Here is a 55180-nt window from a genome sequence, read left to right as displayed (position 1 = left end):
TACCCGTGCAGACGAATGCGGCATGAGCCAACCCAGTCACCCCATCCAACCCATCACCACCCAGCCGCAGGCGCAGGCCCTGTCCCTGGGAAAGGCGCACGCGCGGCGGTTGCGCGAGATCTACCGTTCCGCAGGTTGGCCTTCGCAGGACCTCCTGGAAATCGAGCTGCTCGCGGCCGGCCTGCTGGACCGCATCCATGCGCCTTCGGGTCACGAATCGCTGCGGGTCACAGACGCAGGCCTGCGTTTGCTGGCGGCAACGCTGGTGAGCAACCGCGCTGCGTTCTCGGCCCACGAGGCGCTGGTCGCCCGGGTCGCACAGGAGATGACACGCAATGGTCGCATTGCGTGGCGGGGCCTCAGCCTGCGCGCGCAGGTGCCCCACGATGACCCGGCAAAGCCGCTGAAATGGTGCATCGCCAAACCCGATGTCTTTTCGATTCGCAACACCTCGGTTGCCAACTACGTCGAGCCCATCGTCCACGAGGTCAAGGTCCGGCGTGCGGACCTGCTTGGCGACCTGAAGCACGCTGCCAAGCGCGCGTCCTACCTGGACCTGGGCGAGTGCTGGTATGTGCTGGGCAACGATGCCAGGGGCCGGTGCATCGGCAAGCCCGAGGAGGTGCCGGCCGAATGCGGGGTGATGGTGGTCGAAGGCGATCGCCTGGTGGTGGCCAGAGCGGCGCAGCGGCGCACCCGCAGTGCCCTGCCGTTTGGCGTCTGGATGGCGCTGGCCAAGGCCACGCCGGTGTCCGGCGCGGATGGCGATGCGCAGGCCATGCTCGGCGATGCGCAGCCAGACCCGGGTCAACCGGCCGGGTGATCGCTCTTGCCGGGAGGCGGGTTCGGCACGCTTCCTTTTTCCGGGTCTTCCGGCTCCTGCCTGGGTTCGGGATCGACGGGCTTGGGTGGGTGAGGGGCAGGATGTGCAGGATGTGCAGGCGGTGCAGTCGGCGCAGCGGGCACCGGTGAGGCAGCGGGCGTGCTCACGAGCGGCTCCTCAAACAACCGGTGGCGTGGCGCCCGGGTCTTCTGGCTCCGCAGGCGGCAGCGCAATACCGAACTCGGGCTCCACCGGCAGCTGGGTCGGATTGGGTTGCTCGGGTTCAGCCCCGGGCTGCAGCGGCTCGGGTTCGACGGGATGTGTGGCCATGTTCAAAAGAGACTTTTGTTGCCCAGACCCTTGCCGTCCGGTGCCTGTTGCTCGGGGGTATCCGCATGTGCAGTGATGATTCTGGCATGCATCTGCTGCTCGCTGAGGTCCGGCGGCGAGTAGCCGTCATCCAGCCGCTGCGGATGCGGATGCTGCGCATGCAGGGTGGGATCAAGATCGTAGGGGATCACGATCACTCCTGGTCTGTCGTGATCCGGTCGGCATCGCGTCGCAGGACAACGCTGGGCTCGTGTGTAAACGCAAGCGCTGGCAGGCCGATCACGGTCTGCAGACGCGCATGCGCCCGGTCCATGTCTGCGCCAATCATTGCCAACGCCACCTCATGCGTGGGGTCCACACGCATCAGTTCAAGGTAGGCCGCACGCAGCCGCTGATAGTCCGCCTCGGCGCGTGAAACCTCCGGCTGCACAGCCTGGACCTTCGAGTGTTCGCTGGAGTTGTAGCGCATGGGTCACATGCTAGGAGCCCCATTCCAGGCGCTGCTGTAGGACAACCCAGACAGCACTCGAAAGCAAGCACCGTTGGGCCCGGAACACAGGGAAAATCTTGCTGGACATGGCATCTTCCCTACCCCCGACCGGCAACAGATTCGAAGCTCTTGATGGCTGGCGCGGCATCTGCGCATGCCTGGTCGTCCTGTTCCATTTTCATGGCTTCAGCCCGCTCTACACATCAGGGCTCATTCAGAACAGCTATCTCTTCGTCGACTTCTTCTTCGTGCTTTCAGGCTTCGTCATTGCCTGCAATTATTCGACCCGGCTGGGCACCTGGGACGAGCTCAAACGCTTTCTCGTGCTTCGTGTCGGACGCGTCTATCCGCTGCACCTGTTCATGCTGGCGCTGCTTGTCGCCTTCGAGGTGTTCCGGCTGTACCGGGGCGCTGCGGACGCGTCGGACGTCTCGGTGTTTGCGGGCGAGACACAACCGCTGGCCATACTCAGCAACCTGCTGCTGGTGCAGAGCCTGAACATTCATGACAGCCTCACCTGGAATGGTCCGGCCTGGTCGATCTCCACCGAGTTGTGGACCTACGTGATCTTTGCGATGGTCACGTTATCGCTGGGCATGCGCAACTGGATGCTGATGCTCACTGCACTGGCCGCCCCGGTGCTGTTGCTGCTGCTGTCGACGTCCGGCATGAACACCACGTACGACTGGGGCCTCATCCGCTGCGTGTTCGGCTTTGCCCTGGGCGTCGCCTGTTTTCGCCTGCACCGCGCGCTGCCGCAAGCACCCGCTGCCACCAGCTCGCTATTCATGAGCTTGCTCGAAGCGGTGGTGGTCACTGCAGTGATCGTTTTCGTATCCTGCGCCGACATGGGGGTGTGGTCATTCATGGCCCCGTTCGTCTTTGCAGCTGCGGTGCTGGTGTTTGCCGCCGAGGATGGCGTGGTGAGCAGGCTGCTTCGCACGCCCGTGCTTCGATGGCTGGGCATGGTGTCTTATTCGATCTACATGACGCACATCTTTTTCGTCATGATTTTTCCGCGTATCGCCAAGCGGCTGGCTGGACAGGATTTGTGGACAGCCATGCCCCTGGACAACGGGCAGTTCGTGCTGGCATTCGGGCGCAATGCCCTCGAGGGCACGCTGTTCTACGCTGCCGTGCTTGGATTGACCCTGGCTTTCAGCGCCATCACCTACCGGTGGATCGAAGTGCCGGGGCGCGAGTGGACCCGCCGCTGGATGCGGCCGTCCGCACCCCTGCCGGTCGCTTCACCGCAGCGCACCTGAACATTCGACCAAGTCCTACACATTGAGTTGCATCTGGTTCCTAGGATGAACGAGGTTCTGCAGTTGCCGTCCATCAGGACTGGTGCACCGATGCAGGCTTTTCAAATTCATTTCGAGGAGATCCCACATGCAAAGTCAGATGGTTGCGTTCGCGCTTTGCATCGTTGCCTCCACGGCAGGCGCCCACACCCTGCCGGTCACGCAAACAGCTCAGACCGACCCGCCGCATCGCGCTGCTGTCCAGGCAAGCCAGACCCGGGCCGCAGCTGCCGAAGGGCGCTCGCAGGTCGCACCAGCGCGTCCAGGCATCATCGCTGCAGCGGGCGCAGCAACCAGTGATATTGGCTTGCCGGTCCGCGAGGGCGCTTCGGTTGCGCGCGCAACCATCGCGGCACCGCTGGCGGGTGACCCCGCGCAGCAGGAGCATGGAAACAGCACATCCATGATGCTGGCAGCGCTGGCACTGATGGTTGGCATCGCCGTGCGACGGCTCCTCACCTCCGACCGATGACCTCTGGCTCTCTGGCGGCGCTTGCGCAGCGCGCGCTCAAGTGGAGTGCGGTCACGACCGTGGCTCGCTTCGTGCTGCAGCTTGGCTCGCAGATCGCACTGGCACGCATGTTGGGCCCCGAGAATTTCGGGGTCTATGGCATCGCCCTCACGGTCCTGACGTTCGCTTCGTTTCTCTCGGGCACGAGCTTCAGCTGGAACCTGATGCTGCTGCCACGGGTGACCGATGAGGACGTGCGGTTTTCTTTCACCTGGCAGCTCATTGCGGGGCTGCTGACCGCCTGCGCGATGTTCGCGGCCGCGCCTGCGATTGCGGTGTTCTTCGACGAACCTCGCGTGCGCGCCATGGTGCAGCTGATGTCGCTGGCATGCCTGCTGGGAGCAGCCAGCGCACCGGCGACCTGCCTGCTGCAGCGTGACCTGAATTTCCGCACGCTCGGCCTGATCCAGCTGGCCAGCTATGCCATCGGCTACCTGGGCGTCGGCGTTGCAATGGCGCTGGCCGGGTATGGCGCATGGTCGCTGGGCGTCGCATGTGTGGTGCAGGCGGCCGTCGTCCTGGTCGCCGCTTACATCGCCCGGCCCCACCCGGTCAAGCCGCTGCTGCGGCACGAGGGCGGGGCCCAGGCGCTCCAGACGGGTCGTACCGTGTTCTTCACCAACATCGTGAACTGGCTTCTTTCGAATCTCGACCGCGTGGTGATAGGGCGCGCGCTGAGCGCGCAATTCGTCGGGCTGTATTCGATGGCCTACAACCTCGCTTCGATCCCCAACCAGCTCCTGCTGGGCGCCTTGCAACCCGCCTTCCTGGCCACCGGGGCCAGGCTGCAGGACGACCCGCGTCGCCTGGGCGAGGGTTGGCTGCTCGGCCTGGCCTGCATCCTGGTGCTGGCGACGCCAGTGGCATTCGTTGCCGCGCTGCTTTCTGCCGACCTGGTCGCACTGCTGTACGGCCCCGCATGGGCCGACTCGGCGTGGGTGCTGAGCGTGCTCTTTCTTTGCCTGCCCGCATGGGCGTGCTGGGGCCTGTCAACGCCCGTCCTGTGGAACACGGGCCGCCGTCACCAGGAATACCTTCTGCAACTGCCCCTGCTGGCGATTGCCGCGCCTGCCTGGTGGTACCTGGCCCCCGCAGGCATACAGGGCGTTGCGGTCATCTCCGCGCTGGTGATCTACGCCCGGGCGATGGTCATCATCGGCGCTGCGCTTGCGGCACTGCAACTGCGCTGGACCCAGGTCATGCCGTTCGTGGCGCGTGGAGCCGTGCTGGCAGCCGCCTGCTCGCTGGCCGTGATCGCCGGCCAGCTCGCGGTGTCCTCGGTCACGGTTCCCGGCGTGGGTCTGGTGGTGGGCGCAACTTGCGCGGTCCTCACCATGCTGATGGTGCTGCTGGTGCGCCCTGCGCTTCTGGGCGACCAGGCGCTGATCGCCATCAGCCGCGTATCGCCGCGTCTTGTGTCCCGGCTGTCCGCGGGCATGCCCGTCACGGCGCAGGGGATCGATCCATGATCCGGCGCAGTCCGGCGGGGTACCTGCACTGGATCATTGCGGCCATGATCGCGCTGGGCGCGATTGATGTCCTGCTGTCAGGGCGAGATCTGTCGACGCTGTTTCTCGACCTCGCCAGTGGCGCAGGATCGGGCAGCCGGCATGCCATCACCCCCTGGCTCCAGCGCCTGGTGTCGGTGCTGCTGATGATCGCCGTGGCGGAACGCATCGCCAATCACATCATGCTGCACCGTCGCATGCCCTCTGCGCTGCTCACCGCAGCCTATGTGACGTACTGGCTGTGCACCGTCGCCGCCACGGCCCTGCTCAGCGCCCACCCGCAGGTGTCGCACGAGTATCTCTACACCATCGCGATAGGAGGCGCAGTCCTGCTGGCCACGGCTGCCGAGCGCGACCGCATCCTGGACACCGCGCGCGATGCGCTGGTGATCCTGCTGGCCGCAGGTGCGCTGCTGATTCCGGTCAATCCCTCGCTCGTCATGGACGCGTCTTATACGCAAGGCCTCATACCGGGCCTGCCGCGCCACGGCGGTCTCGCGCCTCACCCGGTTGCGTTGGGAATGTTCGCGCAGATCTGTTTGCTGCTGCTGCAAAACCGTCCCTACAGGAATCGCTGGCTCACCGCCGGCGCCTGGATCCTGGGGCTGGGGGTTCTGTTCATGGCCCAGTCCAAGACCGCATGGATCGCATTTTTCCTGTGCAGTGCCTGCGTTCTCATCGTGCGCAATGGCGCCGGTTTCTGGCGACGCATGGGCGATCCTCGCGAAGGGGCCTTCGCAGTGGCCGTGTGCCTGGGGATCATCGTGGTCGTCACCCTGGTCGGCGCACTGCTGATTTCCGGCGAGGCGGGTTCGCTGGCCGACGGATTCCTGAGCACGGACCAGGGCGCGCAACTCATGTCAATGACCGGTCGGGACCGCATCTGGGAAGTGGCCATGGAGGAATGGCGTGCAAGCCCGGTCTTCGGCTACGGACCACTGCTGTGGGACGACGCCTTCCGCGCCAGCATCGGCATGCCCAACGCCACCAATGCGCATAACCAGTTCATGGACACGCTGGCCCGCTCGGGCACCGTGGGTGCCTTCGGCCTGGTGTTCTACGCCGCCGTACTGCTGGTCCTGTCGATCCGGTATGCGCCCGATACGGGCGGCCTGAGCCTGGCACTGTTCATTGCGCTGGCGCTGCGTTCAATGACCGAAGTGCCCCTGCTGTTGCTCGGCTACGGCTACGAGCTGTTTTCACACCTGCTGCTGCTGGTATCCATTGCCGCTGCGGCGGGCCTGCGTAAGCCGCAGATCGCAACCCGGCATTCCCACCTCTACCAGGGCGCCCTATGAAGTTTTCGGTCGTCATTCCCCTGTACAACAAGGCGCGCTTCGTCGAAGGCGCGGTGCGTTCCGCGCTGGCCCAGACGATGCCGGTTCACGAGATCATCGTGGTGGACGACGGCTCGTCAGACAACGGTCCCGACATCGTGCGCGCCATCGGCGACAAGCGCGTCAGGCTCGTCACGCAGAAAAACGCCGGCGTCTCCGCCGCGCGCAATCAGGGCATCGCGCTTGCGCAGGGCGACTGGGTCGCCTTTCTCGATGCCGACGACTGGCACCATCCTCAATTGCTGGCTTTCCTGGCCCAGGCCCACGCAGCGCACCCGCAGGCCCAGGTGCTGGCGGCGGGGTTTCGCTGCATGGACGAGCCCGATGGCGCCCGAATCCAGGCATGGGAAGTGCCCGCCGCAGCCCCTGACGCAGAACTGGTCACCGACCTGCGAACACGCTGGATGAAGAGCCCGCCTTTTTTTACCGGCACCGTGGCGGCCCGCACCGAGCTGCTGCAACGGATGCAGCCGTGCTTTGCGCCAGGCGAGTCCTACGGCGAGGACCTCGACCTGTGGTTCAGGCTTTCTGACCAGTCGCCGATCGCCTTGCTGCCTGTGGCGCTCGGTGCCTATCGAGTCGCTGTCGCGGGGGGCCTGGCCGGCGCGCACGCCGGAACGCTTGCGCCTTATCTGCAGCGCATGCGGCGCGCGGCACTACAGGGTGCCATTGCTCCAGACCGCCGCCACACGGCGCTCTGGTTCGTGGCGCAACAGGAAATCACGATGGCGCGCGAACAACTGACAGCGGGCAACCGGCGCGCGGCGCTCGGCTGGCTCTACAAGGCACGCTACGCAGCCTATGGGCGGCGCTGGCAGCTGACGGCCCTGATGGCGCTGTGCCTGCCCGCAGAACTTGCCGGACGATGGCAACAGTGGCGCATTCGCCGTGCAGACGTGTTTGCGCAGCAGGGAACCCAGCCATGAGCAACCCAACTTCAGGCAACCCGTCGGCGCGCGATCATGGCCTGCCGCCCTGCCGCGTCTCCATCATCATCAAGGCCTACAACGAGCAGGCCAACATCTGCGCGGCGATCGAAAGCAGCCTGCGTGCCGTGAGCCAAGTCGGCGGCGAAGTCGTGCTGGCAGACGGCCACTCGACCGACCGCACGGTGGAACTCGCGGGCCGCTACCCGATCCGGATTGCACGACTGGCCCATGCCGGCGAGCGATGCTGCGGCGTCGGACCGCAGTTGGGCTACCAGCACTCGCTGGGCGAGTATGTGTACCTGCTCGATGGCGACATGCAAATGATCCCCGGCTTCCTGGAAGAGGCGCTCGGCTTTCTGGCACAGCATCCCGAAGTGGCGGGGGTGGGCGGCCGTGTCGTGGAGCAGAACCTCACCAGCCTTGAATACCGCGAGCGTGCGCTTCGCGCAGCGCCTCACATGTCACCCGGTGATGTCGATCGCCTGGACGGCGGCGGTCTCTACCGGCGCCGGGCCATCGAAGAGGCGGGGTTCCTGTCGGACCGCAATCTGCACAGCTACGAAGAGTTCGACCTTGCTGTGCGCCTGCGCGCCGCGGGCTGGAAACTCGGTCGCATTCCGGCCGATGCGGTCACCCATTACGGCCACGATGCCCCACCTTACGCATTGCTGCGGCGCCGCTGGCGCACGCGCTACGTGGACGGGCTTGGCGAGCTGCTTCGCGGCGCGATCGGACGGCCCCACATGAAGCTGGTGCTGCGCGACATGCGCGAGCTACGCATCTACTGCGTGGTGATTGCATGGTGGATCACGCTTGCCACGATCGCCTTCTGGCCGGTTTCCGCCCCGGCGCGCGCGGCACTTTTCGCCGGCCTGCTGGTTGCGCCCTTCGCCCTCATGGCGTGGCGCAAGAAGTCGTGGCCCCGCGCTGCGTATTCGGTGACCTCATGGTGCTTTCATGCGGCCGGGATGGTGCGAGGGCTCCTGACCCCGCGCAAGCGCGCCGACGCTGCCATACCGTGCCACATCGTTCGTGAACCCCAGGCGTGCGGACCCGCGGGTCCAACGCCGACTTCCATCCAGACCCCCGCTCGCCAGCAGCAGTACACCTAGGCCCCCAGCATGCACACAAACCCCATCACGCAGCCCGTAGCGACCGCACGCAGCCAGCGCTACATCTACCTGGCCAGTCCCTGGACCCCGGTCTGCGGCGGCATCTACAAGGTCGTGGATTACCTGGTGCAGTCGCAGGACCAGCAGCCGCCTGCCACTGCCGCGCAGTTGCGCCCGCTGGACACGCGCAGTGGCGGGCCTGCCGTTTTTTCGGCGTGGTTTCTTTTTGTCGCGCTGCTGCGGATCATCATGGGCCGCATCAGCGGCCGCCTGGCCGGCGTGCATGTCAACGTCGCCGAGCGCCTGAGCCTCATTCGCAAGGGGTCGATCGTGGTGCTGTGCAAAGCCATCGGCGTGCCGGTGGTCGTGCACCTGCACGCGCAGATGAAGAATTTCTACCACCGCATTCCGCGGCCGTTCCAGTGGTTCGCGCGCTGGGTCTTCAATGCAGCCGACGCAGTGGTGGTTCTGGGGCCTTCGGCGCACAAGTTCGTGCTGCAGGATCTGGGCGTGCCACCCGAGCGCGTCGAGCTGGTCTACAACGGCGTGCCTGAGCCGGTGGTGCCCCGCCGCGAGTTCGACCCGCAGGCTGTGCGCCATGTGCTCTTTCTGGGTCGGCTGGACAAGCTCAAGGGCGTCGCCGACCTCATCGAGGCAGTGGCACAACCCGGCTTTGACCGCGAGCGCCTGTGCGTGAAGATCGCAGGCGGCGGCGACATTGCACCCTACGAGGCGCAGGCACGCGCACTGGGCCTGGATGGCATCGTGAGGTTCCAGGGCATGTGCGATCAGGCACAGGTCGCCCACCTGCTTTCACAGGCCGATGTGCTGGTGCTGCCGTCTTACGACGAAGTGCTGCCACTGGTGATCCTGGAAGCCCTGGCCAATGGCGTGGCGGTCGTCTGCACACCGGTCGGCGAAGTGTCGGCCGTGCTGACCGACAACCTCAACACGCGATTCATCCAGCCCGGCGATGTTGCGGGAATCGCCCGCGAGCTGCAGGCAGTGCTTGCCGATGGCACCCTCATGGAAACGCTGGGCAGCAACGGGCGCGCCCTGTATGACCAGCACTTTTCGCTGGCCCGGTACTTCGCCGGCATTGCCCGGATGCACGAGCGGTGCTTCGGGATTTCGGCGGCTGCCGCGAAATCCTGAAAGGGACGCGGACCGGTCTTTTACTTGTAGAAGGCCTCGACCGCGCCCTTGAGCGTGATCATCACCGGGAAGCCCTTGCGGTCCACCGTCTTGCCGGCAGGGACCTTGATCCAGCCTTCGCTGACGCAGTACTCCTGCACGTCATGGCGTTCCTTGCCATTGAAACGAATGCCGATGTCGTGCTCAAAGCAGGCGGCGATGTGATGGGGACTGCGCGCATCGGCGCAGAGGCGGTCAGGCAGCGCCGGGCGCGATGGTTGGGGTGTTGCTTCTTCCATGGCGCGTATTGTCGCCGCAGCAGCCACTTGCGCAGGATCCACTTGCGCAGGATCTCAGGCGTCGTCGCGATAGCCGTTGGGATTGCCGCTCTGCCAGCGCCAGGCGTCAGCGCACATCTGCTCCAGCGTGCGCCGGGCCTGCCAGCCCAGCTGTTGCCTTGCGAGACCGGGGTTGGCGTAGCACTGCGCCACATCGCCCGGGCGGCGCGGGGCGATGCGATGCCGGACCGTGCGACCGCTGGCCTGCTCGAAGGCGCGCACCACTTCGAGCACGCTGTAGCCGCGCCCGGTGCCCAGATTCACTTGCATGCCTGAGCTGCCGCCCAGCATTGCCCTGACTGCGGCGACGTGGCCTTCAGCCAGGTCGCACACATGGATGTAGTCGCGCACGCCCGTACCGTCGGGCGTGGGATAGTCGCCGCCGAAAACCTCCAGGAAGGGCAACTGGCCCAGCGCCACGCGCGAGATGTAGGGCATGAGGTTGTTGGGAATTCCGGCCGGGTCTTCGCCGATCAGACCGCAGGCATGCGCACCGACCGGATTGAAGTAGCGCAGCACCGCGACCTTCCAGTCGGGCCGGGCCGCCGACTGGGCGGCCAGCATGTCTTCGATCACCAGCTTGGTGTGCCCATAGGGATTGGTGTGGCTGCGCGGAAAGTGTTCCGCGATCGGCACGCTGGCCGGATCGCCATAGACGGTGGCGCTGCTGGAGAACACCAGCACCTTGCAGTCAACCGCTTGCATCGCCTGCATCAGGCTGATGGCGCCGCCCAGATTGTTGAAGTAGTACTTCAGCGGGTTCGCCACGCTCTCGCCGACGGCCTTGTCGCCGGCCAGGTGAATGACGGCCTGGATGCTGTGCTTGCGCAGCACATCCTGGACGAAGGCGGTGTCCCGCACGTCGCCGGTTTCGCACAGCACCTGGCGGTCGGTAACACGTTGCAGACGGCCCAGAACTGCCGGATGGCTGTTGGAAAAATTGTCGAGGATGACCGGCGTGTAGCCAGCTTCCAGCAGCGCAACATAGGTATGGCTGCCGATGTAGCCCGCACCGCCCGTGAGAAGGATGTTCATGCGTTCAGGAGGACGTTCGATCGGCTCTGGAAGATGTTGCGGCCAGTGTAAAGGCACGCGCCAGAAACAGCGGGTTGCCCATCACGTAGCGCCGGAAGAGGCGCTTGGGTTCAAGTGCCAGGCGCCAGGCCCATTCGAGATGCATGCCACGCACCCACCTGGGCGCGCGCGTCGTCTTGCCGCCCAGAAAATCGATGATGGCGCCGCCGCACACGATCAGGCAGGGATGGTCCAGCGCGGCGCGCAGCATGACCGCGACTTCCTCCTGCCGTGGCATGCCCATGCCCAGCACGATCAGCTCGCTCTTGTGGGCAGCGGCAAGCCGCAGGTAGTCGGCCGTCTCCAGGAATCCGTGCGCCGTGATGCATTCACCGCCAGGCGCAAGCTCACCGGTCACCCGCCCGGCCGCCCTGGCGAGGTACGGCTCCTGGGTGCCGAACAGCGCGATCGGCCGTCCGGCGTAACGACGGATGATTTTGGGAATCAGGTCGGTGCCGTTGAGGTTGAGACCCGGCACCTGCTTGAGCAGGCGAAACAGAATGTCCATCCCTATTCCGTCGCGCAGCACGATGTCCGCTTCCATCAGCGCGCGATAGAAACGCGGATCGTGCGCCACTGAATTCATCGCGTGCGCATTCACGAACGCCACCATCAGCGGCTCGCTCGGCTGCGTGAGCGTGTCCAGCAGTTGCTGCTCGCCCTGGTCGCTATTCACGCGCAGGACGCCCTGCGCCAGGCTGCGCCATCGCGGCTGCCACCCGCCGACCTCGGGTGCGGACCCGGATGCGGCGGCGCTCATTGCGGCTGCGCGTTGTTCAGCACCGCGCCGACCATGCTTACGCCGATCTGGCGCATGTCCTGCGCGACCTTGGTGAGGAGCGGCACCGAAGTCGCATCCCTGCAGGCCACCATCAAGGCTGCACCCGCGCGCGAGGCGATGGTGGTCGCATCAGCCCATTGGGTGGCGGCCGGCGTATCGATCAGGATGACCTCATAGGTCGAACGCAGTGCGGTGATCAGCCGAGCAAACCCGGGCCCTGCAAGCAGCTCCTGCGGATTGGGCGGCACTGCGCCGGCCGGCAACAGGGACAAGGAGGGCAGCGCCTTGATTTCATGGATGGCGTCCCAGCCCGCGCGACCCGACAGCACGGTGGACAGTCCGGCGCGTCCGGCAAGTGCAAACATCTTGTGCTGCCGGGGCTTGCGCATGTCGGCGTCGATGAGCAGCGTGCGCTTGCCCAGCTGCGAAAAGAGCACGGCAAGATTGGCCGCAATGTAGCTGCGGCCCTCGCCTGCACTGGCACTGACCACAGCGAGTGCCGCCTGCCGCGTATCGCTTTCGAACCACCGCAGCATGAGCTGGCTGCGCAGCACACGCAGGTGCTCCGCCGCCTCGCTGGCCGGATCGTTAGCTGCAACCAGCTCGTTGGCCAGGCCCGAGTCGGACCCAACGTAGGGCTGGCCGAACTGCAGCGCCAGCGCCGCCCGCACATCGTCTTCGGTCAAGAGGCCCATCGCCACGCCTGACTCACCAAACAGAAGGCCCGATTTCTTCTGGTAGTCCAGGATGCGCTGCACGTTGTCTTCGGTCAGGCGGCTGGACTTGACCAGCAGCGCGCCTATGGGCAGCGCCGCGTCGTGCGTGGCGGCAACGATGTCGAACTCCGCCCGGGAAGGCAGTGGGTAGATCTGGCTGCTCATGCGGGGACACTCCGGTTGGCCAATCTGAGCCGGGGCACGAACGGCAACCGCATCGGCGCCGCCGTGCGCCTGCCTCCGGGCACGCTCGCCAGAACCGGCAACTGCGTGATGACCGACAGGTCTTGCTCGGACCGGACGCGGCGGTTGACCAGTTCCAGCATCAAGGCACCCACAATCGCAAAAATCGCTCCTGCGACCGCAGCGACCAACAAAACGAGAACGCCCGAAGGTCCGTTCTTGAACAACGGCTCGACCGCAGGGGCCAGCCGCATCACATTGGTCTGGTTGGTCATGCTCTGCAGGTGCGACTGCGCAGCGCTTGCACTGACAGTCTCGAATGCCTTCTGGGCCGTATCGACATCGCGCTGCAACACGTTGAGTTCGCCGCGCTGCCTGTTGAGCGAGAGCACCCGGGTCTTCTGATCTGCCAGCGCACGCTCCAGCGAAGCGACGCGCCCACGTCCGGCCTCACGGGAAGCTCCGGCCGTGACTCCCACACGCTGCGACTCGCTGGCGAGCCTGCTGCGCAAGGAGCCGACCTGCGCCTGCAACTGCTGCATGGTCGGATGCGCCGGGCCGAGCGTGGCGCTGCTCTCTTGCACCTTGGCCTCCAGGCGCGCGACCTCGGCCCGCAGGTTGTTCACCAGCGGGCTGCCGTCTGCACCGGCCGCGGCGCCAGTGCCGCGCACTTGCGAGGCCATGACCTGGCTTGAAAGCTCCTTGAGCCGCTCGGTCTCGAAGTCGCCCTGCACGTCGGCCGAAAACAGGCCGGCCTTTTGCTGGAAGTCCGACAGCCGGGCCTGGGTCTGTTCGAGCTTTTCGCGGGCGAGCTTGACCTGCTCGTCGAACCAGACCGCGTATTTGCGCGCCGGATCGGTCTTGATCTCCAGGCTGGTGTCCAGGTAGGCCTGCGCAAACGCGTTGGCGACGCGCGCCGCTTCGGCTGGCGTGCGTCCGGTCCACGAGATGTTGATGATGTTGCTCTCGCGCGCAGGCTTGACGTCCAGGCGCTGGCTGATCGCATCGGCCAACCAGGCCTGGCCATCGGGACGCTTGCTCGCCTCTTCCCACAGGGCCTTCATGGGCGCCTGGTCTCTGGGCAGTTTCTGCGCGACGGCTTGTGCGACGCGCTCGCTCCTGATGATGTCGATCTGCGTGGTCATGAAGCTCGGTGCGAGACCGCCCTGGTAGGGATTGCCCGCCACCGGGTCCAGGCGCACGTCCACCAGGACCGGCGCGCGCGCGGTGTAGCTGGCGGGCCGCACGAGGACCCAGGCCAGCGCCAGTGCCAGCGTCGCGAGCAGGATAAGGCCCGCGACCGCTCGACGCGCGCGCAGGATCGAAAGAAGCTGTTGCAGGCTCATCGGAGCGACCTTTTAAAAAATGCTTTCGCGCACGTAGAGCACGTCGCCCGGCTGCACCACATCGGTCAGCCGGGGCACGATCTGTGTCACTGCGCCATCAGGACCGGCCCTATGCAGTCGCAGCCGGTTCTCGCTGCCCCGTGGCGTAACGCCGCCGCCGGCCGCGATCGCCTGCATCACCGTCATGCCGCGCTCGACGCGGTAGGGCCCGGGACGCTGCGCCTCGCCATAGATGTAATAAGTCGGCGCCTTGCTCACATAGAGCGTGTCACCGCCGGTCAGCACGATGTCGTCCTGCGGGCGCGTGCCGCTGAAGATGGCATTGACATCCACTTCGCGGCGAAACGGCTTGCCGTCGCGCACGCCGGTGACCACCACACGGTCGTCACCCGTCGCAGAGACACCGCCTGCAGCCGCGAGCATGTCGCTGACCCGCACGTTCATGGTCTCCAACGGAAAGCGGCCGGGCCGCTGCACCTGTCCGAGCACGGAGACCTGGTTGCCGCGCACCTGCTGCAGCACGATGTTGACCTGGGGGTCTTTGAGAATCTGCCTCGCCTTGAGGGCCGCGGCGATGCGGCTTTCTGCCTCGGCGATCGACAGGCCGCCCAGGTTCACGCCGCCCACCAGGGGGTAGTTGACGGTGCCGCTTTCGGACACGCGCGCCTCCAGGGTCAGGTCAGGGTTCTGGTAAACCTGCACCTTGATCGAGTCGCCGGCGGCCAGCCGGTAGTCCGGCGCACCGCCGCTCTGACCGATGGCAAGCGAGGCGCTGGCTGCAAGGGCAATGGAAAGGGCCGTCTTCAAGAGGGTGTTGCGCATGAGATTTCTACCGTTTGATAATTTTCAGAAACTGGCCTTGAGCCCTACCGAATAAACGGTGGCCCGATAGCCCGCTGTGACGATGCTGGAGTTCAGCCGCTCGCGCCGCACACCGCCAGTGACCGTGAGGTTGCGAACCGGTTCCCAGTCAACACCAGCGCCGAACACCTGGATGGTTTCCGAGCGGCCCTGATCGGGTGAGCCCGCCGGGGTGTCGCGCCACTCGCGTCGCGTGTGCTCCAGCCGCAGATTGAATGCGGTCTTGGCGGTGGCTTTCCACACCGGTGTGATCTGGATGCGGTTGCTCACCAGATGACCGCCTGGCGACTGGCCGACGCCGCTGATGTCGCGCGACGCGGCGGCCACGAGCCGTGTCTTGCCGGTGACGTCCCACGCCACGGTCACCCCGCCGACAAGCCCGCTGAAGTCACGCAGCGGCGCGCCCGCATTGGTCCTGTCGATGTGGGCCAGCCGCGCCTGCACAGCCGTCTTGCCGGTCGCACTGGGCCAGTGCAACAGGAATTCAAGCTCCTGGTCGCGAAAGTCGGTGGGCCCGGGCGTCGTCAAAGCCGTGTAGTGCCCGTCGCCGTTCTTGTAGCGCAGCTGCATGGTGGTGCCCGAGGCGAACTCGTATCCACCGCCGATGTGAACCGTGCGGACGGAAGGGCTCGCGTCGTAGCTGTTGGGATCGGTGCTGCTGGCGCGCGTGTGCGCGACACCGGCCAGCGCGCGCCATGCGCCATCGATGTCGTACACCGCATCGAGCACCTCGCTGCGTTCGGTTCGCCGCCCGATGCGGTTGCCTCCGGTGAGCGAATCGGTGGTCACCTCGCGAAACTGCCGCCGGTCGGCGCTCGCCACGCCGTGAAGCGCAGAGCCGAGCCGCCAGTCCCAGGCTGCTGCGTAATTGATGGTGTCGTAGTTGAGGTTGGACAGATCGCCGTAGCGATAGGCGGTCGCCTCGACGTCGCCGTGAAACCGCTGCAGCCCCACGCGCTTGTCGAACTTCAGCCCCAGCCCCGCCGACGTGACCGTGTCAGACGCCTGGCCGCTGGCCGTTCGCAAGACATTGGAGTCGTGCTCGACGCCGCCAAATGCGCGCCATTGCAACGGCTGCGGCACCTCCTGTCCCAGCACTGCTGCGGGTAATGAGAGGGCGGCGACGGCGATGAGTGGAATCTTGGAAATGTTCAAGTTGGCCTCGCGCTTTGACAAGCGTTTCAATATGCGGACGAGTCCTTGAACACCAGCCGGATGGTGCGAAGAATGATGCGCATGTCCAGCCGAAGCGACCAGCTGCGCAAGTAGTCCAGGTCCATGCGGATGCGCCCTTCCATCTTGTCGAGCGAATCGGTTTCACCGCGAAAGCCATTGACCTGTGCCCATCCGGTGATGCCGGGGCGAACCTTGTGGCGAACCATGTAGCTCTTGATGAGTCCGCGATACATCTCGTTGTGGGACACGGCATGGGGCCGTGGTCCGACGATGCTCATGCGGCCCTGAAGAACATTGATGAACTGGGGCAGCTCGTCGAGCGAGGTGCGGCGCAGGAAGGCACCCAGGCGTGTGATGCGTGCATCGCCCTTGGTGGCCTGCTGCACCTTGTCGCCGTCTTCGGCCACGGTCATCGAGCGGAATTTATAGACAATGATTTGCTCGCCATCCAGCCCGTAGCGGCGTTGCCTGAAAATCGCCGGGCCCCTGGAAGTGAGTTTCACCGCGATGGCAATCCCCAGGAGGATCGGCGAAATCAGCACCAGGATGATGGACGCCAAAACGATGTCGCTCATCCACTTGAGCACGCCAGCAGGACCGCGAAACGGTGTCTCGCAAACCGAGATGACCGGCATGCCGCAGACCATGTCGGGCCGACCCTGTATCAGGTCGGTGACGAACATGTCGGGCACGAAATAAACCGACGCTGTCGTGTCCTTCAGCGCATCGAGCAATTCCTTGATGCGCTTTTGCGATGCCATGGGCAGCGACAGATAAATCAGCTGAACCCGGTTGGCCTTGACGTAGGCAGCGAGTTCGGGAATCCGGCCCAGCATGCGGTGACGCTCGTGGCCCACCTGCCGCTCGGGTTCACGGTCATCGAAAAAGCCCAGCAGCTTCACCCCGGTGTAAGGCGTGTCGGAGAGCCTGTCGGCCAGCATGGAACCCTGTTCGTTGAGACCCACGACGACGGCACGCTGCGCCGGCCCTTGCAGTCGCACCAGGTGCGGTGCCACCGACCGCAAGGCCCAGTGCGTCACCAGTTGCGATGCAGGCGCGAGCCACAGCCAGTGCACGATCACTTCGGTCGAGAACAGATGAATCTGGTCGGTCGCAAAACCCATTGCCAGCAGCAAGCCGGCGGTCCATGCCCAGGCCATCAGGATGCTGCCCAGTACCTTCCGGGGCGCAGACCGCAATAGCCGGCGTCCCGGAAAGGCCAGCGCGAAGGCAACCACCGAGGCAACCAGCCATGACGAGCCGATGGTGCCTTCGAACATCAGCACCAGCACCCACAGTGACAGCACGATGCACACAGGCTCGAGGATCGCCTCGACTGCCGCGAGCAGGCGGCTCTGGGCCAGTGCGGCTGCACTGGCGACAGATGTGTGCGCGGGCACATGCGGTATCTGGAGCGCGGAACGGGGTTCAGTCATGGATGTGCCGCACGAGGTTGATTAGCAAACGCAACGGGAGGTGAGAAATAAAAGATCAATGTAAGTACCGATCAGCCGGGTTTTTGTGGGACACGGCTTGCACAGGCTGTAAGCACAGGCCGCTGGTTGTCAGGCGTGCGCGACAAGAAGCGAGAGCGTGGAAACCGCTTGTGCGCGATTGGAGACGTCCAGCTTGCAGAAGATGTTCTTCAGGTGATTTTTCACCGTGAATTCGCTGATGGACAGGATGGAGCCAATCTCCGGATTGGTCTTGCCCATCGCGACCCACCCCATGATCTGACGCTCGCGTCCGCTCAAGGCAGCAAGCCGCGCCGCATCGGCCTGCGCCGTGTCGCCCTGGCCGATGCGAGACGGCGCTGATGGCATGCGGCGCATGGCCGAGTCCATGAAAGGCAGCAGCAGTTTCAGCGCGGTGCCGGCGCCACGGCGCGTGAACGGCTCGCGCGAAACGGCGGCGAAGATGCGCTCGCTTCCATGGCGCGATCCCGCGATGCCATGCACGAGGGCACGGCTCATGCATGGGATCTTGTCGAGCGCAAATGCATTGCGCCTGGCGTCGGCCACCAGGTTGGCGCACGCGCCGACATCGAGTTCACAGGGCTGCTGCTGCGCGGCGATCCAGCAGTCGCGAAAGTAGCTAATCAATGGCGCGAGCGCGTGCAGGGTCCAGTCATGCGAGCGCATGCCCGGCTGGCTGGAGATGATGTCGAAGTGAAGCGCCGATGTGCGAAAGTCACCCCAGCCCACCAGCATCACGTCATGCTGCAACCACTGCTGCACATCACCTTGCAACCAGCGCCACAAGTCCTGATGCGTGCTGATGCCCGCGCCCTGGCTGGCGATCTTCAGAAAATGCGCCGGGTCGTTTTCGGGTGCGCTCATCAGGACTGACATGAAAGTTCCCAGGTGGAATTTGACATTGCCTTGCGGCGGTGTCCGACAATGTAAGAACGCCATGAAGCACGGCCGTGTCGGAGACTTCGGGCACCCCCTGTAGGACGCTCGCGCGCTCCCTTTGATGAGCTTCACCGGCGGTTCACACGCCCGCTACAACAGGTGTAGGACGGCACCGTGACACGCGTGGCAGCGCCCCAGCAGCGCGGTCCAAACCGCAGAATGGGCGCAATGAAAAACATGCGCTTGCTGTTGACGCTGTTGCATACCCTGCTCGCATTCGTTATCACCCCTTCCATTGCACAGACGCCGCCTGGTGCGGGCAAGGCTGCGCCATCGTGCGCCGCCGTTTCTGCGCAGACCTGCGCGACGGCCCGGGCGCTGGGCCGCGGCATCAACCTGGGCAACATGCTCGACGCCCCGCGCGAAGGCGACTGGGGCGTGCGCTTCGAGCCGGACTATGTGGAAAAAATTGCAGGCCGGTTTGATGCCGTGCGGCTTCCGGTTCGCTGGAGCAACCACGCCGCTGCCACTGCAGATGCAAAGCTCGACGAGGCATTCGCCGCCCGCGTGGACAAGGTCATCGACGCACTGCTTGCCCGTGGCCTCTACGTCATCCTCAACATGCACCATTACAGCCAGATCCATGGCGACCCGCTGCATCCCAACGAGTCCGCCGTCGATGCGGCCGTGCTCGATGCCCGCCTGGTCAGCATGTGGCGGCAGCTGGCGGTGCGTTACAAGGATCGATCGCCGCGGCTCGTGTTCGAACTGCTCAACGAACCGCATGGACGGCTCGGCGGGGACACCTGGAACGATCTTGCCGCCCGTACGCTCGCAGCCGTGCGGCCGAGCAACCCGACTCGCGTGGTGCTGATCGGCCCGGGCGAATGGAACAACGTCAGCGAGTTGCCCCGGCTGAAACTGCCGCAGGACCGCCACCTCATCGTCACCATCCACAACTACGACCCCTTTGCTTTCACGCACCAGGGCGTCGATCACCTGGCCAAGCCGTTCCCCGTGGGCACCACCTGTTGCGATGCGGGCCAGCGCAAGTCGCTGGTCGATGCGCTGGACTCGGCGCAACGCTGGAGCAAGGCCAGCGGATACCCGCTGCACCTGGGCGAGTTCGGCGCCTACGAAAAAGCCGACATGAAATCGCGCGAGACCTACACCCGCATGGTGCGCGACGAGGCCGAGCGACGCGCCATCAGCTGGGCCTACTGGGAATTCGCATCCTCGTTCGGCGTCTATTCCCCCGCCAGCGGCACCTGGGTTGAACCGATCCGCCGCGCGTTGCTCGACTGAACAACCATGAAGGCAACGCAGTACATGCCTGGAGGAACAGCGATGAGCAGCAGCGCTGTCTTCACAGGCGACGGCAGCCTGCTGCTGCGTTGCGCGCAGGCATGGCTTGCTGCGGGTCACCGCATTGAACGCATCGCAACCCGCAGCGACCCGGTGCTCCGGTGGGCGCGGGAAAACGGGGTCAGCGTGGTCAACGCCGACGCAGATGCGCCGCTGGCGCTGGCGGGCACTGCGTTCGACTATCTCTTCAGCGTGTCCAACCTGCAGGTGCTCAGGCCCGATCTCATCGCCAGGGCGCGCGTGATGGCAATCAACTTTCACGATGGCCCGCTGCCGCGCTACGCCGGCCTGCATGTGACGAGCTGGGCGCTGATGGCCCGCGAGTACACCCATGGCATCACCTGGCACGAGATGACGGCCAGGGTCCATGCCGGCCGCATCGTGCGGCAGGTGACCTTTGACATCGCCGTCAACGAAACCGCGCTGGGCCTCATGACGCGTTGCCATGAAGCAGGGCTGGCCGCGTTCGAGGACATGGCCCAGGACATTGCTCGCGGCCCGCTGGCGCTTGCCGCGCAATCGAACGAGCGGAGGTACTTCTCACGCGACCTGCGGCCGGGCGCGCTGGGCACACTCGACTGGCATCAGGCGGCCACTGAACTGGCCGCACTGGTGCGCGGGCTCGACTACGGCCACTGCCCCAATCCACTGGCATTGCCCAAGGTCTGGACCGGAACCGGCATTGTGCTGATACGAACCGCCAGCCCCCTGCTGCGGCCTTCTTACGCAGAGCCCGGAACCGTGCTGCGAGTCGACGGCGACACGCTGCATGTCGCCACAGCTCTGGGCGACCTGAGCCTGGGCGGCTGCACCGACGCCGATGGCAACGCCGGGGTGCGCGGCATCGCGGCAGGCCAGGTGTTGCCCACGCTGCCACCGGCTGTGCGGCAGCGGTTTGCCGATCGCATCACATCCATCGCCAGGGGCGAGATCAGGTGGCGGCGCGCATGGAGCGAGCTCGCCCCGGTGGAGCTGCCGTATCCACGCGAGTTGCCATGCGAAGTGCAAGCCGCGCCTTCAGAGCTGCGAGCCGCCCTGGGCACTGCGCCCGAGGCCAGCGTGACCGCAGCAGCGTTCATGGCCTGGCTTGCGGAACTCACCGGCCAGCCGCGTGTGTCGCTCGCCTACAGCGATGCAGAACTGGTTGCGCAGGCCGGCGGCCTGGAAAGCTGGCTGTCGGTGATGGTGCCACTCAGCGCAGACATAGCGCGCGGCGCATCGCAGGCCGCTCTGGTGAACGCAGTGAGCAGCGAGATCGCCGCATGCCGCGTTGCAGGGCCGTGCCCGCGCGATCTGCGCCTTCGGCTGGGCGAGCGCCAGGTGCCCCCATTGCGAATCGGCCTGGCACTGGCGCCCGTCGACGATGCGAGTGGCTTCGATCTGCTGCTGGCATGCGATGCGAACGGCCAGCTCGAAGTGCGATCGAACGACAGTGTGTTCAGTGCTGAAACCCTGAACGCGCTCGCATCGCACCTCGCGCTCTGGCTCGGCGCATTCGATGCCGGTGATCGCATGGCCGTGAGCCTGAACGGTGCGGACCTGCGCTACGCCGGTCTGTCCGCGTACCGGGCAGGGGCGAATAGTCCGGATGCGCTATGGACCCGTCCCACCTGAAATCCTAAAGTGAGATCACGAAATTTCTCGACTCGAATACCCGAAAGGCAATCATGGCAGACACAGTTATCTACGGCACAGCCGGCAACGACACCATCGCAGCAACCGCTTCTGGCACCAGCAACGGCAGCCTGGTGCTCACCGTCGCAGGCACGATCGGGGAGAACCAGCTTCCCATGTTCAACGTACTGATCAACGGCGTCATCGTCCGTTCGTCGATCGTCGCCACGGCAGACTATTTCGGCAACGAAACGCAGCAGGTCTATGTTGCGCTGCCCGCCGGCCCGATCAACAGCGTGCAGGTTGACTACACGAACGATCCGCAAGACGACGATTACCGGCTGGACCGCAATCTGATCATCCACAAGGCGACGCTCAACGGCACCGACCTGCCCGTCACATCGGCGATCTATACCCGCGACGGTTACACCGGCCCGCACAACGCGGAAAACGGCGCGACCATCGACGGCCAGTCCGACATGAACTGGGGCGGTGAGCTGACCTGGACCGGCTCGCTGGTCACCACTGCAGTCGCCGGTCCTGGCGGCGCCACGCTGATCGACACCGGCCTGGGCATGGATACCGTCACGTTCTCCGGCGCGCGCGCCAGCTACAACGTCGGCCACACTGCCACCGGCTTTTCAGCGACGCCGACCTCGGGCGGCACGACCACCTACTTCGGCAGCGTCGAGCGCCTGGACTTCAGCGACAAGATGCTGGCCATCGACATGGACGGCAATGCCGGTGTGGCCGCCAAGTTGCTGATCACGCTGCTGGGCCAGGAGTTCCTGGAAGACGAGAGCCTCGCGGGCCTGTTCATCGGCTACCTCGACCAGGGCCTGTCTGCAGAGGCCCTTGCCGGCGGCATCCTGGACAACGCGCAGTGGCAATCGTTCGCAGGTGGCTCCTCCAATGCGGCTTACGTGACCGAGATGTACACCAACCTCGCCGGCGGCCCTCCGTCCAATGCCGACTTCAACTACCTGGTCGGCTTGCTCGACAGCGGCGCTATCACCAAGGCCGGCATGACGCTGATCGCCATGGAACACGAAGCCGTGGACATTCGCATGACCGGCGTGATGTCGACCGGCCTGGAGTACCTGGAAGCCTGAAGCCGACCAGCCAGGCGGCTGCGGTCGCCTGCAAATGGCCAGGAGCGTGGGTTCGCCGAAATATTGCGTAGCCGGCGTCAACCCAGGCTCCTGCACAGTCGTTATGAAGCGGCCACCGGCCTTTTGGCAGGACAAGGCAAATCACCTCACCAAAGGAAACTTCATGACCAAACTTCTCGCCGTCCTGATCGCAGGCTTGTTCTCTGCCGGTGCGTTTGCCCAGGCCCCTGGCGCTGGCGTCCCCAAGGACACCCCTGGCGCTACGCCAACCACCAAGCCGCAAGCCAAGGCTGAAGCCAAGGTCGAAGCCCGCAAGGAAGCCAAGCCTGACACGGCCCCCAAGGCAACGCCAGCTCCTGGCGGCGCCGCTGCCGCAGCTGCCGGCTCCACCGTGGCCCCCGAAACCAAGTCGCAAAAGGCTGCCGAGACCAAGAAAGCCAAGCGCAAGGTCAAGAAGGCTCCTGAGCAAGGCAAGACCCCTACCTGAGCAACCAGGCAGTTTTCTGCCTCCAGTTCTCCACACAACTGGCCCGCATGACGGGCCAGTTTTTTTTGGGGTTCAGGCCGGGCCGACCGGCGCCGGTTCGAACTGGCCCGCAAGGGCGCGCCAGACGTGCTCGGCCGTGAGTGGCATCTGCACCCGCTCGGCATCGCGCCCCAGGCCGGTCGCCGCCAGGGCGTCGATCACTGCATTGACCACGGCAGGCGTCGCGCCAATCGTGCCCAGCTCCCCCACCCCCTTGACGCCCAGCGTGTTCGTCTTGCAGGGCACCGAGGTGTCGAACTGCGTCTTGAAATCGCGAAACACATCGGCGCGGGGCATGGCGTAGTCCATGAAGCTGGCCGTGAGCAGCTGGCCCGACTCGCTGTCGTACACCACCTTTTCGCACAGCGCCTGGCCGATGCCCTGCATCGCGCCGCCATCGATCTGGCCGCGCACGATGCCCGGGCTCACCACGCGCCCGATGTCATTGACCGACGCGTAGGCGACCAGTTCAACGACGCCGGTCTGCGGATCGACTTCGACTTCGCAGATGTGGCAGCCGTTGGGCCAGCTCGGCGCAGCGGCCGTCGCAGTGCCTTGCGCCTTGATGCTGCCCTCGCCCTGCTTGCCGGCAAGCTCGAACAGGCCGATGCCCACGTCGGTGCCCTTGACGCTGAAGCGGCCCGCTGTGTACTCAATGTCGGCGGCGGATGCTTCGAGTGCCTGCGCAGCCAGTGCCCTGGCCGCATCGACTGTGTTTTCGGACGCCACCTGCACTGCCGAGCCGCCGGTAAAGAGTGAGCGCGAGCCCGCGCTGCCAAAACCATTGGCGCGATCGGTGTCGCCCTGCAGCACGCGAATGCTCTCTATCGGCACGCCGAACACATCGACGGCCAGTTGCGCGTAGCTGGTGGCGATGCCCTGGCCCATGGCCTGCGTCGCGGACGTGAGTTCGATGATGCCTTCGGGCAGGACGTTGACCTTCACTTCTTCAACCAGCGCGTTGCCGCCGGTCCACTCCAGGAAGGTCGCAATGCCACGGCCGCGCAGCTTGCCGTTGGCGGTCGACGCAGCACGGCGCGATTCAAAGCCGTTCCAGTCGGCCAGCACCAGCGCCTGGTCCATGATCTTTTCAAACTCGCCCACGTCGTACACCTGCGCCATCGGGTTGGTGTAGGGCATCTGGTCGGGCCGGATCATGTTGCGGCGGCGCAGCTCGGCCGGGTCCATCTTCATCTCGCGCGCGGCCGCGTCCATCAGCCGCTCGGTGATGTAGATCGCCTCGGGGCGTCCAGCGCCGCGATACGCGCCGACGGGCATCGTGTTGGTCATGACGGCCGTCAGGTGCAGGTCGATGGTCTGTATGTCGTAGATGCTGGTCGTGACCCAGGGGCCGATCAGCAGCGCGATGACCACGCCGGTGGTCGATGCATACGCGCCGACGTTGGCGACCGCACGCACGCGCAGCGCGAGCACCTTGCCGTTCGCATCGAGCGCCAGTTCGGCGTGCGAGCTGGCATCGCGTCCGTGGGTGGAGGCCTGGAATTCCTCGATGCGTTGCGAGCACCACTTCACGGGGCGCTGCAAGAGGCGCGCAGCATAGGCGACTGCAACATCTTCAGGGTAGGCGCCGGTCTTCATGCCGAAGCCGCCACCAACATCGCTCACCAGCACACGAACCTGGTCGGGCTTCATGCCCAGCGCATTGGCGACGCCATCGCGCACCGCCGTGGGCATCTGGCTGGAGACGCGGATCACGATGCGGTCGCTGCCTGCTTCGGGTTCTGCAATCGCCACGCGCGGCTCGATCGGGCTGGGCGCAAGGCGCTGGTTCTCGATGTCCACCGACACACGCACGGCCGCTTTGGCGAAGGCGGCATCGACCGCGCCCGCATTGCCGTGGCGCATGTGCGATGCGATGTTGTCGGGCGCCTGCTCGCACAGCACGGGCGCGCCGGGCTTCATCGCAGTCATGGCATCGACGACGCTTTGCAGCTCTTCGTAGTCGACCATCACGGCTTCGGCAGCGTTGATCGCTGCTTCGCGCGTGTCGGCCACCACGGCGGCAACGGCTTCGCCGACATACCGCACCATCTCGTGCGCCAGCACCCGGCGCATGGCTGTCGCGCCCGGCTTGCCGTCGGGCCTGGGGAACGGCAGCGGCTGCGACAGGCCCTTGACCCCCGCCTGCACCAGGTCCGCACCACTGAATGCCGCGACCACGCCGGGCATGGACGCAGCTGCGCTGGTATCGACCGAGTTGATGCGCGCATGCGCATAGGGCGAACGCACGAAGGCCATGTGCGCCTGGTTGGGTAGCGTGATGTCGTCGGTGTAGCGGCCCTTGCCGGTGACCAGTGCCGGATCTTCGATGCGGCGAACCGTCTTGCCGCTGCCAAACCGGGTTGCTTCGATGGGGGCGCTCATGCCTTGGCTCCCGCCATTGCGCCAGCAGCCTGCTTCACCGCGGCGACGATGTTGGTGTAGCCGGTGCAACGGCAGATATTGCCGTCGAGCGCGCGCACGATCTCGTCTTCGGTCGGCGACGGATTGGCGGCGAGCAGTCCGGCAGCGGCCATCATCATGCCGGGTGTGCAGAACCCGCACTGCAGGCCGTGGCAGGCGATGAATGCCTCTTGCAACGGGTGCAGTGCATCGGTCCCCTGCTGGTTTGCCAGGCCCTCGACGGTCGTCACCGACTTGTCCTGCACCTGCAGCGCGAGCACGCTGCAGCTCTTGACGGCACTGCCGTCGATGAGCACGGTGCAGGCGCCGCACTGCGCCGTATCGCAACCCATGTGCGTGCCGGTGAGCGCGAGGTCGCCCCGCAGCAGGTCGATCAGCAATGTCGTGGGCGCCACATCGGTTTCGATGGAGCGGCCGTTGACTGAAATCTTCATCACGGTCATGAAATGTGTTCCTGGAATTCTTGGCGTTCGTGGAGTTCTTGGCTGGCGCAGCTTCAGCGCGCCATGAAATAGATGAGGGCCACGATGATCACGGCGCCTGCGATCAGCCAGCTGGTCTTGATGCCGGCGGGGGCTGGCGCCGGTGGCACGATGGCAGCGGTCTGGTCGTCGGCCCCGCCTTCGACAGCCGCAGGCCGCAGGTGTTCTTCGAATGCGGTGAAGAACTGCTCGGTGAGTTTTTGCGCCGTTGCATCCACCAGCCGCGAGCCGATCTGCGCCATCTTGCCGCCGACCTGCGCCTTGGCCGCGAATTTCAATCGCGTGCCATCGCCTTCGGGTGCGAGCGACACGTCGGCCGATCCCTTGCCGAACCCGGCCGCGCCGCCCTGCCCGTCGAAGTTGATCGTGTAGGCGCGCGGCGGCTCGACATTGGTCATCTGCAGCTTGCCCTTGAAGCGCGCGCTGACCGGGCCGATCTTGACGGCAACCACCGATTCAAAACTGTTGTCACCGGTGCGTGTGACCGACTCGCAACCGGGTATGCACGCCTTGAGCGTTTCCGGATCGTTGAGCGCTTCCCAGGTGCGGTCGATGTTGGCGGGAATGAGGCGTTCGCCTTGGAGTTCCATAGGTCAGCTCGCTTTCGCGACAGCGCGCTGCGCCATCACGGTAATCATGGCCGCGCGGTAGGCGGCCGTTGCATGCATGTCGCTGTTCAGGCCGTCGGCCGCAACGACAACGCCCTTGATGGCATCGGCTGTGAAGCTTTTTGCCAGCGCATCTTCCATGGGCTTGACGCGAAACACGCTCGCGCCTGCGCCTGTCACGGCAACCTTCACGCCCTGCGCGCCTTCGCTCACAAACACGCCGACCATCGCAAAGCGCGAAGCCGGTTGCTTGAACTTCTCGTAGGCGGCCCGTTTCGGGACCGGAAAACGCACCGCCGTGAGCAATTCGCCCGGGCGCAGCGCAGTCTCATAGAGGCCGGTGAAAAAGTCTTCGGCGGCGATCTCGCGCTGGTCGGTGTGAACCGTCGCGCCGAGCGCCACCAGGGCGGCCGGGTAATCCGCCGCCGGGTCGGCATTGGCGACCGCACCGCCCAGCGTACCCATGTTGCGCACCGACGGATCGCCAATGTCGCCGGCCAGCTTCGCCAGCGCCGGGATCGCGCGCTGGACCTGTGCAGACGCAGCGACTGCCGCATGCGTGGTCATCGCGCCAATCGTGACCGATGCAGCATCGACCGTGATGCCGGACATGCCGGCGACGCCTCCCAGGTCGACCAGGGTTTCCGATGACGAAAGCCGCAGCCGCATGGCCTGCACCAGGCTTTGCCCACCGGCCAGGTAGCGCGCATCGCCCTGCGCCGCTTTCACCGCATCGGCCGGCGTGCGCGGCCTCTGGTAATCGAACGAATACATATCGCTTGTGCCTCTCGACGGGCATGGCGCCCGACCGCCTTTTTACCGCACTTCCTCGCTGCAGTTGATTGCCGCACCTGATTGCCGCACTTCCCCGCCCCAGCTGCCAGGCTACTGCTTTGGCACTTTCGCGCGATCGATCACCTCGGACCAGCGCGCCATCTCCGAGGCCAGCAAGGCGCGCAGCGCTTGCGGCGTGCCGCCTCGCGGTGTGACATTCAGGTCGGCGAGCTGCCTGCGCAGTTGCGCATCAGCCAGCGCCTGGTTCAGCGCGCGGTTCAAGGTGGCGATGACTGCCTGCGGCGTGCCGGCCGGCGCGGCCAGTGCGTTCCATGAGGTGACGTCGAACCCGGTGACGCCGCTTTCAGCCAGCGTCGGGACGTGCGCGAGGGCCGACGCACGCCGCGACCCCATGACGGCCAGTGGATGCACCACGCCCGCCGAAATCTGCGGCAGCATCGGCCCGAGAATCTCGACCGCCGCATCGATCTGCCCCCCGCGCAGTGCCGTCAACACCGCAGGCGAGCCATTGAACGGCACGACCTGGAAATCAACCTCGGCACGGGTCTTGAGCAGCTCGGCAGACAGGTGCTGCGTGCTCCCCACATTGATCGTTCCAACGTTGAGCTTGCCCGGGTTGGCGCGCGACCAGGCCAGCAGGTCTTTCATGGTCTTCCAGCGCGAACCCGCCTGGGTCAGGACCGCGAGGTCGAAGGTCCCAATGGTGCCCACCGGCGCAAAGTCTTTCAGCGCATCGAACGGCAACGAATTGAAGAGCCCCGCGCTCACGGCCGTCGCGTTGCTCATGAGCAGCAGGACGTGGCCGTCGGGTGCGGCTTTGGCCACGAGGTCTCCGGCCACCACACCGCCCGCGCCGGGCTTGTTCTCGATGACAACCGCCTGCTTGAACTCGTCAGCCAGTCGGGCTGCGACCGCCCGCGCGGTCAGGTCAGCGATGCCGCCTGCACCGAAGGGCACGACGATTCGAATGGGTCTGGCAGGAAAGGACTGCGCATGGCCCAGGGCAGGCCATGTCGCCGCAGCGGCGAACCCCGCCGCCCCCATCAGGGTTTGCCTGCGAGTGATTCGCACAGGGCCTTCGCGCGCTCAGCTGCCTGTGGGCTTGTCGTCGTCGAGCGCCGGTTGCGCGCGCGCTTCGATGTACTTCAGGAGACTGGCCGAGCCCTCACCCATACGGCCGGCCGTCTTGTCCGAGGACTGTTCCACCTGCGCGTTTTTGATCAGTTCCTTGACCGTCTCGAGTTCTTCTACCGCGTCCTGCACCTTGGCCTCTGTTGCCACGTTCAGGGCAACCGCATCGGCCACCACATTGGCGACCTGCGTGATGGCTTCGGGGTGGGTCAGCACCGCGTTGGCTTGCTCGAGGTTGTCTGCAGCGACGCTCAGTTCTTCCTGGACCTTGTCGGTCTTCTCGATCGCCTTGGTGAGGATCCTGGACGCACGCAAATGGGAGGAGGACTTCGTCATAGCGCGGATTGTGCTCCAAACCCACGGCGCCGACAGCGCATGGAACAACTAACACGTTCGGGCTAATGGCACGCTCGTTGCATGGAATGCATCTGTGTATCCACTGATCCAGTCCACCGCACCATGAACGCGCACCTCAGCCCCGGCCTGTATCCGATCGACCAGGCGATCACCGCCGAAGACGAGGCCTACCGGCACATCCACGCTGCGATCCGGCTGGGCCGCTACGTGGGCGGCGAGCGGCTGGTGCCAGAGGTCATTGCCACCGAGATCGGTACCAGCCGGATGCCGGTGCGCGAAGCCTTCCGCCGGCTCGCGACCGAGGGGCTGGTGACGATACGCCCGAACCGCGGCGTCACCGTCAGCGGCCTGAACATGGACGACATGCAGGAAATCTTCGAGATGCGCGCGGTGCTCGAAGGCCTGGCGGTGCGGCTAGCGCTTCCCAACATCACGCCGGCCGCACTCAAGCGGCTCGAAGCCCTGATCGACCCGCTCGACGACCGCGACGGCGTGCAGCCGGACTGGACTGCCGCGCACCGCGCATTCCACGAAACCCTGTGCGGCTTGAGTGGGCGTGCGCGCCTGATCAAACAGATCGCCTCGCTGCACTCGCTGGTGGAGCCTCACATGCGCCTGTGGGTGCTGGCCGACCGCCCCACGACGGCGCGCGTGCACCACCAGGAACTGATAGATGCACTGCGCAGCGCCGATGCGCAGCGCTGCGAAGCCGCCGTGCGCGAGCACGTGATGGTGACCGTGCCCGACGTCATGAAGTACCTGCAAGAGCGCGACTCCTGATCACCCACCAAGCCTTTCCATTTTTTTCAACCTGCTGGAGTAACCATGTCTGACATCGACCACAAGGCCGCGCTCGCGGCACGTCTTGCCGCCGGCTTTGGCCGCCGCGACTTCCTGAAGACCACCGGCGCAGGCCTCGGGCTGGTCGCCGCTTCGGCCGTCGGGATGAACTCGGCCCACGCAGCGCCCAAGAAGGGCGGAACGCTCACGCTCGCGTGGCTCGACGCCATCGACACGCTCGATCCGCACTTCACCGCTTCGGGCGGTTCGATCAAGGTCATCAACAACATCTTCAACGGCCTGCTCAAGGTTTCCTATGACGGCAAGAAAGTCAGCTTCACGCCCGACCTCGCCGCCAAATGGGACATGGTCGATGAGAAGACGCACGTCTTCAAGCTGCGCCCCGGCGTCAAGTTCCACAACGGCGATGCCTGCGACGCCGCTGCCGTGAAATGGAGCGTCGAACGCGTGGCCGACCCCGAGGTGAAGTCGCCCCACGCATGGAAGTTCGAGCAGCTCGCCGGTGTGGACATCGTGGACCCGTTGACGGTGCGCCTGCGCTTCAAGAAGCCCTTCGCATTTTTGCCGGTGGCGCTCACCGGCAGCACCGGACGCGCGGGCACCATCGTCAGCAAGCGCGCCGTCGAGCAATCTGGCAAGGGCTTCGGGCGCAACCCGGTAGGCACCGGTCCCTTCAAGTTCGCAAGCTGGAGGGAAAACGATTCCATCGAGCTGGTGCGCAACCCCGATTACTTCCAGGCCGGCCTGCCGTACCTGGACAAGGTCGTGATCCGCCTCATCAAGGAGCCCAGCGCGGGCGTGGCAGCCATGATGTCGGGCCAGGTCGATGGCATGTCGGCGTGCCCTTTCCAGTTCATTCCCGACCTGCGCAAGAACGCCAACCTGTCGGTTTACGGCCAGGTGGAGGGCAACTATTCCTTCGTCGGCATGAACAACAAGCGCGCGCCGTTCAACGACCCCATGCTGCGCCAGGCGGTGTCGTTTGCCATCGACCGCGATGTGATCGTGCAGCAAAGCTACTTTGGCGAGGCGATCCCTGCGTACACCTGCATCTCGCCGCCGATGACCAACTTCTACGACCCCAACATTGCCAAGTCGGGTCGCGGCCAGTACTTCGACATGGCCAAGGCGCGCGCGCTGCGGGCCAAGGCCAAGGTGCAAGGCGAGATCAACCCGGTCTACATCGTCACCGAAGGTTTCACCGGCTCGGGCGGCATGGGCACCCGCAATGCGCAATTGCTCGCGCCGATGCTGGCCCAGATCGGCATCAAGCCCAAGATCGAACTGGTGGACCGCGCGGTCTGGACGCAGCGGCGCAACGCCAGCGACTTCGACATGTACGACGAAGCATGGATTGCCGACCTGGACCCTGACGAAACCATCACGCCCGAGTGGTCCACCGGCAAGCCGTGGAACTTTGTCGGCTACAGCAACCCGGTGTTCGACAAGGCCGCAGCCGCAGCCGGCGAGACCACCGACCTGGCCACGCGCCGCAAGCTCTACCTCGAAGCCGAAAACACGCTGATGGCCGATGCGCCACTGGCAGTGCTTGCGCACATGAAGGTGTTCAAGATCATGGCCAAGAAGGTGCAGGGCTTCGAGTACATCCCGGCGGACCTGTTGAACCTGCACACGGTTTCACTGGCCTGAAGGACACCAGGGAAATGCTTGCTGCAACCTGGGCCCGCGGGCCTGGCCCGGCCGTCATCGGCCGGGCGCTGGGCGCCATCGCCCAGACCCTTCTGGTGCTGCTGGTCGTATCGGTCGTGAGCTTCGGTTTTCTGAAGCTCACGCCGGGCGATCCAGTGGCGGTGGTGCTGGGTTCCGATTTCTCGAAGGAGTCTTACGACAAGCTGCACAGCGAGCTCGGGCTCGACCAGCCCATTGCGGTGCAGTACGGCCGTTGGCTGGTGCGCTTCGTGCAGGGCGACTGGGGACAGTCGTACATCAGCCGGCAGGACATCTTCGAGCAGGCTGTGCAGCAGGCACTGCCCGTGACACTCGTGCTTGCCGGGCTGTCGCTGGCAATCGCACTGCTGGTGGGCATTCCGCTGGGTGTGCTGGCGGCGCTGCGCCGCAACAGCTGGATCGACCTCACCGCCAGCGCCATCGCGATTGGGGGCAACGCGTTTCCGAGCTACTTCCTGGGCGTGGTCCTGATCTGGATCTTTGGTGTCACGCTGGGCTGGTTTCCGACCATGGGTTACGTCGCCCCCTGGGACAACCTGGCCGGCGGCTTGTGGCACCTGGCCTTGCCTTCCGTCACGCTGGGCGCCTGGTATGTGGGCCTGATTGCCACCATCACCCGCTCCAGCCTGCTCGAAGTGCTGGCCCAGCCGTACATGGCTGCAGCGCGGGCGCGAGGCGAACCTGCATGGCGCGTGGTGTGGGTGCACGGCATGCGCAATGTGCTCATGCCACTGGTCACGGTGATCGGCCTGCAACTGGGCGGCATGCTGCGAGGCGCCGTCATGACCGAAGTGGTGTTCACGCTGCCCGGTCTTGGAATGATGATCACCAACGCCGTGCAGACGCGCGAATACCCGGTGGTGCAGGCCGGAATCATGATCACCGCCCTTCTCTTCGTCGCGGTGAACTTCATCGTGGACCGCACCTATGTGCTGCTTGATCCGAGGTTGCGCAAACATGGCCGCTGAAGTACTCATTGCCCCCATCGGCGCTGCCGAAGCGGCGCCCCGCCCCGGCCCGTGGATGCGTGCATGGCATCTGCTGCGCGCGCAACGCAAGGCCATGGTCGGCGGCACCATCGTGCTCATGTTTCTCGCGGCCGCCGTGTTCGCGCCAGTGCTCGCGCCCTATCCGCCCACCGAGCAGAACTTTCTCGCCTCGATGAAGCCGCCCTCGGCTGCACACTGGCTAGGGACCGATTCATTCGGGCAGGACATCCTGTCGCGGCTCTTCTACGGCGCGCGATCTGCATTGGCGGTGGGCTTCGGCTCGGTGGCGCTCGGCCTGGCGGTCGGCGTGCCGCTGGGGCTTCTTGCAGGCCTTCGCGGCGGGCGCACCGAGTGGGCGCTGATGCGTGTGGTTGACGGCCTGCTGGCGTTCCCGGAACTGATCATGGCGATGGCCTTCATGGCGGTGCTCGGCCTGGGCCTGGGCAACGTGATGCTCGCGCTCGGCCTGTCATTCGTGGGGCCGTTCGCGCGGACCGTGCGCGCCGACGTGCTGCAGGTCAAGGCGCGGCCGTTCGTCGAGGCTGCACGCCTGATGGGTGTGCCTGCGCGCGAAGTGGTGCTGCGCCATGTGCTGCCCAACATCGCATCGCCCATCCTGATCCAGGCCGGCATGCGCGTGTCCATCGCAATCCTGCTGGGCTCGGGCCTGTCGTTCCTGGGGCTGGGTGTCGTGCCGCCAACGGCCGACTGGGGCCTGATGATTTCCGAGGGCCGCGGCTTCATCACGATGGCCCCGTGGATTTCGGGCGTGCCCGGCATCGCGCTGGCGGTGTTGCTGGTGGGGCTGAACCTGCTGGCCGAGGGCCTGCGCGATGCGCTCGACCCAGGCACGCGGGGAGACTGACATGAACACTTCCACCGCACCGCTGCTGTCCGCGCGTCACCTCACGCTGCGCCGACGCGGCGTGGCCGTGCTCGACGACGTGTCGATCGAACTGCCCACCGGCAGCACACTGGCGCTGATCGGCGAATCGGGCGCCGGCAAATCGACTTTTGCATTCGCGGCGATGGGCTTGCTGCGCCCTCCCGAGGTCGTGCTCGAAGGCGAGCTCATGGTCAGCGGCACCGACATCGTGCGCGCCAGCGAACGTGAGTTGCAGGCACTGCGCGGCCCTCGCATGGGCCTGGTGTTCCAGGACGCGGCTGCGGCGCTGAACCCGTGCTTTACCGTGCTGCAGCACCTGTCGGAGCCCCTGCGCCGGCACAAGGGGCTGGACAAGGCCGCATGCCGTGCACGATCCATCGCGTTGCTCGACAGCGTCGGCATCGCCGATCCGCAGGCGCGCCTGGCGGCCTACCCGCACGAACTGTCGGGCGGCATGCAGCAGCGCGTGATGATCGCCATCGCACTGGCCTGCGAGCCCGAACTGCTGATCGCCGATGAACCCACCAGCGCGCTGGACGTGACCATACAGGCGCAGATCATGACGCTCATTCTCGAACGGGTCCGGGCACTCGGGGCGTCGGCGATCTTTGTGCTGCACGACCTGGCGCTGGCCGCGCAGGTGGCCGACCGCGTGGCCGTGATGTATGCGGGCCAGATCGTTGAAGAGGGCCCCGCCGCGCAAGTGCTGCAAGAGCCGCAGCATCCCTATACACAGGGCCTGCGGGCCAGCGCCATCGAGTTCGGAGCCGAGCGGCTGATGCCCATTCCCGGCGTGGTACCAGCCCTGTCGGCCATGCCGGGCGGCTGCCGCTTTGCCGCGCGCTGCGAACGTGCATCAGCCCAATGCGCCGAACGACCGCCTCGCGTGACGCGCGGCGACATCTCCATTGCCTGCTGGCATGCATGAAGCACCTGCGATGACACCTGAAACAACCCTGCCCCTGTTTTCTCTTCTCGATGTCGAGAAGGCCTTCCCGATTGAAGGAGGCCGCCGCGAGATCAAGGCCCTTGACGGCATCCGCCTGAACCTGCTGCCCGGCCAGTCGCTGGCGCTGGTGGGCGAGAGCGGCTCGGGCAAATCGACGCTGGTGCGCGTGATGCTGGGTCTGGAGGCGCCGACCAACGGCCGCGTGCTGGTCGGCTCGGCCGAACTGGGCAGCATGGACACCGCGCAGCGCCGCGGCTTTGCGCGCGACGTCGCCTACATCTACCAGGACGCCCGGGGCTCGCTCAATCCGCGCATGGATGTCGCAGCGCTGCTGGCCGAACCCATCCGCCTGCATGCGTTGCGCGCCGAGCGCGAGATCGACGGCCGGGTGGACGAATTGCTGGCGCAGGTGGGCCTGCCTCGCGCCTTGCGCCACAAGTTCGCCACTGAACTCTCGGGTGGGCAGGTCCGGCGCGTCGCCGTCGCGCGCGCGTTGGCCTGCGAGCCGCGCGTGATCGTCGCCGATGAATCCGTGGCCGGTCTCGATGTGTCGGTGCAGGCGCAGTTGCTGAATCTGCTGCGCGACCTGCAGCGCACCAGCGGTATCGCGATGGTGTTCGTCACGCACGACCTGGGCGTGGCCGCCTACCTGTGCGAAGAGGTGGCCGTGATGTACCTGGGACGCATCGTCGAGATGGGTCCCACGGCGCAGATCCTCCAGGCGCCGCGCCATCCCTACACGCGGGCACTGATGAAAGCGTTTCCGCGATTCGACTCACCGCTGGCTGTCAGCCTGCAAGGCGAGATCCCGAGCCCGGCCAACCTGCCCTCGGGGTGCCGCTTCCGAACGCGCTGCGATGAAGCGCGTGCCGACTGCGCACTCACCGACCCGGTGCAGTCGCTGCTGGACGGCAGGCGCCACGTGGCCTGCCTGCATCCATTGGCGGTGGCAGCATGAGCCGCGTCCATACACCCAACCCGGCCCGCAGCGCCCGCGGCATGGCCGTGGCGCCGAATGCCCTGGCCGCGCAGAGCGCCATCGGCGTCTTGCGCGACGGCGGCAACGCAGTGGAGGCGATGGTTGCCGCTGCGGCCACCATCGCGGTGACCTACCCGCACATGAACGGCATCGGTGGCGACAGCTTCTGGCTGATTGCGCGTCCGGGCGAGACGCCACTCGCACTGGAAAGCTGCGGCGCTGCGGCGCAGTCGGCAAGCATCGAGAGCCTGCGCGCGCAGGGCCTGGAGCGCATCCCTTTTCGCGGTGGGGTGGCGGCGAACACAGTGGCGGGCACCATCTCGGGCTGGGACGCAGCGCTGCAGTGGTCACGCGATGCGCTCGCTGGGCGGCTGCCACTGGCGCGTCTGCTGGACGATGCGATTGCCCACGCGCGGGACGGCATTTCGGTGACGCGCAGCCAGTCAGCCTGCACGGCCACGCGCCTGGCTGAACTTGGCGGCATCACCGGCTTTGCCGCGACCTTCGCGCCGGGCGGCGAAGCGCCAGCGGTCGGCGCGCGCTGGCGCCATCCGCGCATGGCCGCAACGCTTGAGCAATTGGTGCGCTGCGGCCTGGGCGATTTCTACCGGGGCGACCTGGCGCAAAGCATGGCCCGCGACCTGGCTGCGGCAGGCAGTCCCCTCACGCTCGCTGACCTGCAGGCGCACGAGCCTGTCTGGCGCACGGCATTGGCGATGGCCCACTCGCGCGGCACGCTCTACAACACACCGCCGCCGACCCAGGGTCTGGTGTCGCTCCTGATCCTGGGGCAGCTCGACCGCGTGCTGGGCAGTGACTGCACCGACCCACTCGGCGCGGCGTTTGTCCACGCCTGCGTCGAAGCAACCAAGCAAGCCTTCGCGATTCGCGATGCGCACATCACCGATCCGGTGCACATGACGGTCGATGCCCAGAGCCTGCTGACCCCTGCCAATCTCGACGCGATGGCTGCCCGCATCGATCCGACCCGCGCCAGCGCCTGGGGCGGCGGACAGGGTCCGGCCGACACCGTGTGGATGGGCGTGGTGGACGCACAGGGCGTGGCCGTCAGTTTCATCCAGAGCATCTATCACGAGTTCGGCAGCGGCGTGGTGTTGCCCGCAACCGGCGTGAACTGGCAAAACCGCGGCTGCAGTTTCTCGCTGGACCCCATGTCCCTCAATCCGCTGATGCCCGGACGCAAGCCGTTTCACACGCTCAACCCCGCTCTCGCGCGGCTGGGCGATGGCCGCACGCTGGTGTACGGAAACATGGGCGGCGACGGCCAGCCGCAGTCGCAAAGCGCGGTGTTCTCGCGCATCGTGAATTTCGGCATGAACCCGCAGGCCGCGATTGCCGCGCCGCGCTGGCTGCTGGGGCGCACCTGGGGCCAGGAGAGCGATTCGCTCAAGCTCGAAGCGCGCTTTCCGAAGGCGACGCAGGACGCGCTGCGGGCGATGGGGCATGCGGTGGACCTGCTGGACGACTACGACGAGACCATGGGCCACGCGGGCGCCATCGTGCTCGGTGCGGATGGCATCACCGAAGGCGCAAGCGATCCGCGTAGTGACGGGGCTGCGCTGGGCTGGTAGGAAGCTGGACAAGGGGTGATCCAGCCGGTGCAGGCGCAGCAGGCTCCTCGCTGCCGATCTCGCGCAGGTACTGGGCCAGTTGCTTGAGCTGTGTGCTGGTCGCCGCCAGTCCCTTGTGTGCGCTGATCGCCTTTTCCAGCGTAGGTGCCGAGCCGTCGTGAAGGTATGGCGCGGTGGCCCACACATCGCGCAAGGTCGGAACATCGATGCCAGTGAGAGGGCCGCCCAGGCGCATGCCGCTGCCGGGTTTCAAGGTGCCGATGTCGGCCGGGTTGTTCATGGCGCTGCGCGTGAAACTGGCACCACCATGACAGGTGGCGCAGCCCATGCTGATGAAAGCCGTGCGACCTTTGGACGCCGTGCTGCCAAGCGCCAAGGCGCTCGGGCGCGCTGGGGCCGGCGCGAAGGTGTCCAGCGATTTCACGTACGCGGCCAGCGCATCGAGGTCTTGCGAGACGCCGGCCTTGTTGTCACCCAGCGGCTGGTTGCGAGTGCCGACGCCATATGCCTCATCGCTCATCAAGCCGGTGCCGCCCGCCAGGTTGCGGATCTGGTCCTCGAAGTCCTGGACCTCGTTGAAGTTGTTGCTCCAGTGCAGGTTGCCGTGGCCCCCGGCGCGCCCGAGCAGGCTGACGGTATTGCGCAAGCCTTCGCCCTGCGCGCGCAGGTCCCACACACGGCCGTCACCAGCGCCTTCGTTGTGGCAGCTCGCGCAGCTCATGTAGCGGTCGCGCGCGAGCCGCACGTCGCGCGCGTCATGGAAAAGCTGCTTGCCGCGCAGCACGTTGGGGGCGAGCTTTTCGGTGGTGACTGCGTTCAGTGTGACTACCAGGCTGGCCTGCGACATGGACTGCTGCACCAGCGGACGCAAGTCGAACACATCCACCGTGCGGTCCATGAAGTTGTGGACATACAGCGTCAGGCCGTCGGGTGCGACTGCCACAGCTTGCGGCGCGCGGCCCACGTCGATACGCATGAATTGATTGCGCCGGTGCGCATCGAGCACTGCCACCTCGCGGCTGGTCTCCAGCGCAACAAACAGGAAAACGCCCAGGCGGTCAAACGCAGCGGCACTGGCAAACCCGGCGTTGTCGTGATCGATCCGGGCGCCGAGGTCCTCGGTCTGGCTGGCCAGTACGATGCGCGAGCTGACAGCGCGCACCGTGTGCTGGAAATTCAACGCAAGGCCGTCACGCAGCACGCCGCGCCTGACGTTGTCCTGCTTGCTGGGCACGAACGCCTGTGTGCCGTCAGGCGAGATCGCCGCTGCGCCCAGGTAGTTGGGTATGCCCCTGCCCTGTGTCTCGCTGTCGGGGGCGTTGCTGTGCGCGAGCACCACGGTGCGCTTTTTGGCCATGGTGGCGCCGTTGACCACCACCACCTCGCCGCCTGCGGCACCGGGGTTGACCGAGACCGTGCTTTCCCCGGGCAAGGGCGGCGTGACGAAGCGCGACACCCAGGCCGTGCGCCCATCGGCGGCCACCGATAGATGGCGCGGATTGCTGCCCAGGGCCAATGCGGCTGCGATGGCGTAGGTGCTGGTGTTGATCTTCAGGAGCTGGCCGGTTGCTTCCAGCGTGACGAGCGCACTGCCGATGCCGCGCGCCATCGCGATCGCATGCGGCTGCGACGCGCGCGGCAATTGCACCGTGCGTGAGACGGCCAGGGTTGCGGGGTCGATCACGCTCAAGGTGGCTGCGCCCTTGTTCACCACCCACACCTTGCCGTCCGGCGCCAGCGCCAGGGTGCGCGGCGAGGCGCCAACCGCAATCTCGACCAGCCGGGCGTGGCTGCCCGTGTCGAAAACCGTCACACTGTCGTTGTCGGGATTGACCACCCAGAGCCGTGCAGCAAAAGCGCCGCGCGGCTCCAGCAGCAGGGACGTCGATTGCACCGGGGCCTGTTGCTGCAGCGGCAGGTGGGCGCGATGCATGACCGTCTTGCGCTGCTCGTTGCCGCCACCGTCGCGCGCGGTCACGGTCACGAAATAGACGCCGGGAGCCGCATACACATGGCTGCCATCTGCACTGGCGGACCATGCGCTGGGCGCAGTGCCGTCGCCGAACTCCCAGCGGTAGTGCACGTCGCTACCCGTGGCTGATGCCGTGAATGCGGCAATGCCACCCACCACTGCGGGTGCAGGCGCCGGGGGCTCACCGAGCACCAGCCTGGGGGCGGCGCCGCCCACCGTCCAGATAAACGATGCGCTGGTGCTGTTGACGCCGTCGGTTGCGGCCACGCTCACGTGGTAAGTGCCGGGCATGTTGACCGTGCCCGTGATGCGACCCGTCGCCCGGTCGATCACCAGGCCCGGCGGCAAGCCGCTGGCCGACCACGAGAGCGAATCTGCGTTCGGGTCGGCGCCTGCGAGCACGCGGTCGATCGCGGTGCCGGCCGCATCAGCCAGGTCCGCGATCTGGGCGATCACCGGCGCGACAGCGCTATCGGGCGCCGACGCCACGTTGACGCGAATGAACTTCGCCACCGAAGGCACACCGGCATCGTCAAAGACGAACATCATCCAGGTGCCGGGCGGCACATCGGATGCGCGCGCCGGGATCTGCACCGACAGCTGCGAACCTTGCGCCTGGAAGGGCAACTCGACAAAGCGTTGGCCCATGTTGAACCCGTGCGTCACCGAGCCGGTCGCAACGAAGGTCACGCGGCTGATTGGCCTGTTGCTGCTCACACCCACCTGCACGGTACGACCCGGATCGACCACCGGGGGCGCAGTGGCGATGGCGGGCCTTGCGGCCTGCTCGCCAGTTGCGGTGAACAGGTAAGGCGGATAGAAGATCTCGCCATTGGTGTTGTTCTGCGGGCCGGGTGCGCCGCCGCCAGCAACCAGCACCGAGGCATCCGGCAGCAACAGCGCCACGCTGTGATACAGCCGCGCGCGCTGCATCACGGCGCCCGCCGTCCACTTTCCACTGGCAGGGTTCCACGTCTCTGCCTCGTAACTCACGTCGGTCATCTCGTTCCAGTTGCGGCTGCCGCCGGTCACCAGCACACGGCCGTCCGCCATCACGGTGGCTGTGGCCAGCCGCCGCTGGCGCAGCATCGACGCGGTGGTGGTCACCGCCGGCTTCGCACCCGTGATGTCGATGACGATGGCACCACTGGAATTGCCGCCGGCCTGCAGGATCTTGCCGGGCTGGTACATCGCCGCCGTTGCGTCATTGCCCGAGGTCGCCGCTGGGAACTGGCCCGCCATCGTGACGCTGCCCGCGCCGGAGGCGTCGACCCAGTACATGCGCCCCGCGCCATCGAAACCAAAAAGCCGGCCATCGGGCGCGATGAAATTACGCGGGTAGTAGGGAGCCAGTCCGCTGGTGTCGGCACCACCCAGCAACCGATAGGTTCCGTTCTCGCCACGTACTTCGGGCCGGTCGGTCCCGCCGGTGCCGCCCTGCACGTAGAGCTCGCCGTTCAACAGCATCGTGGTCGTGCTGTACCAGCGCGCGCGGTTCATCTTGCTTGCGGAAACCAGGGCGCGGCTGGCGACACCGAAGACATTGCTGTCGCTGTTGCCGGCGGCCGTGGTCGTCGTGCCGGCCCAGTTGTCGCCGCCACTGATGACGACGCTGCCGCCGCCGGGGAGCATCAGCTGGCTGCTGCAAAACAGGTCGGTGCCTGTGCCGTTGTCGAGCGTGAGGTGACTGTCGTCGGCCGGGTCCCAGACGTCGTAGATGAAGAAGCCGGTTTGTGTGCCGTCGGCCTGCGTGCCGTAGCTCATGACGCGGCCGTCAGACAACAGCACCGCGTGAACCGGAATCAGCGGCCAGCCACGCACGGGGCCGAACATGCCCTTTGCCCCTGCGTCGATCGCACTCGTCGTTGCCGGCATCGCCAGGGGACCCCTGTCCTTTTGTTGCGCCAGGGGGGAAGACCTGGCAGTGGGCGGGTCGCTGCCTGAACCGCCGCAGGCAGTGACCAGGGCTGCAGCGGCCAGGCACACGCGCGCCAGCGCATGCAATGTGCGGCCACTTTCGTCGTCAGCGCGCGCGCGGGGACTCGTCGCAGCGCAATCCATGGCGATAAAGGCCATCGTGAGCCGTCAGCGACCCTTGTCGGCAGCCGCTTTGGCGGCATCGGCTGCTTCGCGCGCAGCCTGCGCCCCATGCTTCAACGCTGCCCGCGTGGCTTGTGCTGCCTTCGCGGCATCTTCCTTGCTGGCGCGGCCGGCCGCGCGCGCCGCGTGTTCGGCCTGCTGCCGCGCTTCGTGCATGGCTGCATCTGCCTTGCGGCCGGCCTCTTCGGCTTTCCTGGCGAGCTCCCGCGCGTCTGTGGAGGCGCTCGCGCTGGCCGTCACAAACCGGCGCTGTGCGTTGCGTGCGGCGTCAGCCGCCTTGCGCACCAGCCGGCGAATCGTGCGTGCCGTCTCCGCCGAAGTGTCCTGCGCAGCCTCTTCGGCATGGCGAGCGGCGGACTCGACCGACGCTACCGTTGCGCGAGCCGCCTGCGCCGCATCGTGCGCCGCCTTGCCCGGCGACCGGGCTGCGTCTGGCGCCGCTGGCTGGGCACTGCTGCCCCCACCAGTCTGCGCCTGCGCGTGAAGGCCAACGCCGGCCAGAGCGGCCGCGAGGAGCCAGGCGAGCCCGACGAGTGTGTGAGCGGCTTTCATCTTTCAGTTCTCCTTGGCCCTTGCGTTTCGATTGCCTGACGGTCAGGGCTTTCGCTGATTTATAGCCCTCCAGCTCATCCGCAAATTGACGAAGCGCAAACGCCAGTGCTTTGGGTGCACCGCTGGCACGATGCAAACCGGGCATTGGCGCGGCCAGCTCGCGCAGCCGCTTGCGGCTGATCAAGTTCGCGCATCACATGGCGCGTAAAGTTGATTGATGCACAACGCCGAATCTCACATGGAAGAAGCGCTGACTTTGGTACAAGCCCTTGCACGCCAGCTGCGCGCCGAACTCATCGAGACCCACATCTCGTGGGTGCTTCTGGCAGGCGAGACGGCCTACAAGATCAAGAAGCCGGTGCACCTGCCATTCGTGGACTACTCGACCCTGGCCGCGCGGCGGCACTTTTGCGAGGAAGAGGTCCGCCTGAACCGGCGGCTCGCGCCTTCGCTGTACCTGGGCGTCACCCGCATCACGGGCACCTGTCTGTCGCCGACGCTTGACGGACCTGGCGCTCCCATCGAATACGCGGTGCGAATGCGCCGCTTTCCGCATGGTTCCCTGTTCAGCGAACGCCTGGAACGCCAGACGCTGGGCCACACTGAACTGGACGCGCTGGCCGCACTGCTGGCGCAGTTCCACCTTGGATCCAGTCCGGCGGCAGAGGCATTCGCAACAGCGAAGCATCGGCGCGCCGTGGCTCTGGCGGCATTGGACGGCGCAGCGCCGCTCTTTTTGCCCTCGGCGCTGGAGAGCCTGCACACCTGGATAGAAACCAGCGCGGCTGCGCTGACGCCCAGGTGGGATCAACGCCTGGCACAAGGCCACGTGCGCCAATGCCACGGCGACCTTCACCTTGACAACGTCGTCCTGCTCGATGAGGGTGTGGCTGCCTTTGACTGCATCGAGTTCGACCCGGCCTTGAGCTGGATCGACGTCATCGACGACATCGCATTTGCGGTAATGGATCTGGCCGCTCGCGGTCGCCGCGACTTCGCATTCCGGCTGCTCAACGCCTGGCTGGACCGTACGGGCGATCACGCGGGGCTGGATTGCCTGGCCTTTGCCTGCGTCTATCGTGCGCTGGTGCGGGCACAGGTCGAGCACATGCGCGGCCGCGTGCCGATGGCACGCCAATACGCAGAGGCTGCGCTGTCCTGGGCGCAGCCACGCCAGCCGCATCTGTACATCACGAACGGCCTGCCCGGCTCGGGAAAAACTTTTCAGTCGCAGCGCTTGCTCGAACGCGAAGGGGCCATCCGCCTGCGCTCGGACGTAGAGCGCAAGCGTCTGTTCGGGCTCGGCGCGCTGGACGACTCTCACGCGAAGGGGCTGGATATCTACAGCGCGCAGGCAACCGCTCGTACCTATGCACATTTGCTGGCGACGGCACGTTCGGTATTGGCAGCGGGCTATCCGGTGGTGATCGACGCCGCGTTCCTGCTTCGGGGTGAAAGGGCAGCGGCCCGCGCATTGGCCGATTCGATGAATGTCCGCTTCAGCATCGTCGTCTGTCAGGCCCCGCCGTCGGTGTTGGAGGAGCGGCTGCGGCTACGCCAGGGCGATGCGTCAGAGGCCGATGGGAACGTGCTTGCACAGTTGCGCAGCGTCGCGCAGCCGCTGGACGACGACGAGATGAAGCACGCGCTTGAGGCTTCCTAGACAAGCCGCCGCGTGCAGCCATCACGCGTGACGATGCTCGGCTATGCGCCGCTCTGCCTCTGGAGAGGCCAGTCTCCCCTATCGACACGCATTCTTGAACCCGATCGCCGCCGAACTTCAACGGTCCGGAAAGGCCAGCACCGTGGCGATGGCTGCGAAGAGCGCTCCGGCGCCCCCCAGCAGCGCCATGGTCAGCATCGTTGCGGCATCTGGCTGCGACGTCTCGGGCTCGAATGCCAGCTGCCGGCTCCGTTTGGCCGCCAAAGCCGTGGCGAGCACCGCCGCGGCGACGAGCACGACGCCCAGCGCCAGAACCAGCTTCTGGTCGCGGACCGCGCCCGCGCGCAGGATGAGCAATGCATTGGCGGCCAGTGCCAGGGCGGTTCGCCGCCACGCCAGCACAGTACGTTCGACCTGCAGACCGGGGTCGCGCCGTGGCTTCTGGGGAGGCGGGGTCATCGCCACAGAAGCAGCGTGAGCAACAGGACACAGACCAGACAGGCGAAAGCGCCCGTCAGAGGCACGATGCTGGCACTGGGCAGGGGCTGTTCGCTGCGCATGGCGATTTCGTTGTCCCGCCAGCGACGGTATGCCAGCACGCACAACAGCCCGGACCAGGCGGCAATGAAGATGGCCACGCCTACGACGGCCCACCGCGGACGAAGCGTCGATGCGAACTGGTCCAGCACCACCCCACCAGCGAGCAAGGCCAGCGCCGTGCGCATCCAGGCCAGGAACGTCCGCTCATTGGCCAACGAAAACCGGTAGTCCGGCGCCTGGCCCTCGCGTTGCCACCGGGGACGCCACAGGCGGCCCTCTTGTTCACTCATGGGTCGTGCTCCAGTAGCTTGGGTGTAAAGGAATCAGCGCTGCGGCATGTCTTTTGACGAATAGCCCACGCTCACGCCAGCGTCCTGGGCGATGGGCGGAACCGACGCGTTCCAGGCGAGCCAGCTCGCCCGCATTTCTTCCAGGCGCTCTGGGTACCGATGTCCGAGATTGGCCCTCTCGCGTTCATCAGCGGTCAAGTCGAAGAGGTATTCATGGTCATCGACCATCAGGTACTTCCAGTCGCCGCGGCGCAGTGCGCGCTGGTGCCGGTGGTTCATGCGCCAGTACAGCGAGCGTTCGAAAGTGGTCGAGGGATCGCGCAGCACTTTCGCGAGCGAAACGCCATCGGGCGGGAACTCGGGATGGGGGCGGCCTCCGCCCAACTCCAGCAGCGTGGCCGACCAGTCCATGGTCATGCAGTGCTGACGGCTGGTGCTGCCGGGGGGAATCACCTCTGGCCAGTGTGCGATCCAGGGCACGCGGATTCCGCCTTCGGTGAGGTCCATCTTCCCGCCAACCAGGGGCCAGTTGTCCGAAAAGCGCTCGCCTCCGTTGTCGCTGGTAAAGACAATCAGCGTGTTCTCCAGCAAGCCCTGCTGCCGCAGCGCGCTGACCAGGTTGCCGATGCCTTCGTCCATGTGCTGGATCATGCGGCGATAGGTGTGGATGTTGCCGCCGTCGAGATGAAACAGGTTCTGCGCGACCTGCTCTGCCACGGGCGCGTCGTCCCGGGTCTCCCAGGGCCAATGCGGCGCCGTGTAGTGCAGGCTCAGGAAGAACGGCCGGCCAGCCTTTGCGGGCCCGGCCATTTTTTCCACATATTGGATTGCACGACCTGACAGGACGTCCGTGAGATAGCCCACCTCGTGGTGCGGCTGTTCGCCCTCGTACAGGTCGTGATCGCCCCGGCCCGAGCAGTGCGTGAAGTAGTCGACACCGCCGGCCATGATCCCGAAGAATTCGTCGTAGCCGGACCGAAGCGGACCGAACGCGGGCGGATAGCCCAGATGCCACTTGCCGATGAGCGCAGTCGCATAGCCAGCGTCGCGCAGCAGCGAGGGCAATGTGGGGATCTCCGGGTGCAGGCCAAGCGTGGTACTGCCCTTGCTGCGACTGCTGATCGGCTCCTCCATGCCGCCACGCACGCGATACTGATAGCGCATGGTCATCAGGGCGAAGCGGGTAGGCGAGCACACCGGCGAATTGGCGTAGCCCTCGGTCAGGCGCAGCCCACCGGCTGCAAGCGCATCGATGTTGGGAGAGACCGGGCCGCACGAGCCGCTGCGTGCTCCATAGCAGCCCAGGTCGGCAAAGCCAAGGTCGTCAGCGACGATATAGATCAGGTTCGGTTGCATCGGGCACTCCTCATCAGCCGGGGGTCAATCTGCGCGAAAGCCTGACTTCTTGACGATGGGCCCCCACCGTCTGGTGTCCTCCTGCATGGTGCGCTGCAGGTCGGCTGCCGTGCCGCCGCCTGCCTCGAGCCCCAGCGCCGCGAAGCGCTCCCGGACGTCCGGCATGCCCAGCACCTTGTTCACCGCACGGTTGATCACATCGATCTGATCGGCCGGTGTCCTGGCGGGTGCATACATGCCAAACCATCCCTGGCCCACCATGTCCGGATAGCCCTGCTCCTTGAACGTGGGCACGTCTGGCATGACCTTGCTTCGAGTTGATCCGGACGTGGCGAGCATGATCACCTTGCCGGCCTTGGCGTTCTGCTGCCACTCCATGACGACATCGATGCCGGCGGGGGAATGCCCCCCCAGTACCGCCGATTGCAGGGCGGCGCCGCCGTTGAAGGGAACGTGGATCATCTCCATGCCCAGGGCGTTGCCGATCATTTCTCCAAAGAAATGCGGCAGGCTACCGGCCGCAGGAGAGCCGAAGTTGGCCTTTTGCGGATTGGCCCTGAGCCAGGCCACGTACTCTTTCAGGTTCTTTGCCGGCGTGCCGGGGCCAACGGCAAGCCCGAAGCTGAAATCACACAGTCGCACGACGGGGGCGAAATCAGTGTCGGGGTTGTAGGGGAGCTTGCTGAAGACCAGCGGTGCCAGCACCGGCACCACCACGGGCGTGACCATCACCGTGTTTCCATCGGGCGGCGCCGCCTTGAGCAGTTCGGCGGCCAGGCGCCCGCCCGCCCCGGCGCGGTTGTCGATGATCACCGGGCGCTTGAGTTCGTCCCTGAGCTTCTCGGCAAGAATGCGCGACACCACGTCGATCGACACCCCGGCCGGAAAACCCACGATCACGCGCAAGGGCTTGTCATTCTGGGCGAACGCATGGCCAGGGGCCAGCAAACCGCCCGCAACCGTGGCGGCGGCAGCCGCCATCAGCACACGTCGCTTCATCATCATCGTTGTCATGTTGTCTCCTCGTGTTGGCCTGAAATCAGGCGGTGTAGTGCATGAACTTGCTGTCGAGAAAGGCTTCCATGCCTTCCGTCCCCGATTCGCTGCCGTGGCCGCTGTCCTTGACGCCGCCAAATGGCGCCTCGGGCACAGAGACGCCCACTCCATTGACGGCCAGGCTGCCTACTTCGAGCCGCGCCGACACCGAATGGATGCTGCGAGCCGAATCGGTGAACAGGTACCCTGCCAGCCCATAAGGATTTGCATTGGCGCGATCGATCGCTTCTTCAAGCGTATCGAAGGGCGTTACGCATGCCACCGGGCCGAAGGGTTCCTCCTGCATGGCAGGCGCGGTGTCGGCCATATCGGCCAGCAGCGTGGGGGCGACGAAGAACCCTTTGTCCGGCGCCGGGCCGGCGATCATGCGAGCGCCCTGGCCCACAGTCCTGCCGATCAGGTCGCGCACGGCAGCCTGGCGTCTGGCATTGGCCACCGGCCCCATCTGGGTTGCTGCCTCCAGCCCCGCACCCAGTCGCAGCGCACGCGCCGCGGCGGCAAACGCATCGGTGAAATCGCCGTACAGCGCACGCGCGACGAAGAAGCGCGTGGGCGCCAGGCAGGCCTGCCCGGCATTGCGGAATTTATGGGCAACGATCATCGGCACCACGCGGGCCAGGTCGGCGTCTGCGCAGATGATGACGGGCGCGTGCCCACCCAGCTCCAATGTGATCCGCTTGAGGTGCTGGCCGGCGAGTTGCGCCAGGTGCCGACCCACCGGCACCGAGCCGGTGAAGGTGACCTTGCGGATCACGGGCGACGCGATCAGCGCCTGCGAGACTTCGGCCGGATCACCATAGACGAGCTGCACGGCGCCGGCAGGCAGTTCTTCAGCCAGACACTCAACCATTGCCGCTACGCTGGCGGGCGTCTCCTCGGCCGCCTTCAGCACGATGGAGCAGCCCGCGGCCAACGCGCCACCCAGCTTGCGCGCCGAAAGAACCAGCGGGAAATTCCAGGGTGAGAATGCAGCCACAGGGCCGACCGGTGCCTTGAGGACATCCATCCTGCTGCAGGGCGCGCGCGCCGGGATGATGCGTCCATAGGTGCGGCGGGCCTCTTCGGCATACCACTTGATCAGGTCCGCCGCCATGCCGCATTCCATGCGCGCTTCGGCAAGCGGCTTGCCTTGCTCGAGCGTGAGCAGCGCGGCAATGTGCTCGGTGCGCTCGCGCATGCGGACCACGGCCCGCTCCAGCCGGGCGCAGCGCTCGTGCGCGGGAACCTGCCTCCATGTGTCGAATCCGCGCTGGGCCGACGCCAGTACGTCCTCGAGGTCCCTGGCGCATGCCAATCCCAGCGTATCGAGCGGCTGGCCGTCGGCAGGGTTGACGACGGTCAGCACCTGGCCGCTTCGGCCGCGGCGCCACTGGCCGTCGATCAGCAGGCCCGGTGCCCGGTAGGGACTCGCGCTCATATATTGCGCCCGCCGTCCACGTCCAGGCTCACGCCGGTGAGATAGCTCGCTTCGTCAGAAGCGAGGAAGGCCACTGCGGATGCGACGTCGGAGGGAAGCGTGAATCGCCCCAGCGGAATGCGGGCCAGGAAACGTTCACGGTTGGCCGGTGTGTCCTCTACGCCCATGAAGTCACCCAGCATGGCGGTCTCGCCAATCATGGGGTTCACTGCGTTCACGCGTACGCCGTGCTTCGCATGTTCCAGCGCGAGGCCTTTGGTGAGGTTGATCATTGCGGCTTTGCTGCCGCTGTACCAGACCAGGCCCGGACCCGGGCGAACACCGGTGGTTGAAGCGACATTGACAACGCAGCCGCCGCCCTGCTCGATGAATCCGGGCATGACAGTGCGCGTCGACCAGAACAGGCTCTTGAGATTGACGCGATAGACCCGGTCGAATTCCTCCTCCGTCACCTGCAGCGCAGGCTTGTTGCGGTGGGTCGCGCCGGCATTGTTCACCATGATTTGCAGGCCACCGAGCTCCAGTTTCGTGGTCTCGACCAGTGCCTGGAAATCAGCTTCGCTGGCAACGTCGCAACGCATGGCGCGCGCACGCCCGCCAAGTCCGTTGATCTCGTCAGCCACGCCCTGTGCGCCTTGCACATTGAGGTCGGCAATCATGACGGCCACGCCGGCCTGGCTGAGCCGCCTGGCGATCGATGCGCCGAAACCGGAGGCGCCTCCGGTGACGATGGCCACCTTACTCTTGTCAGTCGTTTGCATGAGGATGTGTCGTTAATGGAGATTTGAAGTCTTCAGAGATCCAGCACCAATCGCGCGCCTGCGCAGCGTGACACGCACACCATGAGACGCTCGTTCGTTGCTTTCTCGGCGGCGCTGAGAACACTGTCGTGGTGCTCGACCTGCCCGTCGAGAACGGGGGCCTCGCACGTGCCGCACAGGCCCTCGCGGCACGACGATGGATGGTCCATGCCCAAACGCTCGATCGCATCGAGGACGGACTCTTCGGCGCTCACCTGGGTTGCGAGGCCGCTTTGTGCGAGCACGAGTTCAAACACCTTGCGCTCACTGGCGACAGGCTGCCCGGCCTTGAATCGTTCCACGCGCACGCTCCCCGCTGTCCAATGGGATGCGGCCTGCTCAAGCGCGTTGAGCATCGGCGCGGGACCGCAGGCGTACACGCCATCCCAGCGCTGGTGGGCGAGCCGTGCGGACAGGTCGATCGGCGCGCCGCGGTCAGCGTCGCACCAGGTCTCGACGCGGTCGGCACCCAGCGCCTTCAGTTCTTCGGCATAGACCTGCCGCGTGGCGGAGCGGGCGCAGGCAATGAGTTGCCAGTCAATGCCCATCGCGGCGCAATGCCGGGCCATGGCGTAGATGGGGGTCATGCCGATGCCGCCAGCCACCAGGAGCACACGCCGATGCGCGGGGTCCAGGCGGAACTGGTTGCGGGGACTGCTGGCCTGCAGTACCTGTCCGACACGCAGCTTCTCGTGAATCCAGTGCGAACCGCCGCGGCTGTTGGCGTCCCAGCCGATCGCAATGCGCCAGTGATCCATCGGCGCACTTTCCGGCTGGGCATTGACCAGCGAGTACTGGCGCACCGGGCCATGCGGCAGGTGCAGGTCGATGTGCGCGCCAGCCTCGGCGCCCGCAAGGGCCACCCCGCTTCGCGCCTTCAGGTCAACCTGCACCACGTCACGCGCGATCGCGCGCACGGCGGAGACGACGACTTCGATGCGCGCAGTCATGCCGAAGCGCCATCGGCCGCGGCCTCTGCCCTGGCCATGCGATCCAACAGCCAGCGTGCCTGATTCAAGCCCGCGTCGGCAGCGATCGGGATCATTGTCCGGCCGGGCAATCGTGTGAGGACCTTCTGCTGTCCTTCGATCATGCGCCGGTCCTCTTCAAACGCCACCACCACGTCGGCGAAGATCTGCTCGGTCATGGCTGCGTTTTCCAGCTGGAAGTTGCGTGCCTGGCAGAACCAGTAGTGGCTGGTGGCCTCGGTCTCCGGCGTCTGGATCGAGGTATGACGGAACTGCAAGGCTTCAGGTACCCGGGTACCTTCGGGCGCGCCAGTGCCGGTGGGTGCGGAGCCGGCGTCCATGCGCAGCAGCGCCGGGGGTGACCACTGGTAAACCTGCCAGCGGTCGACCTTGCCATCAAAGCTGGCTACCCGCTTGTGCAGGTTGGGCATGTCGTCGTTGAGATACCAGCGGCTGATGGTCAGCATGCCATTGCCTTTGGTGTCGCGGGCGATGGTGGGCTTGAGTTCCGCTGCGCTTTGCGTGCCCAGGGTTGTAGGGTGCACGAAGGCCAGGTGGCTGAAATCCAGCAGGTTGTCGACGATGAGCTGGTAGTTGGCCTGGTAGTGAAGATAGCCGGGCTTCATCCGCCATTGCGGCGACGCGTGCCAGAAAAAGTCCGCGATGTCGTCGGCGTTGGCGCGCGCTGGCTCGCCCATCCAGATCCAGACCAGCCGATCGCGCTCGACAATGGGGTAAGCGCGTACGCAAGCCTTGGGGGGAATGGTGTCCTGGCCGGGTATCTCAACGCAGGTGCCGCTGGCGTCGAACTTCATCCCGTGATACATGCAGCGGATGCAATCGCCTTCCTTTTTCCCCAGCGACAGCGGCGCCGCGCGGTGGCAGCAGCGGTCCTCCAGGGCTACAACGCGACCTTGCGTGTCGCGATACAACAGCACCGGCTCATTCAGCAGGGTGCGGGCCAGCATCCCTTCCGACGGCACTTCGATGTCCCACGCAGCAACGTACCAGCAATTCTTGATGAACATATGAGTGTCTCCTTGCATCGACCTTGGCGCAGACTGTAGGAGGCACTCAGTGCAAACGTGAAATCGGAAATGGCCGGGTTCGATCCAAAATCCGGATCACCGCGTTAACCCTGAGTTCTTTTGAATGAAGCTCCAAACCTTGCAAGCCTTGATCCATGTGGAGGAACTGGGCAGCATCCGCGCCGCAGCGCAGGCGGTGGCTTTGTCGCAACCGGCGCTCACCGCCGCCATCCAGCAGCTGGAAGAAGAGCTGCGCGCTCCCTTGCTGGTGCGCACCCGGCAGGGCGCAACGCTGACAGCCTTCGGCCGCGCCTTCATGGGGCATGCGAGACTGATCGTCGCTGAGAGCAGGCGGGCCAAGGAGGAGATCGACCAGTTGCGAGGTCATTGGGAGGGAAGCATCCGCTTCTCCACGTCACCTGCCGCGGCGCTGTCGATCCTGCCCCTGGCCCTGCAACAGTTCGCCCTTGCACATCCCGAGGTGCAGGTGAATGTGCGCGATGGACTTTATCCTGGCATCACGCCCGCATTGCGCGATGGCACGCTCGATTTCGGCCTGACGCCGGTGGACAAGCCTGAACTGGAGCTGGATCTGCTGGCCGAACCCCTGTTCACGTCTGAAATCGTAATCGCCTGCAACCGCGACCACCCTCTGCGCGCTGCCACGAAGATGTCCGAGTTGGCCGATTGCGACTGGGTGTTCTCCAGTGCGCCTCGCGGACCTGGCGCCCTGATCGAGGAAACCTTTGCAACCGCCGGCCTTGGCAAACCTCGGCGCGGTCTGGTGTGCGAGTCATTCCTGGCCCTGCCCGGGATCGTCGCGCGTTCCAACATGATGGCGACACTCCCGCGCATGCTTTTCGAGATGAACAGCTTTCGCCCCGAGCTCTGCGAAGTGCCCGTGGCAGACCGCCTGCCCAGCCCAACTGTCTCCGTGGTGCGCAGGCACGACCTGCCACTGACGCCGGCAGCAAGCAAACTCATTGGGTGGATTCAATACTACGCACTGAATGCGCTGAAGCAGGTGCGTTGATCTTTTGGGAACTAGCTTCGCGCCACCGGGGTGGCAAGCCGTGCGCAGTCGACATGAACTTGCCGCGACCGACAACGCGCCCTACACGCATCATGCAGGCGGTTTGGCAGAGCGAAGGAGACTCATTGAAACGAGTGTTCCGACCTGGAATAAGAAACGCCCACGTGCAGTGGGCGTTTCGGCGGAAAACCGCAATGATACTGGCGGAGTGGACGGGACTCGAACCCGCGACCCCCGGCGTGACAGGCCGGTATTCTAACCAACTGAACTACCACTCCTGGTAGATTGCGTTCGCTCTTTCGAGCCAAGTGCAAACGACTTGAGCCTCAACCACCGGGTGGTGAATTTGGCGACCCTACGGGGATTCGAACCCCGGTACTTACCGTGAAAGGGTAATGTCCTAGGCCTCTAGACGATAGGGTCAAAAACCTTTTGCTGCCTTCGGATGGTGGAGGTAAACGGGATCGAACCGATGACCTCTTGCATGCCATGCAAGCGCTCTCCCAGCTGAGCTATACCCCCAAAAACTGACTGTTTGCCTGTTACCGCAGCCCGTCAATTTCCGAGCCTCGAATTATAGCCAGATTTTCTATCACTCCAATCGCAGTCGTGCCAATACAGTTTCGCGTCCACACAATTCGATGACGGAATCGAGTGACGGCGTCTGCGCCGTGCCCAGCAAAAGCACACGAACAGGCATCGCAAGTTGCGGCATTTTCAGGCCAGTTGCGCGCAACACTTCCTTGATGGATTCGGTGATCGCCGCCTTGTCCCACGCGCAGGTCTCCAGCAACTTTGCGAGCATGCTGATGGCGGGACGCACACCGTCAGTCACATGCTTAGCCAGCTCTTGTGAATTCGCCTCGACGGGCTGGTAGAACTTCTCAGCCCAATCAGCCAGGGCGACTGTAGTGTCACAGCGGTCCTTGAAGAGCGCGCAGATGCGGGCGAGGTGTGCGCGATCATGTCCATCAACGAGCGCAGGCCGAACGGCGCGCAGATGCCCGACGAGTTGCTCGTCCGGCGTCGACTTGATGTGCTGTGCATTCACCCAGCGCAGCTTCGCCTCGTCGAACTGCGCAGCGCTCTTGCCCAGGTGATCGAGATCGAACCACTGCAAAAACTGCTCGCGGCTGAAGATTTCTTCGTCGCCGTGGCTCCAGCCCAGACGTGCGAGGTAGTTCACCATCGCATCGGGCAGGTAGCCCTCATCGCGGTACTGCGTGACGGGCTTCGCGCCGCCGCGCTTGCTCATCTTCTCGCCCTGCTCGTTGAGCACCGTCGGCAAGTGCGCGTACACCGGGGGCTCTTTGCCCAGCGCGCGAAAGATATTGATCTGGCGAGGCGTGTTGTTCACATGGTCGTCGCCGCGAATCACGTGCGTGATGTTCATGTCGAGGTCATCGACCACCACGCAGAAGTTGTACGTCGGTGTGCCGTCCGGCCGGGCGATGACCAGGTCGTCGAGTTCGTCATTGCTGATCTCGATGCGGCCCTTGACCTTGTCTTCCCAGACCACCGATCCGCCCACCGGGTTCTTGAACCGCATCACCGGCTTCACACCTTCGGGAATCGGCGGCAATGTCTTGCCGGGCTCGGGTCGCCAGGTGCCGTCATAGCGCGGCTTTTCCTTGTCGGCCTTTTGCTGTTCGCGCAAGGCATCCAGGGCCTCCACGCTCATGTAGCACGGGTACACGAGGCCCTGCTCCTTCATCTGCGCGAGGACCTCCTTGTAGCGATCCATGCGCTGCATCTGGAAGAACGGGCCTTCGTCGTGAGTCAGGCCGAGCCAGTCCATGCCCTCGACGATGACGTCCACCGCTTCTTGCGACGAACGTTCAACGTCGGTGTCTTCGATACGAAGTATGAAGACACCCTTTTTCGACCGCGCGAAGGCCCAGGGATAAAGAGCCGAGCGAATGTTGCCCAGATGGATGAAGCCGGTGGGCGAAGGAGCGAAACGTGTGCGTACTTGCATGGCTGGATTCTGGTTCATGGCTGTCATTGCGGGCCTGACCCGCAATCCATCGACGATAGCGCGCTGTGGCTGACAAGGACTATCTAGGCGTCCTGTGCGTTGGGCAGTGCCAGGCGGGAGGTATCTTCTTCGAGCGCGTCTTCCTGCCCCAGGCGCGCTTCATTGATGCGCGCGATGTCGTCAGGGTTGATGTCGCCAGTCACATAAACACCATCGAAGCACGAAGCATCAAAGCCGTCGAGTTTGGTATTGAGCGAACCGATGGCGCGCTTCATGCCCTCTACGTCCTGGTAGATCAGCGCGTCGCAGCCGATGATTTCGCGAATCTCTTCAATCGTGCGGCCATGCGCCACCAGCTCGGTCGATGTCGGCATGTCGATGCCATAAACATTCGGATATCGCACCGGCGGCGCAGCGCTGGCGAGGTACACCTTCTTCGCGCCGGCGTCACGCGCCATCTGCACGATCTCGCGGCTCGTGGTGCCGCGCACGATGGAGTCATCCACCAGCATCACGTTGCGGCCCTTGAATTCACTGGCGATGACGTTGAGCTTCTGGCGTACCGACTTCTTGCGCACGCCCTGCCCCGGCATGATGAAGGTGCGCCCGACATAGCGGTTTTTCACGAAGCCTTCGCGGTAAGGAATGCCCAGCAGGTGCGCCAGCTGCGTGGCACTCGGACGGCTCGACTCGGGGATCGGGATGATTACGTCGATCTCGTTGGGAGGCACGGTGGACACCACGCGCTTGGCGAGCGTTTCGCCCAGGTTCAGACGCGCCTGGTAAACCGAGATGCCATCGAGCACCGAGTCCGGCCGCGCGAGGTACACGTACTCGAAGATGCACGGAAAAAGCTTGGGATTGTCGGCGCATTGCTTCGAATGGACGGCGCCTTCCAGGTCGATGAAGACGGCCTCTCCGGGCGCGACATGGCGCTCGAACACATGGCCGGTCCCTTCGAGTGCAACGGTTTCGCTGGCGACCATGACGGCGCCTTCCGTGCCGCGACCGATCGACAGCGGCCGGATGCCGAACGGGTCGCGAAATGCCAGCACGCCGTGGCCCGCAATCAGCGCGATGACAGCGTACGAGCCGCGCACGCGCTTATGCACTGCAGCCACCGCCTTGAACACGTCCTCGGGCTGCAGCGTGGCGCCACGCGTGGACTTTTCAAGTTCGTGCGCGAACACGTTGAGCAGCACTTCCGAATCGCTCTCTGTGTTGATGTGCCGGTGATCGGTGGTGAACAGTTCGCTCTTGAGCGCCTGCGCGTTGGTGAGGTTGCCGTTGTGCACGAGCACGATGCCGTAAGGCGCGTTCACGTAGAAGGGCTGCGCTTCTTCCTCGCTGTAGGCGTTGCCCGCGGTTGGATAACGCACCTGCCCCAGGCCCGCATTGCCCGGCAGCGCACGCATGTTGCGCGTGCGAAACACGTCGCGCACCATGCCCTTGGCCTTGTGCATGAAGAACTTGCGTTCCTGCTGGGTGACGATGCCCGCTGCGTCCTGACCGCGATGCTGCAAAAGCAGCAAGCCGTCATAGATCAGCTGGTTGACTGGCGCGTTGGAGACAACGCCGACGATTCCACACATGTGCTACCCCGGTAGGTATTGCCAGAACTGTTCGGGCAATACCGGCTTCAAACCCTTGAGCACGGTCGTCGAAACGCCCGCACCCGACGACTGTGTCCACCACTCTTCATTTTTCATCGCGGTGAAATTGACCACCACTGCAAAGGCCAGCACCAGCACCCCGCCGCGCACCAGCCCGAAAATCGCGCCTAGCGTCCGGTCCACCGGCCGCAAGCCCACCGACTCCATG

The 55180-nt window shown here is 65.4% G+C and carries 53 protein-coding genes and 3 tRNA genes (1 of these 56 only partly in view); 21 read left to right on the top strand and 35 right to left on the bottom strand.

Features of this window, described 5'->3' with window-relative positions; translation table 11 throughout:
* The first annotated feature begins 22 nt into the window (after window positions 1–22).
* Window positions 23–823 (top strand): hypothetical protein, encoded by an 801-nt coding sequence (locus tag AQ12_RS14215; RefSeq protein WP_048440579.1) that lies wholly within the window; start codon window positions 23–25, stop codon window positions 821–823.
* Here the strand turns inward: AQ12_RS14215 and AQ12_RS22820 are convergent.
* From AQ12_RS22820 to AQ12_RS14205, 4 genes are read right to left on the bottom strand one after another with little or no spacing between them, the layout of a single operon-like run.
* Entirely contained in the window at window positions 808–990 is a 183-nt protein-coding gene (locus tag AQ12_RS22820) for a hypothetical protein (protein ID WP_152682803.1), read from the bottom strand. The two genes, AQ12_RS14215 and AQ12_RS22820, sit on opposite strands and share 16 nt — an antisense overlap.
* A 10-nt stretch (window positions 991–1000) precedes the next feature.
* Entirely contained in the window at window positions 1001–1153 is a 153-nt protein-coding gene (locus AQ12_RS22815) for a stereocilin (protein WP_152682802.1), read from the bottom strand.
* Window positions 1154–1155: 2 nt separating this feature from the next.
* Window positions 1156–1350, bottom strand: a complete 195-nt coding sequence (locus tag AQ12_RS14210; RefSeq protein ID WP_048440578.1) for a hypothetical protein — start codon at window positions 1348–1350, stop codon at window positions 1156–1158.
* A complete protein-coding gene (locus AQ12_RS14205; protein ID WP_048440577.1) occupies window positions 1347–1622 on the bottom strand; it encodes a hypothetical protein in 276 nt (91 codons plus the stop codon). The genes AQ12_RS14210 and AQ12_RS14205 overlap by 4 nt, the downstream gene beginning before the upstream one ends.
* Before the next feature lie 107 nt (window positions 1623–1729).
* Here AQ12_RS14205 and AQ12_RS14200 point away from each other — a divergent pair, with 107 nt between their 5' ends.
* The 7 genes from AQ12_RS14200 (at window position 1730) to AQ12_RS14170 (ending at window position 9499) form a co-directional block, all read left to right on the top strand.
* Window positions 1730–2908: an acyltransferase gene (locus AQ12_RS14200; protein WP_048440576.1), complete on the top strand. Its 1179-nt coding sequence runs from the start codon at window positions 1730–1732 to the stop codon at window positions 2906–2908.
* A 127-nt stretch (window positions 2909–3035) separates the two neighbouring features.
* Window positions 3036–3419: a hypothetical protein gene (locus AQ12_RS14195; RefSeq protein ID WP_152682801.1), complete on the top strand. Its 384-nt coding sequence runs from the start codon at window positions 3036–3038 to the stop codon at window positions 3417–3419.
* Entirely contained in the window at window positions 3416–4927 is a 1512-nt protein-coding gene (locus tag AQ12_RS14190) for an oligosaccharide flippase family protein (protein WP_048440574.1), read from the top strand. Before AQ12_RS14195 ends, AQ12_RS14190 begins: the two co-directional genes overlap by 4 nt.
* Complete coding sequence (locus tag AQ12_RS14185; RefSeq protein ID WP_048440573.1) at window positions 4924–6264, top strand: O-antigen ligase; 1341 nt, start codon at window positions 4924–4926, stop codon at window positions 6262–6264. The genes AQ12_RS14190 and AQ12_RS14185 overlap by 4 nt, the downstream gene beginning before the upstream one ends.
* On the top strand, window positions 6261–7229 hold the full coding sequence (locus AQ12_RS14180; protein ID WP_048440572.1) for a glycosyltransferase family 2 protein: 969 nt from the start codon (window positions 6261–6263) through the stop codon (window positions 7227–7229). The genes AQ12_RS14185 and AQ12_RS14180 overlap by 4 nt, the downstream gene beginning before the upstream one ends.
* Window positions 7226–8344, top strand: coding sequence for a glycosyltransferase family 2 protein (locus AQ12_RS14175; protein ID WP_048440571.1), 1119 nt, complete (start codon window positions 7226–7228; stop codon window positions 8342–8344). The genes AQ12_RS14180 and AQ12_RS14175 overlap by 4 nt, the downstream gene beginning before the upstream one ends.
* Before the next feature lie 9 nt (window positions 8345–8353).
* The gene (locus tag AQ12_RS14170; protein ID WP_048440570.1) at window positions 8354–9499 is read left to right on the top strand and encodes a glycosyltransferase family 4 protein; all 1146 of its coding nucleotides are present in this window, start codon (window positions 8354–8356) and stop codon (window positions 9497–9499) included.
* Window positions 9500–9519: 20 nt separating this feature from the next.
* On the opposite strand, the gene AQ12_RS14165 is transcribed toward AQ12_RS14170, so the two are convergent.
* From AQ12_RS14165 to epsA, 9 genes are all read right to left on the bottom strand, one after another.
* On the bottom strand, window positions 9520–9777 hold the full coding sequence (locus tag AQ12_RS14165) for a DUF3297 family protein (RefSeq protein ID WP_048440569.1): 258 nt from the start codon (window positions 9775–9777) through the stop codon (window positions 9520–9522).
* A 54-nt stretch (window positions 9778–9831) separates the two neighbouring features.
* Window positions 9832–10851, bottom strand: coding sequence for a UDP-glucose 4-epimerase GalE (gene galE, locus AQ12_RS14160; protein WP_048440568.1), 1020 nt, complete (start codon window positions 10849–10851; stop codon window positions 9832–9834).
* 4 nt (window positions 10852–10855) lie between these two features.
* Window positions 10856–11650 carry a WecB/TagA/CpsF family glycosyltransferase gene (locus tag AQ12_RS14155; RefSeq protein WP_048440567.1) on the bottom strand — a complete coding sequence of 265 codons (795 nt, stop codon included), beginning with the start codon at window positions 11648–11650 and terminating at the stop codon, window positions 10856–10858.
* Window positions 11647–12552, bottom strand: coding sequence for a chain length determinant protein tyrosine kinase EpsG (epsG, locus tag AQ12_RS14150; protein WP_082151601.1), 906 nt, complete (start codon window positions 12550–12552; stop codon window positions 11647–11649). Before epsG ends, AQ12_RS14155 begins: the two co-directional genes overlap by 4 nt.
* Entirely contained in the window at window positions 12549–13916 is a 1368-nt protein-coding gene (locus AQ12_RS14145; RefSeq protein ID WP_048440566.1) for a Wzz/FepE/Etk N-terminal domain-containing protein, read from the bottom strand. Before AQ12_RS14145 ends, epsG begins: the two co-directional genes overlap by 4 nt.
* A 12-nt stretch (window positions 13917–13928) precedes the next feature.
* On the bottom strand, window positions 13929–14738 hold the full coding sequence (gene epsE, locus AQ12_RS14140; RefSeq protein WP_048440565.1) for a polysaccharide export protein EpsE: 810 nt from the start codon (window positions 14736–14738) through the stop codon (window positions 13929–13931).
* 24 nt (window positions 14739–14762) lie between these two features.
* Window positions 14763–15932 (bottom strand): outer membrane beta-barrel protein, encoded by a 1170-nt coding sequence (locus AQ12_RS14135; RefSeq protein WP_152682800.1) that lies wholly within the window; start codon window positions 15930–15932, stop codon window positions 14763–14765.
* Window positions 15933–15958: 26 nt separating this feature from the next.
* Window positions 15959–17389: an undecaprenyl-phosphate glucose phosphotransferase gene (locus AQ12_RS14130; protein ID WP_082151600.1), complete on the bottom strand. Its 1431-nt coding sequence runs from the start codon at window positions 17387–17389 to the stop codon at window positions 15959–15961.
* A gap of 129 nt (window positions 17390–17518) precedes the next feature.
* On the bottom strand, window positions 17519–18292 hold the full coding sequence (gene epsA, locus AQ12_RS23470; RefSeq protein WP_053076740.1) for an XrtB/PEP-CTERM-associated transcriptional regulator EpsA: 774 nt from the start codon (window positions 18290–18292) through the stop codon (window positions 17519–17521).
* Between the two features lie 243 nt (window positions 18293–18535).
* Here epsA and AQ12_RS14120 point away from each other — a divergent pair, with 243 nt between their 5' ends.
* The 4 genes from AQ12_RS14120 to AQ12_RS23170 all read left to right on the top strand — a co-directional run bounded on the left by AQ12_RS14120 (window position 18536) and on the right by AQ12_RS23170 (window position 22885).
* Window positions 18536–19612, top strand: coding sequence for a glycoside hydrolase family 5 protein (locus AQ12_RS14120; protein WP_161799032.1), 1077 nt, complete (start codon window positions 18536–18538; stop codon window positions 19610–19612).
* A gap of 42 nt (window positions 19613–19654) precedes the next feature.
* On the top strand, window positions 19655–21286 hold the full coding sequence (locus AQ12_RS14115; protein WP_048440562.1) for a formyltransferase family protein: 1632 nt from the start codon (window positions 19655–19657) through the stop codon (window positions 21284–21286).
* Between the two features lie 53 nt (window positions 21287–21339).
* The gene (locus tag AQ12_RS14110) at window positions 21340–22398 is read left to right on the top strand and encodes a carbohydrate-binding domain-containing protein (RefSeq protein WP_048440561.1); all 1059 of its coding nucleotides are present in this window, start codon (window positions 21340–21342) and stop codon (window positions 22396–22398) included.
* 163 nt (window positions 22399–22561) lie between these two features.
* Window positions 22562–22885, top strand: coding sequence for a hypothetical protein (locus tag AQ12_RS23170; protein WP_048440604.1), 324 nt, complete (start codon window positions 22562–22564; stop codon window positions 22883–22885).
* A 72-nt stretch (window positions 22886–22957) separates the two neighbouring features.
* On the opposite strand, the gene AQ12_RS14100 is transcribed toward AQ12_RS23170, so the two are convergent.
* From AQ12_RS14100 to AQ12_RS14075, 6 genes are all read right to left on the bottom strand, one after another.
* Window positions 22958–25309 carry a xanthine dehydrogenase family protein molybdopterin-binding subunit gene (locus AQ12_RS14100; protein ID WP_048440560.1) on the bottom strand — a complete coding sequence of 784 codons (2352 nt, stop codon included), beginning with the start codon at window positions 25307–25309 and terminating at the stop codon, window positions 22958–22960.
* Window positions 25306–25791: a (2Fe-2S)-binding protein gene (locus AQ12_RS14095; protein ID WP_048440559.1), complete on the bottom strand. Its 486-nt coding sequence runs from the start codon at window positions 25789–25791 to the stop codon at window positions 25306–25308. The genes AQ12_RS14100 and AQ12_RS14095 overlap by 4 nt, the downstream gene beginning before the upstream one ends.
* Window positions 25792–25844: 53 nt before the next feature.
* Window positions 25845–26420, bottom strand: a complete 576-nt coding sequence (locus AQ12_RS14090; protein ID WP_048440558.1) for a CoxG family protein — start codon at window positions 26418–26420, stop codon at window positions 25845–25847.
* 3 nt (window positions 26421–26423) lie between these two features.
* The gene (locus AQ12_RS14085; RefSeq protein ID WP_048440557.1) at window positions 26424–27212 is read right to left on the bottom strand and encodes a xanthine dehydrogenase family protein subunit M; all 789 of its coding nucleotides are present in this window, start codon (window positions 27210–27212) and stop codon (window positions 26424–26426) included.
* Between the two features lie 111 nt (window positions 27213–27323).
* The gene (locus AQ12_RS14080; protein WP_082151595.1) at window positions 27324–28277 is read right to left on the bottom strand and encodes a tripartite tricarboxylate transporter substrate binding protein; all 954 of its coding nucleotides are present in this window, start codon (window positions 28275–28277) and stop codon (window positions 27324–27326) included.
* Between the two features lie 42 nt (window positions 28278–28319).
* Entirely contained in the window at window positions 28320–28700 is a 381-nt protein-coding gene (locus tag AQ12_RS14075) for a hypothetical protein (protein WP_048440556.1), read from the bottom strand.
* 123 nt (window positions 28701–28823) lie between these two features.
* On the opposite strand from AQ12_RS14075, the gene AQ12_RS14070 reads away from it, so the two are divergent.
* Genes AQ12_RS14070 through AQ12_RS14040 form a run of 7 tightly spaced genes read left to right on the top strand, consistent with a single transcriptional unit; the run spans window position 28824 to window position 36606 of the window.
* Window positions 28824–29501 (top strand): GntR family transcriptional regulator, encoded by a 678-nt coding sequence (locus AQ12_RS14070; protein ID WP_048440555.1) that lies wholly within the window; start codon window positions 28824–28826, stop codon window positions 29499–29501.
* Between the two features lie 45 nt (window positions 29502–29546).
* Window positions 29547–31172 (top strand): ABC transporter substrate-binding protein, encoded by a 1626-nt coding sequence (locus AQ12_RS14065; protein WP_048440554.1) that lies wholly within the window; start codon window positions 29547–29549, stop codon window positions 31170–31172.
* A gap of 14 nt (window positions 31173–31186) precedes the next feature.
* On the top strand, window positions 31187–32179 hold the full coding sequence (locus AQ12_RS14060; RefSeq protein WP_053076739.1) for an ABC transporter permease: 993 nt from the start codon (window positions 31187–31189) through the stop codon (window positions 32177–32179).
* Entirely contained in the window at window positions 32169–33065 is an 897-nt protein-coding gene (locus AQ12_RS14055) for an ABC transporter permease (protein ID WP_048440553.1), read from the top strand. Before AQ12_RS14060 ends, AQ12_RS14055 begins: the two co-directional genes overlap by 11 nt.
* A 1-nt stretch (window position 33066) precedes the next feature.
* On the top strand, window positions 33067–34014 hold the full coding sequence (locus AQ12_RS14050) for an ABC transporter ATP-binding protein (RefSeq protein WP_048440552.1): 948 nt from the start codon (window positions 33067–33069) through the stop codon (window positions 34012–34014).
* 10 nt (window positions 34015–34024) lie between these two features.
* The gene (locus tag AQ12_RS14045; protein ID WP_202967507.1) at window positions 34025–34993 is read left to right on the top strand and encodes an ABC transporter ATP-binding protein; all 969 of its coding nucleotides are present in this window, start codon (window positions 34025–34027) and stop codon (window positions 34991–34993) included.
* Complete coding sequence (locus AQ12_RS14040) at window positions 34990–36606, top strand: gamma-glutamyltransferase family protein (protein WP_048440550.1); 1617 nt, start codon at window positions 34990–34992, stop codon at window positions 36604–36606. The genes AQ12_RS14045 and AQ12_RS14040 overlap by 4 nt, the downstream gene beginning before the upstream one ends.
* Here AQ12_RS14040 and AQ12_RS22190 read toward each other — a convergent pair.
* Together AQ12_RS22190 and AQ12_RS14030 are read right to left on the bottom strand one after the other, a co-directional pair.
* Window positions 36554–40654, bottom strand: coding sequence for a galactose oxidase-like domain-containing protein (locus AQ12_RS22190; protein ID WP_082151594.1), 4101 nt, complete (start codon window positions 40652–40654; stop codon window positions 36554–36556). The two genes, AQ12_RS14040 and AQ12_RS22190, sit on opposite strands and share 53 nt — an antisense overlap.
* 9 nt (window positions 40655–40663) lie before the next feature.
* Window positions 40664–41230: a hypothetical protein gene (locus tag AQ12_RS14030; RefSeq protein WP_053076737.1), complete on the bottom strand. Its 567-nt coding sequence runs from the start codon at window positions 41228–41230 to the stop codon at window positions 40664–40666.
* A 217-nt stretch (window positions 41231–41447) separates the two neighbouring features.
* Here AQ12_RS14030 and AQ12_RS14025 point away from each other — a divergent pair, with 217 nt between their 5' ends.
* The gene (locus AQ12_RS14025; RefSeq protein WP_053076736.1) at window positions 41448–42893 is read left to right on the top strand and encodes a bifunctional aminoglycoside phosphotransferase/ATP-binding protein; all 1446 of its coding nucleotides are present in this window, start codon (window positions 41448–41450) and stop codon (window positions 42891–42893) included.
* A 117-nt stretch (window positions 42894–43010) separates the two neighbouring features.
* On the opposite strand, the gene AQ12_RS14020 is transcribed toward AQ12_RS14025, so the two are convergent.
* Genes AQ12_RS14020 through AQ12_RS13985 form a run of 8 tightly spaced genes read right to left on the bottom strand, consistent with a single transcriptional unit; the run spans window position 43011 to window position 50348 of the window.
* Window positions 43011–43352: a DUF202 domain-containing protein gene (locus tag AQ12_RS14020; RefSeq protein WP_048440549.1), complete on the bottom strand. Its 342-nt coding sequence runs from the start codon at window positions 43350–43352 to the stop codon at window positions 43011–43013.
* A complete protein-coding gene (locus AQ12_RS14015) occupies window positions 43349–43723 on the bottom strand; it encodes a YidH family protein (RefSeq protein ID WP_048440548.1) in 375 nt (124 codons plus the stop codon). The genes AQ12_RS14020 and AQ12_RS14015 overlap by 4 nt, the downstream gene beginning before the upstream one ends.
* 33 nt (window positions 43724–43756) lie before the next feature.
* A complete protein-coding gene (locus AQ12_RS14010; protein ID WP_048440547.1) occupies window positions 43757–45079 on the bottom strand; it encodes a sulfatase in 1323 nt (440 codons plus the stop codon).
* 24 nt (window positions 45080–45103) lie between these two features.
* On the bottom strand, window positions 45104–46093 hold the full coding sequence (locus AQ12_RS14005) for a Bug family tripartite tricarboxylate transporter substrate binding protein (protein ID WP_053076735.1): 990 nt from the start codon (window positions 46091–46093) through the stop codon (window positions 45104–45106).
* Between the two features lie 25 nt (window positions 46094–46118).
* On the bottom strand, window positions 46119–47552 hold the full coding sequence (locus tag AQ12_RS14000) for an NAD-dependent succinate-semialdehyde dehydrogenase (RefSeq protein WP_048440546.1): 1434 nt from the start codon (window positions 47550–47552) through the stop codon (window positions 46119–46121).
* Window positions 47549–48313, bottom strand: coding sequence for an SDR family oxidoreductase (locus tag AQ12_RS13995; protein WP_048440545.1), 765 nt, complete (start codon window positions 48311–48313; stop codon window positions 47549–47551). The genes AQ12_RS14000 and AQ12_RS13995 overlap by 4 nt, the downstream gene beginning before the upstream one ends.
* A gap of 32 nt (window positions 48314–48345) precedes the next feature.
* The gene (locus AQ12_RS13990; protein ID WP_048440544.1) at window positions 48346–49302 is read right to left on the bottom strand and encodes a PDR/VanB family oxidoreductase; all 957 of its coding nucleotides are present in this window, start codon (window positions 49300–49302) and stop codon (window positions 48346–48348) included.
* A complete protein-coding gene (locus AQ12_RS13985) occupies window positions 49299–50348 on the bottom strand; it encodes an aromatic ring-hydroxylating dioxygenase subunit alpha (RefSeq protein ID WP_048440543.1) in 1050 nt (349 codons plus the stop codon). The genes AQ12_RS13990 and AQ12_RS13985 overlap by 4 nt, the downstream gene beginning before the upstream one ends.
* 124 nt (window positions 50349–50472) lie before the next feature.
* On the opposite strand from AQ12_RS13985, the gene AQ12_RS13980 reads away from it, so the two are divergent.
* Complete coding sequence (locus tag AQ12_RS13980; protein WP_048440542.1) at window positions 50473–51381, top strand: LysR substrate-binding domain-containing protein; 909 nt, start codon at window positions 50473–50475, stop codon at window positions 51379–51381.
* Window positions 51382–51582: 201 nt separating this feature from the next.
* On the opposite strand, the gene AQ12_RS13975 is transcribed toward AQ12_RS13980, so the two are convergent.
* The 6 genes from AQ12_RS13975 to AQ12_RS13950 all read right to left on the bottom strand — a co-directional run.
* Window positions 51583–51659, bottom strand: a tRNA-Asp gene (locus AQ12_RS13975).
* Between the two features lie 69 nt (window positions 51660–51728).
* Window positions 51729–51804 (bottom strand) — tRNA-Glu (locus tag AQ12_RS13970).
* Window positions 51805–51827: 23 nt separating this feature from the next.
* Window positions 51828–51903 (bottom strand) — tRNA-Ala (locus AQ12_RS13965).
* A 70-nt stretch (window positions 51904–51973) separates the two neighbouring features.
* Complete coding sequence (gene gltX, locus AQ12_RS13960; protein ID WP_193387980.1) at window positions 51974–53359, bottom strand: glutamate--tRNA ligase; 1386 nt, start codon at window positions 53357–53359, stop codon at window positions 51974–51976.
* 83 nt (window positions 53360–53442) lie between these two features.
* A complete protein-coding gene (gene purF / locus AQ12_RS13955) occupies window positions 53443–54951 on the bottom strand; it encodes an amidophosphoribosyltransferase (RefSeq protein ID WP_048440540.1) in 1509 nt (502 codons plus the stop codon).
* 3 nt (window positions 54952–54954) lie between these two features.
* A protein-coding gene (locus AQ12_RS13950; RefSeq protein ID WP_048440539.1) for a CvpA family protein crosses the window boundary here: on the bottom strand, window positions 54955–55180 show its end. The gene runs 263 nt beyond the window's last position; 226 of the gene's 489 nt are visible here — the last part of the coding sequence; its start codon lies beyond the right edge, outside the window — the gene reads right to left on this strand; it ends in the stop codon at window positions 54955–54957.

Source organism: Caenimonas sp. SL110, from assembly GCF_001044395.1.
Lineage (GTDB): Bacteria > Pseudomonadota > Gammaproteobacteria > Burkholderiales > Burkholderiaceae_C > Ramlibacter.
This window is presented reverse-complemented; position numbering and strand designations above follow the sequence as displayed.

Excerpts from the sequence above, each read along its gene's own strand:
- AQ12_RS14215 (WP_048440579.1), top strand. The coding sequence starts at position 23 with ATGAGCCAACCCAGTCACCCCATCCAACCCATCACCACCCAGCCGCAG.
- AQ12_RS22815 (WP_152682802.1), bottom strand. The coding sequence starts at position 1,153 with ATGGCCACACATCCCGTCGAACCCGAGCCGCTGCAGCCCGGGGCTGAA.
- AQ12_RS14205 (WP_048440577.1), bottom strand. The coding sequence starts at position 1,622 with ATGCGCTACAACTCCAGCGAACACTCGAAGGTCCAGGCTGTGCAGCCG.
- AQ12_RS14200 (WP_048440576.1), top strand. The coding sequence starts at position 1,730 with ATGGCATCTTCCCTACCCCCGACCGGCAACAGATTCGAAGCTCTTGAT.
- AQ12_RS14195 (WP_152682801.1), top strand. The coding sequence starts at position 3,036 with ATGCAAAGTCAGATGGTTGCGTTCGCGCTTTGCATCGTTGCCTCCACG.
- AQ12_RS14190 (WP_048440574.1), top strand. The coding sequence starts at position 3,416 with ATGACCTCTGGCTCTCTGGCGGCGCTTGCGCAGCGCGCGCTCAAGTGG.
- AQ12_RS14185 (WP_048440573.1), top strand. The coding sequence starts at position 4,924 with ATGATCCGGCGCAGTCCGGCGGGGTACCTGCACTGGATCATTGCGGCC.
- AQ12_RS14180 (WP_048440572.1), top strand. The coding sequence starts at position 6,261 with ATGAAGTTTTCGGTCGTCATTCCCCTGTACAACAAGGCGCGCTTCGTC.
- AQ12_RS14175 (WP_048440571.1), top strand. The coding sequence starts at position 7,226 with ATGAGCAACCCAACTTCAGGCAACCCGTCGGCGCGCGATCATGGCCTG.
- AQ12_RS14170 (WP_048440570.1), top strand. The coding sequence starts at position 8,354 with ATGCACACAAACCCCATCACGCAGCCCGTAGCGACCGCACGCAGCCAG.
- AQ12_RS14165 (WP_048440569.1), bottom strand. The coding sequence starts at position 9,777 with ATGGAAGAAGCAACACCCCAACCATCGCGCCCGGCGCTGCCTGACCGC.
- galE (WP_048440568.1), bottom strand. The coding sequence starts at position 10,851 with ATGAACATCCTTCTCACGGGCGGTGCGGGCTACATCGGCAGCCATACC.
- AQ12_RS14155 (WP_048440567.1), bottom strand. The coding sequence starts at position 11,650 with ATGAGCGCCGCCGCATCCGGGTCCGCACCCGAGGTCGGCGGGTGGCAG.
- epsG (WP_082151601.1), bottom strand. The coding sequence starts at position 12,552 with ATGAGCAGCCAGATCTACCCACTGCCTTCCCGGGCGGAGTTCGACATC.
- AQ12_RS14145 (WP_048440566.1), bottom strand. The coding sequence starts at position 13,916 with ATGAGCCTGCAACAGCTTCTTTCGATCCTGCGCGCGCGTCGAGCGGTC.
- epsE (WP_048440565.1), bottom strand. The coding sequence starts at position 14,738 with ATGCGCAACACCCTCTTGAAGACGGCCCTTTCCATTGCCCTTGCAGCC.
- AQ12_RS14130 (WP_082151600.1), bottom strand. The coding sequence starts at position 17,389 with ATGACTGAACCCCGTTCCGCGCTCCAGATACCGCATGTGCCCGCGCAC.
- epsA (WP_053076740.1), bottom strand. The coding sequence starts at position 18,292 with ATGAGCGCACCCGAAAACGACCCGGCGCATTTTCTGAAGATCGCCAGC.
- AQ12_RS14120 (WP_161799032.1), top strand. The coding sequence starts at position 18,536 with ATGAAAAACATGCGCTTGCTGTTGACGCTGTTGCATACCCTGCTCGCA.
- AQ12_RS14115 (WP_048440562.1), top strand. The coding sequence starts at position 19,655 with ATGAGCAGCAGCGCTGTCTTCACAGGCGACGGCAGCCTGCTGCTGCGT.
- AQ12_RS14110 (WP_048440561.1), top strand. The coding sequence starts at position 21,340 with ATGGCAGACACAGTTATCTACGGCACAGCCGGCAACGACACCATCGCA.
- AQ12_RS23170 (WP_048440604.1), top strand. The coding sequence starts at position 22,562 with ATGACCAAACTTCTCGCCGTCCTGATCGCAGGCTTGTTCTCTGCCGGT.
- AQ12_RS14100 (WP_048440560.1), bottom strand. The coding sequence starts at position 25,309 with ATGAGCGCCCCCATCGAAGCAACCCGGTTTGGCAGCGGCAAGACGGTT.
- AQ12_RS14095 (WP_048440559.1), bottom strand. The coding sequence starts at position 25,791 with ATGACCGTGATGAAGATTTCAGTCAACGGCCGCTCCATCGAAACCGAT.
- AQ12_RS14090 (WP_048440558.1), bottom strand. The coding sequence starts at position 26,420 with ATGGAACTCCAAGGCGAACGCCTCATTCCCGCCAACATCGACCGCACC.
- AQ12_RS14085 (WP_048440557.1), bottom strand. The coding sequence starts at position 27,212 with ATGTATTCGTTCGATTACCAGAGGCCGCGCACGCCGGCCGATGCGGTG.
- AQ12_RS14080 (WP_082151595.1), bottom strand. The coding sequence starts at position 28,277 with ATGGGGGCGGCGGGGTTCGCCGCTGCGGCGACATGGCCTGCCCTGGGC.
- AQ12_RS14075 (WP_048440556.1), bottom strand. The coding sequence starts at position 28,700 with ATGACGAAGTCCTCCTCCCATTTGCGTGCGTCCAGGATCCTCACCAAG.
- AQ12_RS14070 (WP_048440555.1), top strand. The coding sequence starts at position 28,824 with ATGAACGCGCACCTCAGCCCCGGCCTGTATCCGATCGACCAGGCGATC.
- AQ12_RS14065 (WP_048440554.1), top strand. The coding sequence starts at position 29,547 with ATGTCTGACATCGACCACAAGGCCGCGCTCGCGGCACGTCTTGCCGCC.
- AQ12_RS14060 (WP_053076739.1), top strand. The coding sequence starts at position 31,187 with ATGCTTGCTGCAACCTGGGCCCGCGGGCCTGGCCCGGCCGTCATCGGC.
- AQ12_RS14055 (WP_048440553.1), top strand. The coding sequence starts at position 32,169 with ATGGCCGCTGAAGTACTCATTGCCCCCATCGGCGCTGCCGAAGCGGCG.
- AQ12_RS14050 (WP_048440552.1), top strand. The coding sequence starts at position 33,067 with ATGAACACTTCCACCGCACCGCTGCTGTCCGCGCGTCACCTCACGCTG.
- AQ12_RS14045 (WP_202967507.1), top strand. The coding sequence starts at position 34,025 with ATGACACCTGAAACAACCCTGCCCCTGTTTTCTCTTCTCGATGTCGAG.
- AQ12_RS14040 (WP_048440550.1), top strand. The coding sequence starts at position 34,990 with ATGAGCCGCGTCCATACACCCAACCCGGCCCGCAGCGCCCGCGGCATG.
- AQ12_RS22190 (WP_082151594.1), bottom strand. The coding sequence starts at position 40,654 with ATGGCCTTTATCGCCATGGATTGCGCTGCGACGAGTCCCCGCGCGCGC.
- AQ12_RS14030 (WP_053076737.1), bottom strand. The coding sequence starts at position 41,230 with ATGAAAGCCGCTCACACACTCGTCGGGCTCGCCTGGCTCCTCGCGGCC.
- AQ12_RS14025 (WP_053076736.1), top strand. The coding sequence starts at position 41,448 with ATGCACAACGCCGAATCTCACATGGAAGAAGCGCTGACTTTGGTACAA.
- AQ12_RS14020 (WP_048440549.1), bottom strand. The coding sequence starts at position 43,352 with ATGACCCCGCCTCCCCAGAAGCCACGGCGCGACCCCGGTCTGCAGGTC.
- AQ12_RS14015 (WP_048440548.1), bottom strand. The coding sequence starts at position 43,723 with ATGAGTGAACAAGAGGGCCGCCTGTGGCGTCCCCGGTGGCAACGCGAG.
- AQ12_RS14010 (WP_048440547.1), bottom strand. The coding sequence starts at position 45,079 with ATGCAACCGAACCTGATCTATATCGTCGCTGACGACCTTGGCTTTGCC.
- AQ12_RS14005 (WP_053076735.1), bottom strand. The coding sequence starts at position 46,093 with ATGACAACGATGATGATGAAGCGACGTGTGCTGATGGCGGCTGCCGCC.
- AQ12_RS14000 (WP_048440546.1), bottom strand. The coding sequence starts at position 47,552 with ATGAGCGCGAGTCCCTACCGGGCACCGGGCCTGCTGATCGACGGCCAG.
- AQ12_RS13995 (WP_048440545.1), bottom strand. The coding sequence starts at position 48,313 with ATGCAAACGACTGACAAGAGTAAGGTGGCCATCGTCACCGGAGGCGCC.
- AQ12_RS13990 (WP_048440544.1), bottom strand. The coding sequence starts at position 49,302 with ATGACTGCGCGCATCGAAGTCGTCGTCTCCGCCGTGCGCGCGATCGCG.
- AQ12_RS13985 (WP_048440543.1), bottom strand. The coding sequence starts at position 50,348 with ATGTTCATCAAGAATTGCTGGTACGTTGCTGCGTGGGACATCGAAGTG.
- AQ12_RS13980 (WP_048440542.1), top strand. The coding sequence starts at position 50,473 with ATGAAGCTCCAAACCTTGCAAGCCTTGATCCATGTGGAGGAACTGGGC.
- gltX (WP_193387980.1), bottom strand. The coding sequence starts at position 53,359 with ATGCAAGTACGCACACGTTTCGCTCCTTCGCCCACCGGCTTCATCCAT.
- purF (WP_048440540.1), bottom strand. The coding sequence starts at position 54,951 with ATGTGTGGAATCGTCGGCGTTGTCTCCAACGCGCCAGTCAACCAGCTG.